The sequence below is a fragment of the Advenella alkanexedens genome, from assembly GCF_019132845.1.
Lineage (GTDB): Bacteria > Pseudomonadota > Gammaproteobacteria > Burkholderiales > Burkholderiaceae_B > Advenella > Advenella alkanexedens.
The window spans coordinates 173,014-229,389 of sequence record NZ_JAHSPR010000005.1 but is presented as its reverse complement, the minus strand read 5'-3'; the positions used below and the strand labels follow the sequence as shown (position 1 = coordinate 229,389).

60 protein-coding genes (2 of these 60 cut by a window edge) are annotated in these 56,376 nt (G+C 46.2%); 47 read left to right on the top strand and 13 right to left on the bottom strand.

The window, feature by feature from the left end; all coding sequences use genetic code 11:
• The 16 genes from tsf to KU392_RS08615 all read left to right on the top strand — a co-directional run.
• Positions 1-127, top strand: partial view of a translation elongation factor Ts gene (tsf, locus tag KU392_RS08690; RefSeq protein ID WP_169294416.1) — the final stretch only. It extends 746 nt beyond the left edge of the window; 127 of the gene's 873 nt are visible here — the last part of the coding sequence; its start codon lies off the left edge, out of view; it ends in the stop codon at positions 125-127.
• A gap of 120 nt (positions 128-247) precedes the next feature.
• Complete coding sequence (pyrH, locus tag KU392_RS08685) at positions 248-964, top strand: UMP kinase (protein ID WP_169294417.1); 717 nt, start codon at positions 248-250, stop codon at positions 962-964.
• Positions 965-974: 10 nt separating this feature from the next.
• Positions 975-1,535 (top strand): ribosome recycling factor, encoded by a 561-nt coding sequence (gene frr, locus KU392_RS08680; RefSeq protein ID WP_169294418.1) that lies wholly within the window; start codon positions 975-977, stop codon positions 1,533-1,535.
• A 38-nt stretch (positions 1,536-1,573) separates the two neighbouring features.
• Positions 1,574-2,329, top strand: coding sequence for a polyprenyl diphosphate synthase (gene uppS / locus KU392_RS08675; RefSeq protein WP_169294419.1), 756 nt, complete (start codon positions 1,574-1,576; stop codon positions 2,327-2,329).
• Between the two features lie 13 nt (positions 2,330-2,342).
• Positions 2,343-3,215 carry a phosphatidate cytidylyltransferase gene (locus tag KU392_RS08670; protein WP_169294420.1) on the top strand — a complete coding sequence of 291 codons (873 nt, stop codon included), beginning with the start codon at positions 2,343-2,345 and terminating at the stop codon, positions 3,213-3,215.
• A 6-nt stretch (positions 3,216-3,221) separates the two neighbouring features.
• Entirely contained in the window at positions 3,222-4,397 is a 1,176-nt protein-coding gene (locus tag KU392_RS08665; protein WP_169294421.1) for a 1-deoxy-D-xylulose-5-phosphate reductoisomerase, read from the top strand.
• 17 nt (positions 4,398-4,414) lie between these two features.
• On the top strand, positions 4,415-5,746 hold the full coding sequence (gene rseP / locus KU392_RS08660) for an RIP metalloprotease RseP (protein ID WP_217735087.1): 1,332 nt from the start codon (positions 4,415-4,417) through the stop codon (positions 5,744-5,746).
• 103 nt (positions 5,747-5,849) lie between these two features.
• Positions 5,850-8,219 (top strand): outer membrane protein assembly factor BamA, encoded by a 2,370-nt coding sequence (bamA, locus tag KU392_RS08655; RefSeq protein WP_169294423.1) that lies wholly within the window; start codon positions 5,850-5,852, stop codon positions 8,217-8,219.
• Positions 8,220-8,324: 105 nt separating this feature from the next.
• Positions 8,325-8,930: an OmpH/Skp family outer membrane protein gene (locus KU392_RS08650; protein ID WP_169294424.1), complete on the top strand. Its 606-nt coding sequence runs from the start codon at positions 8,325-8,327 to the stop codon at positions 8,928-8,930.
• Positions 8,931-8,932: 2 nt separating this feature from the next.
• Complete coding sequence (gene lpxD / locus KU392_RS08645; protein WP_217735086.1) at positions 8,933-10,018, top strand: UDP-3-O-(3-hydroxymyristoyl)glucosamine N-acyltransferase; 1,086 nt, start codon at positions 8,933-8,935, stop codon at positions 10,016-10,018.
• 81 nt (positions 10,019-10,099) lie between these two features.
• Entirely contained in the window at positions 10,100-10,549 is a 450-nt protein-coding gene (gene fabZ / locus KU392_RS08640; RefSeq protein ID WP_169294426.1) for a 3-hydroxyacyl-ACP dehydratase FabZ, read from the top strand.
• A 2-nt stretch (positions 10,550-10,551) separates the two neighbouring features.
• Positions 10,552-11,343 carry an acyl-ACP--UDP-N-acetylglucosamine O-acyltransferase gene (gene lpxA / locus KU392_RS08635; protein ID WP_217735085.1) on the top strand — a complete coding sequence of 264 codons (792 nt, stop codon included), beginning with the start codon at positions 10,552-10,554 and terminating at the stop codon, positions 11,341-11,343.
• Positions 11,343-12,518 (top strand): lipid-A-disaccharide synthase, encoded by a 1,176-nt coding sequence (lpxB, locus tag KU392_RS08630; protein WP_169294428.1) that lies wholly within the window; start codon positions 11,343-11,345, stop codon positions 12,516-12,518. Before lpxA ends, lpxB begins: the two co-directional genes overlap by 1 nt.
• Positions 12,519-12,522: 4 nt before the next feature.
• Positions 12,523-13,128, top strand: coding sequence for a ribonuclease HII (rnhB, locus tag KU392_RS08625; protein WP_169294429.1), 606 nt, complete (start codon positions 12,523-12,525; stop codon positions 13,126-13,128).
• A 139-nt stretch (positions 13,129-13,267) separates the two neighbouring features.
• A complete protein-coding gene (locus KU392_RS08620) occupies positions 13,268-14,341 on the top strand; it encodes a fatty acid desaturase (protein WP_169294430.1) in 1,074 nt (357 codons plus the stop codon).
• 63 nt (positions 14,342-14,404) lie between these two features.
• Entirely contained in the window at positions 14,405-15,262 is an 858-nt protein-coding gene (locus tag KU392_RS08615) for a TrmH family RNA methyltransferase (RefSeq protein WP_217735084.1), read from the top strand.
• Between the two features lie 86 nt (positions 15,263-15,348).
• On the opposite strand, the gene ppsR is transcribed toward KU392_RS08615, so the two are convergent.
• Positions 15,349-16,179, bottom strand: coding sequence for a posphoenolpyruvate synthetase regulatory kinase/phosphorylase PpsR (gene ppsR, locus KU392_RS08610; protein ID WP_169294432.1), 831 nt, complete (start codon positions 16,177-16,179; stop codon positions 15,349-15,351).
• Between the two features lie 165 nt (positions 16,180-16,344).
• Here ppsR and ppsA point away from each other — a divergent pair, with 165 nt between their 5' ends.
• The 5 genes from ppsA (at position 16,345) to mdlC (ending at position 22,468) form a co-directional block, all read left to right on the top strand.
• Positions 16,345-18,717, top strand: a complete 2,373-nt coding sequence (gene ppsA, locus KU392_RS08605) for a phosphoenolpyruvate synthase (RefSeq protein ID WP_217735083.1) — start codon at positions 16,345-16,347, stop codon at positions 18,715-18,717.
• 179 nt (positions 18,718-18,896) lie between these two features.
• Positions 18,897-19,226: an FKBP-type peptidyl-prolyl cis-trans isomerase gene (locus tag KU392_RS08600; protein WP_169294434.1), complete on the top strand. Its 330-nt coding sequence runs from the start codon at positions 18,897-18,899 to the stop codon at positions 19,224-19,226.
• A 36-nt stretch (positions 19,227-19,262) separates the two neighbouring features.
• Positions 19,263-19,703, top strand: coding sequence for an NfeD family protein (locus KU392_RS08595; RefSeq protein ID WP_211182320.1), 441 nt, complete (start codon positions 19,263-19,265; stop codon positions 19,701-19,703).
• 28 nt (positions 19,704-19,731) lie between these two features.
• Positions 19,732-20,667: an SPFH domain-containing protein gene (locus KU392_RS08590; protein WP_169294435.1), complete on the top strand. Its 936-nt coding sequence runs from the start codon at positions 19,732-19,734 to the stop codon at positions 20,665-20,667.
• A gap of 169 nt (positions 20,668-20,836) precedes the next feature.
• Positions 20,837-22,468 carry a benzoylformate decarboxylase gene (mdlC, locus tag KU392_RS08585; protein ID WP_169294436.1) on the top strand — a complete coding sequence of 544 codons (1,632 nt, stop codon included), beginning with the start codon at positions 20,837-20,839 and terminating at the stop codon, positions 22,466-22,468.
• 68 nt (positions 22,469-22,536) lie between these two features.
• Here the strand turns inward: mdlC and smpB are convergent, their stop codons facing one another.
• Complete coding sequence (gene smpB, locus KU392_RS08580; RefSeq protein WP_169294437.1) at positions 22,537-22,992, bottom strand: SsrA-binding protein SmpB; 456 nt, start codon at positions 22,990-22,992, stop codon at positions 22,537-22,539.
• A 204-nt stretch (positions 22,993-23,196) separates the two neighbouring features.
• Here smpB and KU392_RS08575 point away from each other — a divergent pair, with 204 nt between their 5' ends.
• The 3 genes from KU392_RS08575 to KU392_RS08565 are packed head-to-tail and all read left to right on the top strand — an operon-like array spanning position 23,197 to position 25,147.
• Positions 23,197-23,634, top strand: a complete 438-nt coding sequence (locus tag KU392_RS08575; protein ID WP_169294438.1) for a type II toxin-antitoxin system RatA family toxin — start codon at positions 23,197-23,199, stop codon at positions 23,632-23,634.
• Entirely contained in the window at positions 23,621-23,989 is a 369-nt protein-coding gene (locus KU392_RS08570) for an RnfH family protein (RefSeq protein WP_211182321.1), read from the top strand. Before KU392_RS08575 ends, KU392_RS08570 begins: the two co-directional genes overlap by 14 nt.
• Positions 23,990-24,013: 24 nt before the next feature.
• Positions 24,014-25,147 (top strand): enoyl-CoA hydratase/isomerase family protein, encoded by a 1,134-nt coding sequence (locus tag KU392_RS08565; protein WP_169294440.1) that lies wholly within the window; start codon positions 24,014-24,016, stop codon positions 25,145-25,147.
• A 27-nt stretch (positions 25,148-25,174) separates the two neighbouring features.
• On the opposite strand, the gene ygfZ is transcribed toward KU392_RS08565, so the two are convergent.
• Complete coding sequence (ygfZ, locus tag KU392_RS08560) at positions 25,175-26,173, bottom strand: CAF17-like 4Fe-4S cluster assembly/insertion protein YgfZ (protein ID WP_217735082.1); 999 nt, start codon at positions 26,171-26,173, stop codon at positions 25,175-25,177.
• 226 nt (positions 26,174-26,399) lie between these two features.
• Between ygfZ and mltG the strand changes: the two genes are divergently transcribed.
• The 7 genes from mltG (at position 26,400) to KU392_RS08525 (ending at position 32,815) form a co-directional block, all read left to right on the top strand.
• A complete protein-coding gene (gene mltG, locus KU392_RS08555; protein ID WP_217735081.1) occupies positions 26,400-27,410 on the top strand; it encodes an endolytic transglycosylase MltG in 1,011 nt (336 codons plus the stop codon).
• Positions 27,410-28,045 (top strand): dTMP kinase, encoded by a 636-nt coding sequence (tmk, locus tag KU392_RS08550; protein ID WP_217735080.1) that lies wholly within the window; start codon positions 27,410-27,412, stop codon positions 28,043-28,045. Before mltG ends, tmk begins: the two co-directional genes overlap by 1 nt.
• Positions 28,032-29,075 carry a DNA polymerase III subunit delta' gene (gene holB, locus KU392_RS08545; protein WP_169294444.1) on the top strand — a complete coding sequence of 348 codons (1,044 nt, stop codon included), beginning with the start codon at positions 28,032-28,034 and terminating at the stop codon, positions 29,073-29,075. The genes tmk and holB overlap by 14 nt, the downstream gene beginning before the upstream one ends.
• Positions 29,076-29,098: 23 nt before the next feature.
• Positions 29,099-29,869, top strand: coding sequence for a TatD family hydrolase (locus tag KU392_RS08540; protein WP_169294445.1), 771 nt, complete (start codon positions 29,099-29,101; stop codon positions 29,867-29,869).
• A gap of 104 nt (positions 29,870-29,973) precedes the next feature.
• Positions 29,974-30,603, top strand: coding sequence for an ankyrin repeat domain-containing protein (locus KU392_RS08535; RefSeq protein ID WP_169294446.1), 630 nt, complete (start codon positions 29,974-29,976; stop codon positions 30,601-30,603).
• A 174-nt stretch (positions 30,604-30,777) separates the two neighbouring features.
• Positions 30,778-31,395 carry a hypothetical protein gene (locus KU392_RS08530; protein ID WP_217735079.1) on the top strand — a complete coding sequence of 206 codons (618 nt, stop codon included), beginning with the start codon at positions 30,778-30,780 and terminating at the stop codon, positions 31,393-31,395.
• A gap of 124 nt (positions 31,396-31,519) precedes the next feature.
• Entirely contained in the window at positions 31,520-32,815 is a 1,296-nt protein-coding gene (locus tag KU392_RS08525) for a Glu/Leu/Phe/Val family dehydrogenase (protein ID WP_169294448.1), read from the top strand.
• Between the two features lie 95 nt (positions 32,816-32,910).
• Here KU392_RS08525 and KU392_RS08520 read toward each other — a convergent pair whose 3' ends face one another.
• The 4 genes from KU392_RS08520 to KU392_RS08505 all read right to left on the bottom strand — a co-directional run bounded on the left by KU392_RS08520 (position 32,911) and on the right by KU392_RS08505 (position 36,155).
• Positions 32,911-33,615, bottom strand: a complete 705-nt coding sequence (locus KU392_RS08520; RefSeq protein WP_217735078.1) for a glutathione S-transferase N-terminal domain-containing protein — start codon at positions 33,613-33,615, stop codon at positions 32,911-32,913.
• Positions 33,612-34,094, bottom strand: coding sequence for a glutathione peroxidase (locus tag KU392_RS08515; protein ID WP_169294450.1), 483 nt, complete (start codon positions 34,092-34,094; stop codon positions 33,612-33,614). Before KU392_RS08515 ends, KU392_RS08520 begins: the two co-directional genes overlap by 4 nt.
• A complete protein-coding gene (locus KU392_RS08510; protein WP_169294451.1) occupies positions 34,091-34,984 on the bottom strand; it encodes an EamA family transporter in 894 nt (297 codons plus the stop codon). The genes KU392_RS08515 and KU392_RS08510 overlap by 4 nt, the downstream gene beginning before the upstream one ends.
• A 190-nt stretch (positions 34,985-35,174) precedes the next feature.
• Positions 35,175-36,155 (bottom strand): tripartite tricarboxylate transporter substrate binding protein BugE, encoded by a 981-nt coding sequence (locus KU392_RS08505; RefSeq protein WP_217735077.1) that lies wholly within the window; start codon positions 36,153-36,155, stop codon positions 35,175-35,177.
• A 305-nt stretch (positions 36,156-36,460) separates the two neighbouring features.
• Between KU392_RS08505 and KU392_RS08500 the strand changes: the two genes are divergently transcribed.
• The gene (locus tag KU392_RS08500; protein ID WP_169294453.1) at positions 36,461-36,880 is read left to right on the top strand and encodes a DUF411 domain-containing protein; all 420 of its coding nucleotides are present in this window, start codon (positions 36,461-36,463) and stop codon (positions 36,878-36,880) included.
• Between the two features lie 56 nt (positions 36,881-36,936).
• Here the strand turns inward: KU392_RS08500 and KU392_RS08495 are convergent, their stop codons facing one another.
• Positions 36,937-37,641, bottom strand: a complete 705-nt coding sequence (locus KU392_RS08495) for an aspartate/glutamate racemase family protein (RefSeq protein WP_169294454.1) — start codon at positions 37,639-37,641, stop codon at positions 36,937-36,939.
• 362 nt (positions 37,642-38,003) lie between these two features.
• Here KU392_RS08495 and KU392_RS08490 point away from each other — a divergent pair, with 362 nt between their 5' ends.
• Positions 38,004-38,432, top strand: coding sequence for a hypothetical protein (locus KU392_RS08490; protein ID WP_217735076.1), 429 nt, complete (start codon positions 38,004-38,006; stop codon positions 38,430-38,432).
• A 28-nt stretch (positions 38,433-38,460) separates the two neighbouring features.
• On the opposite strand, the gene KU392_RS08485 is transcribed toward KU392_RS08490, so the two are convergent.
• Genes KU392_RS08485 through KU392_RS08475 form a run of 3 tightly spaced genes read right to left on the bottom strand, consistent with a single transcriptional unit; the run spans position 38,461 to position 41,872 of the window.
• The gene (locus KU392_RS08485; protein WP_217735075.1) at positions 38,461-39,309 is read right to left on the bottom strand and encodes an LOG family protein; all 849 of its coding nucleotides are present in this window, start codon (positions 39,307-39,309) and stop codon (positions 38,461-38,463) included.
• A 36-nt stretch (positions 39,310-39,345) separates the two neighbouring features.
• On the bottom strand, positions 39,346-40,746 hold the full coding sequence (locus KU392_RS08480; protein WP_169294457.1) for an MBL fold metallo-hydrolase RNA specificity domain-containing protein: 1,401 nt from the start codon (positions 40,744-40,746) through the stop codon (positions 39,346-39,348).
• 52 nt (positions 40,747-40,798) lie between these two features.
• Complete coding sequence (locus tag KU392_RS08475) at positions 40,799-41,872, bottom strand: DNA-binding protein (RefSeq protein WP_217735074.1); 1,074 nt, start codon at positions 41,870-41,872, stop codon at positions 40,799-40,801.
• A gap of 143 nt (positions 41,873-42,015) precedes the next feature.
• Here KU392_RS08475 and KU392_RS08470 point away from each other — a divergent pair, with 143 nt between their 5' ends.
• From KU392_RS08470 to KU392_RS08460, 3 genes are all read left to right on the top strand, one after another.
• A complete protein-coding gene (locus tag KU392_RS08470; RefSeq protein WP_169294459.1) occupies positions 42,016-43,104 on the top strand; it encodes a site-specific integrase in 1,089 nt (362 codons plus the stop codon).
• Between the two features lie 145 nt (positions 43,105-43,249).
• Positions 43,250-43,579, top strand: coding sequence for an ArsR/SmtB family transcription factor (locus tag KU392_RS08465; RefSeq protein WP_211182322.1), 330 nt, complete (start codon positions 43,250-43,252; stop codon positions 43,577-43,579).
• Between the two features lie 80 nt (positions 43,580-43,659).
• Positions 43,660-43,857: a YgaP family membrane protein gene (locus tag KU392_RS08460; RefSeq protein WP_169294460.1), complete on the top strand. Its 198-nt coding sequence runs from the start codon at positions 43,660-43,662 to the stop codon at positions 43,855-43,857.
• Positions 43,858-43,867: 10 nt separating this feature from the next.
• Here KU392_RS08460 and KU392_RS08455 read toward each other — a convergent pair whose 3' ends face one another.
• Entirely contained in the window at positions 43,868-44,500 is a 633-nt protein-coding gene (locus KU392_RS08455; RefSeq protein WP_169294461.1) for a M23 family metallopeptidase, read from the bottom strand.
• 135 nt (positions 44,501-44,635) lie between these two features.
• On the opposite strand from KU392_RS08455, the gene KU392_RS08450 reads away from it, so the two are divergent.
• The 3 genes from KU392_RS08450 to KU392_RS08440 are packed head-to-tail and all read left to right on the top strand — an operon-like array spanning position 44,636 to position 46,416.
• Entirely contained in the window at positions 44,636-45,046 is a 411-nt protein-coding gene (locus tag KU392_RS08450; RefSeq protein ID WP_287811560.1) for a hypothetical protein, read from the top strand.
• The gene (locus KU392_RS08445) at positions 45,046-45,378 is read left to right on the top strand and encodes a hypothetical protein (protein ID WP_217735073.1); all 333 of its coding nucleotides are present in this window, start codon (positions 45,046-45,048) and stop codon (positions 45,376-45,378) included. The genes KU392_RS08450 and KU392_RS08445 overlap by 1 nt, the downstream gene beginning before the upstream one ends.
• Positions 45,379-45,411: 33 nt before the next feature.
• Positions 45,412-46,416: a Bug family tripartite tricarboxylate transporter substrate binding protein gene (locus KU392_RS08440; RefSeq protein WP_246587387.1), complete on the top strand. Its 1,005-nt coding sequence runs from the start codon at positions 45,412-45,414 to the stop codon at positions 46,414-46,416.
• Here the strand turns inward: KU392_RS08440 and KU392_RS08435 are convergent.
• Positions 46,402-47,193: an SDR family oxidoreductase gene (locus KU392_RS08435; RefSeq protein WP_169294463.1), complete on the bottom strand. Its 792-nt coding sequence runs from the start codon at positions 47,191-47,193 to the stop codon at positions 46,402-46,404. The genes KU392_RS08440 and KU392_RS08435 overlap by 15 nt on opposite strands.
• Positions 47,194-47,266: 73 nt before the next feature.
• Between KU392_RS08435 and KU392_RS08430 the strand changes: the two genes are divergently transcribed.
• The 8 genes from KU392_RS08430 to KU392_RS08395 all read left to right on the top strand — a co-directional run.
• Positions 47,267-48,583 carry an anti-sigma factor domain-containing protein gene (locus KU392_RS08430; RefSeq protein ID WP_217735072.1) on the top strand — a complete coding sequence of 439 codons (1,317 nt, stop codon included), beginning with the start codon at positions 47,267-47,269 and terminating at the stop codon, positions 48,581-48,583.
• Between the two features lie 219 nt (positions 48,584-48,802).
• The gene (locus KU392_RS08425; protein WP_169294465.1) at positions 48,803-51,730 is read left to right on the top strand and encodes a monovalent cation/H+ antiporter subunit A; all 2,928 of its coding nucleotides are present in this window, start codon (positions 48,803-48,805) and stop codon (positions 51,728-51,730) included.
• Positions 51,731-52,075 (top strand): Na+/H+ antiporter subunit C, encoded by a 345-nt coding sequence (locus tag KU392_RS08420; protein WP_169294466.1) that lies wholly within the window; start codon positions 51,731-51,733, stop codon positions 52,073-52,075.
• The gene (locus KU392_RS08415) at positions 52,072-53,709 is read left to right on the top strand and encodes a monovalent cation/H+ antiporter subunit D (RefSeq protein WP_169294467.1); all 1,638 of its coding nucleotides are present in this window, start codon (positions 52,072-52,074) and stop codon (positions 53,707-53,709) included. Before KU392_RS08420 ends, KU392_RS08415 begins: the two co-directional genes overlap by 4 nt.
• Positions 53,709-54,197, top strand: a complete 489-nt coding sequence (locus tag KU392_RS08410; protein ID WP_169294468.1) for a Na+/H+ antiporter subunit E — start codon at positions 53,709-53,711, stop codon at positions 54,195-54,197. The genes KU392_RS08415 and KU392_RS08410 overlap by 1 nt, the downstream gene beginning before the upstream one ends.
• Positions 54,194-54,475: a K+/H+ antiporter subunit F gene (locus tag KU392_RS08405; protein WP_169294469.1), complete on the top strand. Its 282-nt coding sequence runs from the start codon at positions 54,194-54,196 to the stop codon at positions 54,473-54,475. Before KU392_RS08410 ends, KU392_RS08405 begins: the two co-directional genes overlap by 4 nt.
• Positions 54,472-54,786 (top strand): monovalent cation/H(+) antiporter subunit G, encoded by a 315-nt coding sequence (gene mnhG, locus KU392_RS08400; protein WP_169294470.1) that lies wholly within the window; start codon positions 54,472-54,474, stop codon positions 54,784-54,786. Before KU392_RS08405 ends, mnhG begins: the two co-directional genes overlap by 4 nt.
• Positions 54,787-54,804: 18 nt before the next feature.
• On the top strand, positions 54,805-56,376 hold the 5' portion of the coding sequence (locus KU392_RS08395) for a DUF3772 domain-containing protein (RefSeq protein WP_217735071.1). It continues 810 nt past the right edge of the window; 1,572 of the gene's 2,382 nt are visible here — the first part of the coding sequence; it begins with the start codon at positions 54,805-54,807; the stop codon falls past the right edge of the window.

Here is a 56,376-nt window from a genome sequence, read left to right as displayed (position 1 = left end):
GGTTGAGCAAATGCTGAAAGAGAAAAAAGCTTCTATTTCCAGCTTTGCCATGTTTGTGGTCGGTGAAGGTATTGAAAAACAGGTTACAGATTTTGCTGCTGAGGTTGCTGCTGCTACCGGTAACTAAATCACGCATTTTCGCCTGATAAAAATAATCCCCTTTTAAGGGGATTATTTTTGAAAACTGCAAAAGTCTTGTTCCGGACTTGTTACAATAGCATATTAATTTTTTTAAGGATGCCTTGGCATGAGTGGCAATAAATTTAAACGCGTTCTTTTAAAGCTTTCCGGCGAAGCCTTGATGGGTGACGATGCTTATGGCATTAATCGAGCAACGATTATTCGCATGACGGAAGAAATTGCTGAGGTTGCGAAGTTGGGAATAGAGCTTTCTATTGTCATTGGCGGCGGTAATATTTTCCGTGGCGTGGCGCCCGGAGCGCAAGGCATGGACAGGGCAACCGCAGACTACATGGGTATGATGGCAACAGTCATGAATGCCCTGGCATTGCAAGATGCACTTAAAAACCACGGTGTTGTTGCACGGGTTCAATCTGCATTGAATATTGATCAGGTGGTAGAGCCTTATATTCGACCCAAGGCCTTGCGTTATCTGGAAGAGAAGAAAGTGGTTATTTTTGCTGCCGGCACAGGAAACCCATTCTTCACCACGGATACCGCTGCCGCATTGCGTGGTGCGGAAATGGGTGTTGAAATTGTCATGAAAGCCACGAAAGTCGATGGCATTTATTCTGCGGACCCCAATAAAGATCCTACCGCGACAAAATATTCGCGCATCAGTTTTGATGAGGCCATTACCCGTCGTCTTGAAGTGATGGATGCAACGGCATTTGCTTTGTGTCGTGACCAGAAACTTCCTATTATGGTTTTTTCAATTAACAAGCCGGGTGCCCTGAAAAGAGCTGTTTGCGGTGAAGATGAAGGCACGTTAGTTCACGTATAAAGGATATGCAATGAGTATTTCAGAAGTAAAGAAATCAGCTGAAACCAGGATGAGTAAATCCATTGAGACGCTGAAAAACAATTTGTCAAAAATTCGTACGGGTCGAGCCTCTGCTGCGCTGCTTGATCACGTGCAGGTTGAGTATTACGGTTCAATGGTTCCTGTCAGCCAGGTTGCGGCAGTGAATGTGATTGATGCGCGCACACTCAGTGTTCAGCCATGGGAAAAAAACATGGCCGGACCGTTGGAAAAGGCGATTCGTGAATCAGATCTGGGTTTGAATCCCGTTGCGATGGGTGAGCTTTTGCGTGTGCCAATGCCTGCCTTAACGGAAGAGCGTCGCCGTGATCTGACCAAAGTGGTTAAAAACGAAGGTGAAGATGCTAAAATTGCAATTCGTAATCTGCGACGTGATGCCAATGACACTTTTAAGAAAATGGTGAAAGAGAAAGAAATCTCGGAAGACGATGAGCGTCGTGGTCAGGATGATATCCAGAAAATGACGGATAAATTCGTGTCTGAAATTGATACCCTGGTTTCTCAAAAAGAAGCCGAAATCATGAAAGTTTAAGCGTTGGCTTATATTTTTACATTAATTGAAATTTGCCAATGATTCAGAGTTCGACACTTGATATTCCGGAAACCCATGATGTGCCAAAGCACATTGCCATTATTATGGACGGCAATGGCCGCTGGGCAACCGATCGAAAAATGCCTCGTACGGCAGGGCATGTCCGTGGCGTGCAGGCGGTACGTAAAGTTGTCGAGCATTGCGCCAGAAGCGGCGTCAGCTATCTGACCCTGTTTGCATTCAGCTCAGAGAACTGGCGTCGTCCTAAAGATGAAGTCTCGTTGCTCATGCGTCTTTTTATTCGCACTCTGGAGCGGGAGGTCAAACGCCTGAATGAAAATGACATATGTCTGAAGGTCGTGGGTGATTTGTCTCAGTTTGAGCCAAAACTCCAACAACTGATTCTGCAATCTCAGGAAAAAACCAGCGGTAATACTAGAATGACCCTGACAATTGCTGCCAATTACGGGGGCCGCTGGGATATTCTGCAGGCCATAAAGCGTCTGGTTGCTGAAAATCCGCAAGCCGTTCAGGATCCAGCGTTAATCAATGAGCAACTGCTTGGCAGTTATCTCGCCATGTCCTGGGCACCAGAACCCGACCTGTTTATCAGAACGGGGGGGGAGAGCCGCATTTCAAATTTCATGATTTGGCAGTTGGCTTACACAGAGCTTTATTTTACCAATACTTACTGGCCAGACATCAAAGAGAAAGATCTGGAGTTGGCTTTTGAGTGGTACCGGGGACGTGAACGCCGGTTTGGGCGCACCAGCGCACAGCTTAAAACAAAATAACAAGGGGGCATTCATGCTCGGCCAAAGAGTCATAACAGCCATTATTCTTTTGGCGGTTCTGGTTGCGGTTGTTTCAATACCAAACCCGGCGTATTTTAACTGTTTTGTCAGCCTGGCCGCAGCCGCTGCTTTTTGGGAATGGTTAAGGCTTGCTTTGCCTCAAACATGCCAAAAAAAAGGGATTGAGCTTGTCGGGGGTGTCGCCCTTTTTGTGTTATTTGTAGGTGGTTCTGTTTTTCTACCCAAAATAATGGCTGGTGACGCATTATATTTATCCATATTCAACAATACAGGCCTGTTTTTTGTTGTGCTTAGTGCGCTTGTCTGGTTGTTGATTATTCCGGTAGTCCTTTACCGGGCCCGGCTTGACTCTATTGGAAAAAATTTTTTACATGCCATATTTGGTTTTATCACCATTGTGGCAACCTGGTATGCCATCATTGCCATGTATTTCATTCATGGAGCCTGGTTTGTTTTTTCTTACCTGATTTTAATCTGGTGTGCCGATATTTTTGCTTACTTTGGTGGCAAGCATTTCGGAGGTGAGAAGCTCGCGCCTAAAATCAGTCCGGGAAAAACCCGTTCGGGTGCCTTGTGTGGTATCTTGGCCTCCATGATCTGGATGCTGGCCAGTGCCTTTATCGACAATAGCTTTTCCCATTTCATTTTAAAACAGTCTTCCATTCTTCTTGTGCCTGCAGTGGGCTTGCTGCTGGCGGTTTATTCCATTCTAGGAGACCTGTATGAGTCACTGCTGAAGCGGCGGGCAGGTTTCAAGGATTCCAGCAATTTATTGCCTGGTCATGGTGGTGCCTGGGATCGTCTGGACTCAATATTGTCAGTCAGTCCGATTGCAGTGTTGATCTGGTATTTACTTATTCATTGATTTATTATGCAAAACATAGCGATATTTGGTGCCACCGGTTCCATTGGCGATAGTACGCTGGATGTTATTCACAAACACGCGGATCGTTTTTCCGTATATGCGTTAAGTGCTCATAGTCGTATTCGAAAATTGCTTGAGCTCTCCCTGGTTCATCATCCAAAGGTTGTAATCGTTCCTGATGTGGCAGCAGAAAAAACATTCAGGCAACTTTGGCCTTCAGAGGTAAGTATGCCTGAAATACGTATTGGTTCAGAGGGATTGTGTGCAACAGCTCGTGATCCGGAGGCTGATACGGTTGTGGCTGCTATCGTGGGAACGGCCGGTTTGCCATCTGCTTTTGCCGCCGCACAGGCAGGAAAGCGGATTTTATTGGCCAACAAAGAGGCACTGGTTGCAGCAGGCTCTCTGTTTATGGAAACAGTAAGAAAAAACAATGCCACTTTGTTACCGCTTGATAGCGAGCATAATGCCATTTTTCAATGTCTTCCCAATGGAAAATATAACGCTCAGGTAAAACGCCTTATTCTTACGGCTTCGGGTGGGCCATTTCGCAACATTGACCCTGCAGGGCTTTCAGCGGTAACCCCCGAGCAGGCATGCAAGCATCCCAATTGGTCCATGGGACGAAAAATATCCATTGATTCAGCAACCATGCTAAACAAGGGTCTCGAGGTGATAGAGGCGAAATGGATGTTTGATGTTGATGCCTCCCGGATTGATGTCCTGGTTCATCCTGAAAGTACGATTCATTCCCTGGTTGAATATATCGATGGCTCTTTGCTGGCGCAATTGGGAAATCCTGATATGCGGATTCCCATTTCCTATGCATTGGGTTACCCGGATAGGATTGAAAGCAATACCGAGAGCTTTGATTTTTCGCGTTTGTTGCAACTTAATTTTGAGTTGCCTGATTATCAGCGGTTTCCCTGCCTTCGGCTTGCCTTTGATGCCTTGAAATCCAGTCAGGCAGATTGTGTGGTGCTTAATGCCTCCAATGAGGTGGCCGTGGATTATTTCCTTAAAAACAAAATAAAATTCACCGATATTGCGGTGACCATAGAAAAAATGCTTGATGGCTTTGCAGGAACTGTCAAAGGCGCTTTGTGTCATATAGATGATGTCTTCGAGCTTGATGCCATGGCTAGAAGTCACACCAGTGAATTGTTAAACGCTACACATTGATCAGTCTGGGGATCTTGATGCTTTTTAATCTGCTTTTTTTTATCATTACCATCAGTGTCGTGGTTGTTTTCCATGAGCTGGGGCACTATTTTGCTGCCCGTTATTACAACGTAAGAGTAGAGCGCTTTTCGCTGGGTTTTGGAAAGGTCCTCTTTAAAAGAACCGATAAACATGGTACTGAATGGGCAGTTTCGGCCCTGCCTCTGGGTGGCTATGTGAAACCGCTTGCTGAACCGCTGGCGGGCTCCTCGCCACGGGAGGCCGCCAGAGCTATTAGCCAGAAAACGCCCTGGCAAAGGTTTGTTATTTTTGGTGCAGGTCCTTTCTTCAGTTTTTTACTGGCGATCATTATTTATTCCGGGATGAAAATTACTGGAACCACAGAGCCTGTCCCATACCTTGCCCAACCTGCGCCCGAAACGGCTGCCTATATGGCTGGCATCAAAGGTGGAGACAGGGTATTGGCGGTAAATGGCATGGATGTGCAAGGATGGGCTGAGGCCCGTTTAGCCCTGCTTGAACCACTTGCCACGGGTGCTGATTCCACGCTGTTGCTGCAGAATCCAAATGGCGCAACACGTGAGGTATCCATACACTTTCCAAAAGTATCGGGCACGCTGGAAGGCGTTGATTTAATGGGGCAGGCGGGTCTTGCATTAATGGCACCCAAGCCCCGTGTTGCCAATGTTCTTGATGATGGGGCAGGGCAGCAGGCTGGACTCAGGCATGGAGACCTGGTATTGAATGCAGGTACTCACGAGGATATAAGCATTACTGACTTGATCTCATTCATACAGGCAAATCCAGATAAAACCTTGCCCTTGCTGATTTCAAGGAATAATACCGAGTTGTCGCTTAATGTTACGCCACGTGCCGAGTTTAATGAAAATGGCCAGGCCATAGGCAAGATCGGGGTGGCTTTTTCTGGTCAATACCCGACCCTTACCGTGCGCTATGGTATTTTTGAAAGCATATATCTGGCAACTGTGCAAACCTTTGATACGGCCTGGTTTTCTTTGAAAATGCTTGGGAAAATGGTCACGGGACAGTTGTCTTGGAAAAACATTAGCGGCCCCATCGCCATTGCCGATTATGCGGGTCAGTCCGCCCAGGTGGGTCTTGATAAATTCATCGAGTTTATAGCGCTTATTACGGTCAGTATCGGGGTTCTGAACCTGATTCCCATTCCTGGACTTGATGGCGGTCAAATGGTTTTTTGTTTGATTGAAATGGTCAGGAAAAAAGCCTTGCCCGAGCAGGTTCAGGAAAAAAGCCTGATGGTTGGTTATTCATTATTGCTGTTTTTGATGATATTTGCATTTGTAAATGACATTGCCCGTGTTTTATGAGTTTTTGATGCGTCAAAGAGCGGGTTTTTGCTGGCAAATAAGGAATTTCTGCCTTACAATCGCATGTTATGTTCTAACTGAATATTAATCAAGGATAGTCCGAATGTCTTTTCGTCCGATGACATATATAAGAAAAAAAGCGATTCCCTCTCTTATCGCCACATTATTAATACCGCAGGCAGCGTTTGCCTTTTCACCCTTTGTCATCAAGGATATCCAGGTTACAGGCCTGGAAAGTACAGAGCCTTCAATGGTATTCAGTTACATGCCCGTACAGGTTGGTAACACATTTACCGAAGAGCAGGCCTCAGACCTCATCCGTCGTCTGTATGCAACCGGCCTTTTCAATGATGTTAAAATCAATACGGCAAACAATATTGTCCAGGTCAATGTTGTAGAGCGGCCGCTTATTACTTCCATTACCTTTGAAGGAATGCGCGCTTTTGACAATAAGGCCATTACCACTGCACTTTCACAAGTGGGTTTTGGTACCGGTCGGGCACTTGATCCTGCACTTCTGGATCGCGCCACCACGGAAATTCGCCAGCAATATGTCGTCAAGGGGCATTATGGTGTCGACGTCACATCAACGCTCACACCTTTGCCCAATAACAGGGTGGGTATCAGTTTTACGGTTGATGAAGGTGTTTCTTCCCGTATCAAAGATATCAATATTGTCGGCAACAAGGCTTTTTCCGAAAGCGAACTGCTTGATGAGTTAAGCCTTACCACACCTGGTTTCATGACGTGGTATACAGGCACTCATAAATATTCACGTGAAAAACTCGAACAGGATACAGAAACCATCAAAGGCTTCTATCTTGATCGCGGTTACCTGGATTTCAATATGGAACCGCCCCAGGTTACCATTTCCCCCAACCGGGAAGATATCTCCATCAACATGACGATCAGTGAAGGTGAACCTTATACTTTACGTAAGGTTCAACTTGCCGGTGATCTGCTTGATCTGAATACCGAGCTTGAGTCAATGTTAATACAGAAACCCGGTGAGGTATTCAATGCCTCAAAAGCACGAGAGACGGTTGCCGCCATTAAAAACCGCCTGGGCGAACTGGGATATGCCTTTGCCACGGTAACGCCAAATCCGGTTACGATCCCCGGTACTACCGAGGCCGATCTTACTTTTTTTGTTGATCCGGGCAAGCGAGTTTATGTGCGCCGTATTGATATTGGCGGTAATGTACGTACACGTGACAAGGTTATTCGTCGTGAAATGCGCCAGCAAGAAGCGGCCTGGTATGATGCTGCTCAATTGACCACCTCTCAGGAGCGCATAGATCGTTTGGGTTATTTCAACGAGGTGCAGGTTAACCAGGCTCCCGTAGCAGGTACTGACGATCAGGTAGACATCATTGTTGACGTCAAGGAAAAACCTACCGGCATGATTAACCTTGGTGTGGGTTATGGTTCTACCGATAAACTTTCGTTTAACGGTGGTATCAGCCAGGAAAACATTTTTGGTAGTGGTACCGATTTGGGCTTACAGGTCAATACCAGCAAACGAAACCGTGCCGCCGTTATCACACACACAGATCCATACTGGACTTCAAGCGGAATCAGTCGTACCACTTCTTTGTATTACCGCATTGACCGCCCTTACAACTCAAATGTAGATCAGGACGAAGATAACTACCGGACACGTTCGATTGGTTTGGGTATGAATTTCGGGGTGCCCATTTCTGAAAATGACCGTATTTTCATGGGTCTGACCTTTGAAAACAACAAGATTGAATTACCCAGTGCCGATTCCGGATATATTATTCCGAAAGCTTATCGTGATTTTGTCGACATTTACGGTGAATCCACCAACACTTTCCTGTTTAACCTTGGCTGGGCCAAAGATACTCGCGACAGCGCACTTGCACCAAGTAAAGGCTACTACACATCACTTATGGCAACGGCTGGCGTAGGCGATTTGAAATACTATATGCTAAGTGCCCAGCAACAATACTATTTGCCTTTGGGTAAAGATTATACGCTTGCCTTCAACCTTGGCGCCGACTACGGTAGAAGCTTGGACAGCAAAAAGCCCTTCCCTGTCATCAAGAATCTGTATGCCGGTGGTATTGGTTCCGTTCGCGGTTATGAAGGAGCTTCTCTGGGCCCACGTGATCTGGTTTCAGGTGACTATTTAGGTGGCTCTACCCGTGTGATTGCCAATTTACAGTTGTATCTGCCTTTCCCAGGTACACAAAATGACCGCACCCTGCGATGGTTTGTGTTTGCCGATGCCGGTAAAGTGAGTGTGTCAGGTAAAACTGCCTGCACTAACGGTAATGCAAATAATGGTGGTCTGGTTGAAAAGCCGTGTGACTGGCGCTATTCTGCCGGTGTGGGTTTGTCATGGCAGTCTCCGCTGGGCCCATTGCAAATTTCATATGCTCGCCCAATCAGTGCAAAACCAGGTGATAATAAAGAATCCTTCCAGTTCCAGATTGGCACTGCATTTTAATGGTTATACACAAACTTTAACAGGTATTTAATCATCAGGATTTTTTGAAATAATCCTGGTGAACGAATTTTTATATAATTCCTTTTACATTATAAGGTTATTTTCATGAGTTCAAGTTTGGCAAAAAATACTTTCGGCAAACGTAAAGTTGGTATGTTGCTTGCAACATCAGTTATCGGTCTTTCATTGACAGCACCGACTGTATTCGCACAAGCAAAAAAAACAACCGAAGGGACAGAAACAAAGACTGAAGCTGCGGCAGAAACCTCCAGCACCAGCCCGTTGAAAATCGGGTTCGTTAATACTGAAAAGATCCTTCGTGATTCTGCGCCAGCAAAAGAAGCACAGGACAAAATCGAAACTGAATTTAAAAAAAGAGATGAAGAGCTGCAAAAGCTGGCTAATAACCTGCGTAGCAAAGCAGAGCAATTTGATAAAAATGCACCGGTCATGACAGATGCGGAGCGTACAAAGGCTCAACGTGAATTGGCTGACCTTGATACCGATCTTCAGCGTAAACGTCGTGAATTTCAGGAAGACTTCAATCGTCGTCGTAATGAGGCTTTTTCCGGTATTGTAGATAAAGCCAATGCAGCCATTCGTGACATCGCTGAAAAAGAGAATTACGATCTGATTGTTCAAGATGCGGTAACTGTCAGTGCGCGTATTGATATCACCGATATCGTTATTAAAGCACTGGATAAAAAATAAGTATGGCAATCGTATTAAATCCGAATCAGGCAGTTTCACTGGATAAGCTGCTTGAACAGGTTGATACGCGAGGTTTGGATTGGAAAATCAAAAACAGTTCAAACCAACCCTTGCCATCAATTTATGGTTTGGGCTCCCTGAATAATGCAGGAAAGACTGAAATCAGTTTTCTTTCAAATGCGAAGTTTTTTCCACATTTACTGAAAACTGAAGCGGCTGCTGTCATTCTTCCCCAAAAAGCGGTTGACCATTTACCTGATACCGTCCCATTTGCGATGGTGATCTGTGAGAATCCCTATCTGATGTATGCACGGATAGCGCAATGGTTTGACAGCTTCAGGCTAAATAATATACCCAAACAGATACATCCTTCGGCCATTGTGGCTCCCGATGCCATTATTGAACAAGGGGTTTCCATTGGGCCGCTCGCGGTTATCGAGTCTGGTGTTAGAATTGCGGCGGGCTGTATTATTGGTGCGTCATGTGTTATTGGCAGGAACTCTGAGATTGGTGATAACAGCATCCTGTATGCCAATGTCACCCTTTATCATGACGTGATCGTCGGTCAGCGCTGTATATTGCACAGTGGTTCGGTCATTGGTGCTGACGGTTTTGGCTTCGCGCCCGATAACAGCCATGAAAAAGGTGCCTGGTGCAAGATCTCCCAGCTGGGGCGCGTTATTCTTGGCAATGATGTTGAGATTGGTGCCTGTACGACGGTAGACAGAGGTGCCATTGAAGATACGGTTATTGGTAATGGTGTCAAACTGGATAACCAGATCATGATTGGTCACAATGTTAAAATTGGAGACCATACCGCCATGGCTGCCTGTGTGGGTATTGCAGGCTCTACCCAAATAGGTACCCGCTGTACCGTTGCGGGTGCCGGCATGGTTTCCGGTCATATTACCATTGGTGATGATGTGCATATCTCTGGCGGCTCTGCCGTCACTTCTGATATTCTTGAGCCAGGTCGTTATACAGGGGTTTTTCCTATTGCCGCACATGGAGTCTGGCAAAAAAATGCAGCTGTTCTTCAGCAGCTGGCCCAACTCAGAAGACGCATTCAGCAATTGGAAAAAAAATAATTCAACCAAATTAAGTGGACTGGCTTCTGTACAGGCTCGGCTTAATTGATCAGTTTTTAAATATTAATAACAGGAAAATTTATGGTAATCGATATTCAAGGCATTATGGATCGCATCCCTCATCGTTATCCTATGCTGTTGGTGGATCGTGTCCTTGAAATGGTTCCAGGAAAAAGTATTGTTGCTGTCAAAAACGTAACTATCAATGAACCCTTTTTTCAAGGTCATTTCCCACACTTGCCAGTAATGCCCGGCGTGCTTATTATTGAAGCGCTGGCCCAGGCAGCGGCAATATTTTCATTTTCAAATGAAGATGGCACAATGTTGGACAGCTCAAAAACGGCTTATTACCTGGTAGGGGTTGATGGAGCCCGTTTTCGCAAACCGGTAGTACCGGGCGATCAGTTAATGTTGCATGCAGAAGCAGAGCGCATCAGCAAAGTCATTTGTAAATACAGAACCAAGGCCGTCGTTGATGGCGAGGTGGTTGCTGAAGCAAAAATCATGTGTGCCATAAGGGATTTAGGCTAATAATGTCAAACAACATCCATCCAACAGCAATTGTTTACGATGGGGCACAGCTCCATCCCAGTGTTATTGTTGGCCCGTATGCGATTATCCATAAAGATGTTCGCATCGATGAAGGAACAACGGTTGGTGCTCATTGTATTATCGATGGATGTACCACGATTGGTAAAAATAATAATTTCTACCGTTTTTGTTCGATTGGTGGTATGCCCCAGGACAAAAAATATGCGGGAGAGCCCACTAAACTTGAAATTGGTGACAACAACACGGTCCGTGAATATGTCACCATCAATACGGGTACCGTTCAGGATGTGGGTACTACCCGCATAGGTAATGACAACTGGATTATGGCTTATGTGCATATTGCACATGATTGCCAGATTGGCAGTCACACCATTATTGCCAATTCGGTGCAACTGGCCGGGCATATTCATATTGGTGACTGGGCTATCGTAGGAGGCGGCACTGCCGCGCATCAGTTTATCCGTATTGGCGAACACTCCATGACCGGTGGCATGAGCGCCATTCGCCAGGATATTCCTCCTTATGTGCTGGGTGCCGGTCAGCCTTATCGTCCCGCTGGTATCAATTCAGAGGGCCTCAAACGTCGTGGTTTTTCAGCTGAAGAAATCTCGGCCATCAAGAAAGCTTATAAAATCATTTATATGCGCAAGTTATCGATAGAAGAAGCGCTTGATGAAATCAAACAGTATCAGGAAGAACATCCGGATACACGTACGGCACTTCAGCCATTCCTGGATTTCTTTGATACTCACTCACGTGGTATAGGTCGTTGATGGGGCTGAAAGTTGCAATGGTTGCCGGTGAACCTTCTGGTGACCTTTTGGCCTCGCGTATTATAGATGGTATCAAGCAGGCCCAGCCAGAGGTTCATTTTACGGGCATAGGCGGGCCTAATATGCGCTCACGTGGCATGCACATCCAGCATCCCATGGATAAATTAAGTGTTTTTGGTTATGCTGATGCGCTCAAGCAACTTCCTTCCTTAATCCGAACTTACAGTAGTCTTAAAAATAATTTAATCGCCCATAAACCTGATGTGTTTGTGGGTGTGGATGCGCCCGATTTCAATTTGCGCCTGGAACAAAAATTGCGAGAAAAAGGGGTCCCTACCGTTCATTTTGTGGGCCCATCCATTTGGGCATGGCGATATGAGCGCATTCATGCCATCAAAAAAGCAGTGTCTCACATGTTGGTCCTGTTTCCTTTCGAAGTGGACATCTATCGAAAGGAGGGTATTCCCGTTACTTTTGTCGGCCACCCCTTGGCCAGCCAGATCCCGCTTAAACCCGATATGCAGGCCGCCAGGCTTCGTTTGGGGTTAAGCCCAGACAGCCGGATACTGGCGATTTTACCTGGAAGCCGGGCATCAGAAGTTAAACTGCTGGCGCCACGGTTTTTGCAAACTGCCCAACAATTACTAAAGCACGATCCGGCTTTGCAGTTTATTGTGCCGATCGTTAATGAAAAAAGGCAGAAAGATTTTGATGAGATTTATGCCAGTATCCCGGTTAAAAACCTGAAAACCTTTTCTGCGACTGAGACCGGACGTCCTGTTGCATGGGATGTGATGGAGGCTTCTGACGCGGTATTGGTGGCCAGTGGTACAGCCTCTCTTGAAACGGCCTTATTCAAAAAACCCATGGTTATTTCCTATGTGATTTCTCCTTTGATGAAAAAACTGATGGAATGGAAATCAGGGCAACTCAAGCCTTATGTGCCTTGGGTTGGACTGCCCAATATCTTGTTAAAAGAATTTGCTGTTCCTGAAATTCTTCAAGACGAAGCAACGCCCGAAAATCTGGCGGCTGCCTGTCTTAATGCGCTTGAAAATACCGCTTATATTCTGGAGGTCAAACAAAAATTCTCCTTGCTTCATGAAACTTTGCGTCAGGATACGGCCCATCTTGCGGCGCAAGCCATTTTAAACGCGGCAAATTCACCAGCGTAATATTATGAATCATAATCTTGATTTGTTTTCCGACAACGAAGACGGTTTACTGATTGCCGGGATAGATGAGGCTGGAAGAGGGCCATTGGCAGGTTCTGTGTATGCTGCTGCGGTTATTCTGGATCCGGCAAAAACCATTCATGGTTTGATGGACTCCAAAAAACTATCCGAAAAAAAGCGTGAACAATTGGCGCTTGAAATCAAGGAAAACGCACTATCCTGGTCTATTGCCTGTGCCACTGTGGAAGAAATTGATCAGATCAACATACTGCAAGCAACCATGCTGGCCATGAAAAGGGCGGTTTTGAATTTGTCTGTTGCACCAGGTCTGGCGCTTATTGATGGTAACCGTGTGCCTGCAGATATGCCCGTTGCCTGTAGGGCTATTGTTAAAGGGGACGCGCTTGAGGCTTGTATTTCTGCTGCTTCCATCCTGGCGAAAACGGCCCGCGATGCGTCATTGAGAGAACTGCATGAACAATATCCCGAATATGGTTTTGATCAACATAAAGGATACGGGACAGCTCTTCATTTAGAGCGCTTGCGTTTGCATGGCGCCTGTCCTGAACATCGACGGAGTTTTGCGCCCGTAAGAAAATTACAGGGTTAAAAGTCTTTGTTTTTATTGATTTTTTCCATTAATTAAGCTAATTTTAAGTTTTAAAATTGTTTTGCCATAAAAAGGCAGTACAATTATTTGCTTTCATTGTAAAGAATTACAGCCTTTTGTTATTAGATAGATATTATTTATGACCACACCTTTAACGCCAATTCCACCGAATAATGAACTGCCGCATCGTAAAATTATTCGGAGCTGGTTAACACCCTTATCAGAAAAAAACACGCTTCGCGCTATTGTTCTGATGATTATTGATATCGCCTTGTTTTTTGCATTGATTGCCGGGGCAATTGTTTTTGAACCATGGTGGGCAAAGTTGATTTGCGGCCTGGTTTGTGGTTTTGTCATTGGCCGTCTGTTTATTATCGGTCATGATGCCTGCCACCAAAGCCTGACACCACACCGGAAGCTGAATAAATGGTTGGGCCGTATTGCCTTTTTGCCATCCGTCTCACCGTACAGCCTATGGGATGTTGGTCATAATGTCGTGCATCATGGCTATACCAATCTGAAAGGCATGGATTTTGTCTGGTGCCCTCATACACCGGAAGAGTACGCTGCCATGTCCAAAGGACGTCAGCTTATGGAGCGATTCTATCGCAGTGGCTGGGGTGCAGGCATTTATTATCTTGTTGAAATCTGGTGGAACCGCATGATGTTTCCCACCAAGGCGTATATGGGTACGCAGCGTAAAGTCTTTTTCTGGGACGGCCTGCTATCCAGTGTGTTTGGTATTTCCTGGGCACTGGTCGTGATCATTGCGGCCATTCAAACTGATCAATCAATTTTCTCACTGTTGTTTTTTGCCTGGTTTGTACCACTGATGTTCTGGTTTTACATGATCGGCTGGGTGGTGTATGTACAGCATACACATACCAAAGTGGTTTGGCATGATAACAAGGTTGAGTGGGCCAAGGCACAGCCGTTTGTTTCCACAACCGTGCATCTGACCTTCAACTTTCATTTTGGTGCACTCATGCATCACATTCTTGAGCATACTGCCCATCACGTTGATATGAGTATTCCGTTGTACAAGTTGAAAGCTGCACAAGCCCGTCTTGAAGAAATGCTGCCAGAACGGATTGTGGTACAGAAATTCAGCTGGAGATGGTATTTCAAAACGGCCAAGGCAACCAAGCTGTATGACTATGAAAACAAGCGCTGGCTTGATTTCAACGGTAAGCCAACAGCCCAGGTTTTGTAATCTATCCGGAACCATCAATATTAGGCTTTGATATTATCCCGCTTATGCGGGATAATTTTTTGTATGAAATCCATCTCCTCCAAAGAAAATCCCTTGTACAAGCAATTGCTGAAGGTTCATCTTGGCAAAATAAAGGGTCAGGTCCTCATTGAAGGCGTCCATCTTTGCCATTCATGGTTAGCGCATCATGCGAATCCTTTGTTGGCTGTGTTCAATGCCGCTGTGCTAGAGCAGGTCGAGTCAGGTGCATTCGTGCAACATGCAGCTGCGCATCAATTGATGCAGGAAGGTGCATCTGTCATGCAATCGTCCGCTAATGAGGTTTGGCAGTTGTTCAATGTGTTGAATCAGGATCAATGCGTTGTTGTACCCGATAAACTCTTCAAAAACTTGACGCAGGTGGACTCACCGCAAGGGGTGCTTTTTCTGGTGAACACGCCATCCTTCCAGGTGCCGGAAAAGATTCGGGAGAACGCGGTTTTTCTGGACCGGTTACAAGATCCGGGTAATGCGGGGACCATCCTGCGTTCTGCCGCGGCAGCGGGGGTTCGCCATGTATATCTGTCAAAAGGCTGTGTTTCAGCCTGGTCATCCAAGGTCTTGCGAAGTGCCCAAGGGGCCCATTTTTCTCTGAATATTTACGAGCAGCAAGACTTGTCCGAACTCATTGGCCGGACTAGTGTTCCGGTCATGGCAACTGCGTTGTCGGACAAGGCGCAGAACCTGTATGAAACACGCTTGCCCGAACAATGTGTATGGTTGTTGGGGCATGAAGGCCAGGGCGTGCACCCTGCCTTGTTAAGCAAGGCAAATCATCAGGTATTTATTCCCCAGACAAATTGGGTGGAGTCGCTGAATGTGGGGGTTGCTGCCGGTATTGTCTTGTTTGAACACCGGCGCCAGCGTCTTTATTGCGTTTGAAGCTGTGTAGTGGCCGCCTGTCAAAAAAATACCTGTCAGTGAAATGTACACACGGACAGGTATTTATAGATGATAGGGTGGTTTTTTTAGTAGCTGGATTTATTCAGCCCAAGTATTTGCAAAACAGTCGTGGAAATTTCTTCAATCGACTTGGTTGTGGTTGACAGCCATTCAATGCCTTCGCGGCGCATTAATCTTTCTGCTTCAGCCACTTCATACAAACATTGCTCCAGCGTAGCATAACGGCTGTTTGGGCGACGTTCATTGCGGACTTCACTCAGGCGATCGGGCTGGATGGACAAACCGAACAGCTTGTTGCGGAAAGGCTGCAATGTTTTAGGCAGGCTGCCGCGTTCAAAGTCTTCGGGAATTAACGGAAAATTGGCTGCCTTGATGGCGTATTGCATGGCAAGGTAAAGGCTCGTTGGTGTTTTACCACAACGGGAAACACCCACCAGAATCACATCCGCTTCCTTAAGGCCATGAATGAATTGACCGTCATCGTGGGCCAGGCTAAAGTTGATTGCCTCGATGCGATTGCGGTAGGCTTCTGAACTGGCACTTAAATGAGACATACCAATGGTTGGTTCGGACTTGGCGCCTAAGGCTGACTCAAGCTGGCTGACGCAAGTGCCAAAAATATCCAGGAACACGCAATTGGACTCTTTGACATAGGCAAGAATATCCTGTTTGACCAATGTGCTGAAGACGATGGGTGGATTCTTTTCACGTTCGGCAATTTCATTGATTTTTTTTGCCACAGCCTTGGCCTTTTCATCTGTCGTGACGAAAGGTTCCCGGATTTGCTGGAACTCAAAAGACTTACTGAACTGAGAAAGTACAGAGTGACTGAAGGTTTCTGCGGTAATACCGGTGCTGTCCGATACAATAAATACAGTTCTTTGATTAAGTTGCATTGTGATTGCCTAAAAAACGCCCAAAAAAAACCGTAAAACGGTACAATTCAGTCCATGATTGTAATCGACATCATTGGTTTGTCATGTAAAGGCTTATTTGTTTGAGGAATTTAGTTGTTTTTCAAACAAATATGCTTTCATTTTTTTATTCTAAGGGTGACTTTAATGTCGTATGTTGTTCCATTTGAAAATCTCCGCATGACGGACGTGGACTCGGTGGGTGGTAAAAATGCCTCACTGGGTGAAATGATTAGCCAGTTGTCTTCAGCGGGTGTACGGGTTCCCGGTGGTTTTGCCACTACAGCAGAAGCTTTCAGGGATTTCCTCAAGCTTTCTGGGCTGGACACACGTATTGCCAATCGTCTTAGCACATTAAATCCGGAAGATGTTCGTGCATTGGCAGAGGCCGGTTCCGAAATCCGTCAATGGATTATCGATGAACCTTTTTCCGCAGAGTTTGAAAGTCAAATCCGCGAAGCCTATGCCAAGCTGGATGCCGATGGCAAAGGTTCTTTTGCTGTCCGTTCATCTGCCACAGCCGAAGATTTGCCTGATGCTTCATTTGCAGGCCAACAGGAAACTTTCCTGAACGTTGCCGGCATTGACGATGTCCTGGATAAAATCCGTCACGTTTTTGCTTCACTTTATAACGATCGCGCTATTTCTTACCGTGTCCATAAAGGCTATGCTCATGCTGAAGTGGCCTTGTCTGCCGGTATCCAGCGTATGGTTCGTTCAGACAAGGGCAGTGCCGGTGTGATGTTTACCCTGGATACCGAGTCCGGTTTTGATGATGTTGTATTCATCACTTCTTCTTACGGTCTGGGTGAAACCGTTGTACAGGGTGCCGTTAATCCTGACGAATTCTATGTGTTCAAACCCACACTGGAATCAGGTAAATATCCAATCGTCAGCCGTCGCATCGGTTCCAAACTGATCAAGATGGAATTCAACACCGAGCGCCGTCCCGGTGAAAATGCCGTGTTGACCGTTGACGTGCCTGTTTCAGAAAGAAACCGTTACTCCCTGACCGATGATGAAGTGATTGAACTGGCCCGTTATGCCGTCATTATTGAAAAGCATTATCAGCGTCCTATGGATATCGAATGGGGTCGTGATGGTATTGATGGAAAACTGTATATTCTTCAGGCTCGTCCTGAAACCGTCAAATCACAGCAAGGTGCCCATGACGTCCAGCAACGCTACAAACTGAAGGCGACTGGCCAGGTACTGATTACCGGTCGTGCCATCGGTCAAAAAATCGGTTCCGGTAAAGTCCGCATCATTAATGATATTGCCCAAATGGATCAGGTTGAAGCCGGTGATGTATTGGTTACCGACATGACCGACCCTAACTGGGAACCCGTCATGAAGCGCGCTTCCGCCATTGTGACCAACCGTGGTGGCCGTACCTGCCACGCTGCGATTATTGCACGTGAACTGGGTATTCCTGCTGTTGTTGGTTGTGGTGAAGCAACTGAAGTGCTTGTTAATGATTCCGAGGTAACCGTGTCTTGTGCGGAAGGCGATGAAGGCCGTATTTATGAAGGCCTTCTGGAAACCGAAATCGAAGAAATCCGTCGCGGTGAAATGCCGGAAGTTGATGTGAAAATCATGATGAACGTGGGTAACCCCCAGTTGGCATTTGATTTCTCTCAAATCCCCAATGCGGGTGTTGGTCTGGCTCGTCTTGAATTTATCATCAACAACAACATCAACATTCACCCTAAAGCGGTACTTGATTACCCCAATGTTGATGCTGACCTGAAAAAAGCAGTTGAATCGGCTGCCCGTGGTTACGCAAGTCCCCGTGCTTTCTTTGTTGAAAAACTGGCAGAGGGCGTGGCCACCATTGCGGCTGCGTTCTATCCGAAACCGGTTATTGTCCGCATGTCCGACTTCAAATCCAACGAATATCGCAAGCTGGTTGGCGGTTCCCGCTACGAGCCCGAGGAAGAAAACCCGATGCTGGGTTTCCGTGGTGCGGCTCGTTATATTTCCGACGATTTCGCTGAATGCTTCCGTATGGAATGCGAAGCTTTGCGCTTTGTTCGTGAAGAAATGGGTCTGACTAACGTTGAAATCATGATCCCCTTTGTGCGCACCCTTAACCAGGCTGAACGCGTGATTAACCTGTTGGCGGAAAATGGCCTGAAACGTGGTGAAAACGGTCTGCGCGTGGTTATGATGTGTGAGGTTCCTTCCAATGCGATTCTTGCCGAGAAATTCCTTCAGTACTTTGATGGGTTCTCTATCGGTTCAAACGATATGACCCAGTTAACGCTTGGTCTTGACCGTGATTCGGGCATGGAGTTGTTGGCGGCTGATTTTGATGAGCGTGATGAAGCGGTACAATTCATGTTGTCACGAGCCATTCAGGCATGTCTGAAAGCCGGCAAATACGTTGGTATTTGTGGTCAGGGCCCCAGCGATCACCCGGATTTGGCGGTATGGCTGAAAGAACAGGGTATTTTGTCAATGTCTCTTAACCCCGATACGGTGGTTGATACCTGGCAAAAACTGGCTGTCGCTCAGTAATTGATTAAGTAATGAAAAAACAGGCTCTTTCGAGGGCCTGTTTTTTTGTCATCAAAAAATGAAAAACATGATTAATACATTCCTCATCTTTCATCACAAGGAATATTTTCTTTTTTAATAAAATGAGGGATGAATTAAGTTACACTTACTGAATTAACCATAGATTTTAAGGATATGAAATGAGTCAATTGATTATTGAAGATATTGAAGTGGGTACCGGTGAAGAAGCCAAAAGCGGGCAACATGTCACCGTGCACTACACTGGCTGGTTATTGGATAATGGTGCCAAATTTGACTCAAGCAAAGATCGCAATCAACCATTTTCTTTCCCTCTGGGTGCAGGCCATGTCATTAAAGGTTGGGATCAGGGTGTGGCAGGCATGAGGATTGGTGGCAAACGTAAACTAACCATTCCATCATCGTTAGGTTATGGTGCCAGAGGAGCTGGCGGTGTTATTCCGCCTAATGCAACTCTCGTGTTTGAGGTTGAATTACTGGACTTGGCGTAAGTTTGGTAAATTCCGGTCTTTCCAAAAGGTGACAATATGATCTGGCTCTGGTTTGCTCTTGCGGTGGTGGCACTTATTGCCGAACTGCTTTCAGGCACATTCTACATGTTGCTTGTTGCGTTGGGACTGGTCGCTTCGGGTATTGTTGCCTATTTGGGTTTCAGTCCGGCTGCCCAGTTGGCTACTTGCAGCATCATTGGCATTGCCGGGCTGATTATACTTAAAAAAACGGGTGTATTATTAAAAAAAGGGCACCTTAAGGCAACCAGTGACAGTAATGTCATCCTTGATATCGGCCAGCAAGTAGAAGTGAAGTCGTGGACAGAAAATCGTACGTCCACGGTCTATTACCGAGGAGCTCAATGGCAGGTAAAACTGGATCCTTCCATTACTGAAACACCATTGCCCGGACAATATGTGATTGTCGATATTCAAAGCGTTACCCTTATTTTAAAGCCGCTGCATAAGTCATCCTGAGCCCCTGACAAACCATAGGAGTGTTACTGTGGAATTTGATACATCGATTATTTTCTGGCTGATTGTTTTTATACTGGCCCTGATTATCTTTATTAAAACCATTGCCATTGTTCCCCAGCAACATGCATGGGTGGTGGAACGGCTTGGTAAGTTTGACAGAACCCTGTCTCCGGGAGCCAAATTTGTTATTCCCTTTATTGAAAAGATTGCCTACAAACACTCATTAAAAGAAATTCCCCTTGATGTTCCCAGTCAGGTTTGTATTACCCGGGACAATACGCAGCTGCAGGTGGATGGTGTTATTTTCTTCCAGGTAACCGATCCAATGCGGGCTTCATACGGTTCATCCAATTATATTGTCGCCATCACACAGCTGGCACAAACCACGCTGCGTTCGGTCATTGGCCGCATGGAGCTTGACCGTACTTTTGAAGAACGGGATGCCATCAACAGCACGATTGTTTCTTCCCTTGACGAGGCAGCCACCAACTGGGGGGTGAAAGTATTGCGCTATGAAATCAAGGATCTTACCCCTCCTAGCGAAATTCTGCGTGCCATGCAGGCACAAATTACGGCCGAGCGTGAGAAGAGGGCATTGATCGCCGCGTCTGAAGGGCGTCGTCAGGAACAGATCAATATCGCAACCGGTGAACGAGAGGCAGCCATTGCCCGTTCAGAAGGTGAGAAGCAGGCACAAATCAATAACGCTGAGGGTGAGGCCAAAGCGGTTACCACGATTGCAACCGCAACTGCTGAAGCCATTACCAAGGTGGCCAATGCCATAGAACAGCCAGGTGGTCTTGCAGCGGTTAACCTGCAGGTGGCGGAAAATTACGTGGAAGCCTTTGGCAAGCTTGCCAAAGAAGGCAACACCCTGATTTTGCCAGGTAATTTGTCTGATATGGGAAGTATGATCGCCTCGGCAATGACCATTATTAAAAATAACAATAAAACAACATCCTGATATTTTTAATTATTAAAGCCACTTTCAAACGTGGCTTTTTTTGTATCTCAATTTTTATCTCAAAGGCCTGTTCAACAGGCATGTGACAAAGGTTCCAACGCGTCTTCAGATGCGAAAGATTAAGCAAGACCAATTAAAACAAACTATTTTTGTATGCGGGGGCTTTACGATGCAAAAAAACATACGCCAGGTAACCTTCGATTTACTGCGTAAGTTGGATATCACCACCATTTTTGGTAACCCGGGTTCGACGGAAGAAACGTTCCTCAAAGAGTTTCCGGCAGATTTCCGGTATATTCAAACCTTGCATGAGGCATCCGCAGTGGCTGCTGCAGATGCCTATGCGCAATCGATGCGCAAGGTGGCAATGGTCAACGTCCATACGTCAGCAGGATTAAGCAATGCCATGAGCAATATCCTGACAGCCTATATGAATCGGACTCCCCTGATCATTACTGCCGGTAACCAAACCCGTGAAATGCTCCTGATGGATCCATGGCTTAGCAATATCGAGCCCGAAACACTGCCTAAGCCATGGGTGAAATGGAGCTGCCAGCCGGTTCGGGCTGAAGACGTACCCGCTGCCTTCATGCGCGCGTATGCCATGGCGTTGCAACCACCTGCCGGGCCTGTGTTTTTATCCATTCCACTTGATGACTGGGATAAACCAGCCCTTCAAGAGCAGGCGGTGGTCAGGTCAGTGCCACAGCGCATTGGCTACGATCCACAACGGTTGAAAGCGTTTGCCGATGCCATTACGGCTGCGAAAAATCCGGTTCTGATTTATGGTTCCGCCATTGCCAGAGGGCAGGGTTGGGAAACAGGTATCGCCTTGGCCGAGAAATTAAACATTCCTGTTTGGGCAGCCCCATCATCCGAACGTCCACCCTTTCCCGAAACGCATCCTTTATATGCGGGCGGTTTGCCCTTTGCCATTAAACCACTATCTGAAAAGCTGGAAGGCCATGATCTGGCGGTAGTGATTGGGGCACCGGTTTTCCGCTACTATCCTTATGTGGCAGGCTCTTATATTCCCGAAGGCTTGCGCCTGTTGCACATCTCCGATGATCCGTTGGAGATCGGGCGTGCGCCGGTTGGAGACGGTTTGTTAAGCGATGCGGTGCTGGCACTTGAAGGCCTGGCTGACCTGGTATCAGCCAAAGAGAAGCAGCCACCGGTTATTGGCAAACAGGCACACAATATGGCGGCCCATCCACCCGTGGCCACTTCGGCAGCCAATTCAGATTCCTTAAGTGCTGCCGAATTATTCCGCACTTTACGGGAGGTTTCTCCCAGGGACACCATCCTGATCGAAGAGTCTCCCTCCAATCTGGCTGAGTTGCATCGTGAATGGCCCATTGAAGCACCGGATTCATTTTATACATTTGCAAGCGGCTCTTTAGGGTGGGGATTGCCCGCCAGTGTTGGTATTGCACTGGGTGAAAAAGACAGTGGCCGTAATCGTCCTGTGCTTGCCATTATTGGTGACGGATCAATGCAGTATTCCATCCAGGGACTTTGGAGTGCCGCACGGCAGCAATTGCCGATTGTGTATGTCATACCTAAAAACAACGAATATGCCATTCTGAAATCATTTGCCCTATTGGAAGAAACTCCAGGCGTACCAGGACTGGATATTCCAGGACTGGATATTATGGCCTTGGCCAAAGGGTACGGCTGTTGTGCGGTGCATGCAGAAACTGCTGAACAGGTGAAAACGGCCTGTCAAGAAGCTTTTGGCCGGCAGGGTCCGACCGTTATTGAAGTACCTATATTGCCGGCCATCCCGCCATTGATTTAATGGTTCGGGTTTTTACTGATTAAAAGAGGGTTCCAAGGAGCCCTCTTTTAATTGATGGGTAATTTTGTTTATTGGCGACGGGTATCGTGCTTCATGATGCGTTCTTTTTCCCGCTGCCAGTCTTTATCTCGGGCGCTATCGCGCTTGTCATGCAGTTTTTTGCCTTTACCCAGACCAAATTCCAGCTTGATCCGCCCATTTTTGAAATGAAGATTAAGCGGCACAAGGGTATAACCACGAATTTCCACCTTGCCAATTAACTTGTTGATTTCATTTTTATGCATTAACAATTTGCGTGTGCGCGTTGCATTGGGATGGATGTGGGTAGACGCTGTGGCTAACGGACTGACATGCATGTTAAGCAGCCAGAGTTCACCGTCACGTACAATAACGTAGCTTTCAGCCAATTGAACTCTGCCTGCACGGATAGCCTTGACTTCCCAGCCTTCAAGGACAATACCGGCTTCAAATTTTTCTTCAATGAAATAGTCGTGGCGGGCTTTTCTATTTTCTACAATGCTCATGATTTATATTATAAAAATGCTACAGCCGTTAAAATAGGATTTTTTTATGGATGTGTATTTATGATTTCCGGCTTAAGATCCTATTGTAAATGAATACACCACATGAAAATGAAATTTATGGCAATATTGCCCTTAAACGTCCATGTGCGTATTTAGTATTTATATTCGCCATTGGCCAATTGATTTAATCTGTAAATTTTCTTAATGCATACTGTCCAAAGATCCGTACTTCTCCCTTACAAGGCAAGCCAGATGTTTGATCTGGTTTCCGATGTTGAAAAATATCCTGAATTCATGCCGTGGTGTGGCGGCTCTGCCATAAAAGAACAACTTGAAGATGGCGTGGTGGCATCGGTTACCATCAGTCTTGCAAAAATAAAACAGACTTTTACCACTCGCAATACCTACACCTATCCGGAAAAAATAGAACTGAAACTGGTTGATGGTCCGTTTTCAGCGCTTAATGGCACATGGGAATTCATTGAATTGGATGAAGACGCCTGTAAAGTGGTCTTTACCCTTGATTATGCCTTCAATAGCAAAGCACTTGAAATGCTGGTGGGACCTGTATTCAATCGTATCGCCAATAGCTTTATCGACTCTTTTACCAAACGAGCACAGGTTATTTATGGTGACCGCTGATCTTCATGTTTCACTTAACTTTCCGGTTACCACAAGCCAGATCTGGAGAAAAGATTTTTATGTGCCAGCCGGAAGCACGATTGCTGATGCCATTGCTTTAAGCGGCATTGCCAACGCATTCCCGGATCTGGATCTGGGCAGTCTTGGAAAGGGTATTTTTGGCATCAAATGCTCGTCACAACAATTTGTGCAAGAAGGAGACCGGATTGAGCTTTACCGCAAGCTGGTGTTTGATCCCAAAGAGTCCCGACGACGCAGGGCTGAACACCGCAAGGCAGGTATCCTGACCAAAAAACATCTCAGACAGAAAAAATCACGCATTAACAACTACACCGAACATCGGGATAATACTTAAAATCATACGACTCAAGGAGGAGCAATGTCGTCACCTGTTTTATTCACTGAACTCAATACCCATAATGGATACAAAGTGGGTGTTGCCACCCTTAACCAGCCCAAGATCCTGAATGGACTTTCGCTTGAGATGTGCCGCTTGCTGGGCAAGCAGCTTGCCCAATGGGAGGCAGACCCTGATGTCGTGCTGGTGATCATGCAGGGGGCTGGAGATAAGGCTTTTTGTGCGGGTGGTGATTTGCATGGGTTGTACCAAAGCATGCAAACCTGGCAAGGGCAGGGAGCATGGGCAAATACGTATTCACGTGAATTCTTCGACATTGAGTATAAACTGGATTATCAAATCCATACCTATAGTAAACCCATTATTTGCTGGGGACACGGTATTGTCATGGGTGGGGGCATAGGGTTGATGATTGGTGCCAGCCATCGGGTGGTTAGTGAAACTTCCCGGCTGGCCATGCCGGAAGTCAGTATTGGTTTGTTTCCTGATGTTGGCGGGAGCTGGGTTTTAAATCATTTGCCAGGTAAAACCGGAGTTTTCCTTGCCAGTACCGGTGCCATTCTGAATACGTCTGATGCGCTTTTTTCAGGTCTTGCCAACTATCAGGTCGATTATGCCAACTGGGAGGCAGTGGTTAATGGTTTGCTAGATGCTGCCTGGCAAAAACCCGCGCATCGACGCTTTAATGATGACCTGGTTCACGCTGTTCTGGCTGCACATAAAGGCAAACCGGTTGAAGCAGGACCGTTGCAACAACATTATGCCCTGATCAATGAAATTTGCGCACCGGTTAATATTCAGACCATTTATCAGAATATTGCCGAGCTGAAAGATAATGATGATCCGTGGTTATCCCGTGCCGCTACCACCATGCTAAAGGGTGCACCACTATCCATGGCGCTGGGCGTTGTCTTGCAACAAAAAACCTTGCACTTGTCTTTGGCCGATGTATTTCGCATGGAATATATTGTGGCACTGCATTGTTGTGCCGATGGCCAGTTGCAGGAAGGCATTCGTGCCCTTTTGGTGGATAAGGACAAATCTCCAAAATGGATGCCAGCTGACATTAACGATGTGACTGATGAGTTGCTTGAATCTTATTTTGACAGTCCCTGGCCCAAATCAGACAGACATCCTCTGTCTGATTTGGTTTAAAGCCCATCCGGAAGTATGTGCCTTGAACTACTTCCGGATTTCAGGCTTTTCAAGTGAGTATGGTATTTCAACCAGTTCCACTTTGGGGCCTTCAAGGCTGCCAATGTTTATCTGATTATGCTCAAGGGCGGACAGTTTGGTTTCAAACAGCAGATAAACTTTTCCATCATAAGCGGTGCTGTTGACGATTTGTCCGCATGGCTCATTGGTATCCTGTGCATCAAACACATCTTTGCCAGGCTGCCAGATTTCAGGATCTGTGGCATTGGCAACGATCCCAATTGCCATGCGGCGTTTCAACGTACCGCGGTAGTGACTACGCGCAACCACTTCCTGGCCAGGGTAACATCCCTTGGTAAAGCTAATCCCATTAATCACATCAAAATTAATGCTTTGCGCAATGAACAGTTCCTGGTTGCCTTTTTCAATCCATGGAGTGCCGCTCAGGATTTCCATGGCATCCCATTGTGCCGTGTCTTTATGGCTTAATAGTGAGCAGAAGCACTCCTGGTCACGTGTTTGCGCATCATAAACGCAAATGAAACGTTTATTGCCTGCGACATCTGGCAAGGCAATCCAGGTGCATCCGTCTTTTGAGGTGACCTGCCATGCCGGCATTTGCTGCAAGTCCAATGCGAGACGTTTACCCAATGCTTCGATTGAGGTGGACCAAATCCCTTTGATGCTTAGTGTTTCCGGGGTGAATACCACTTTTGAGCGCATAACAAACATGCGCAGACGCTTGATCATGGGTTCGGCAATGTCGTTGCGAACCAGAAACCGGAAGATTTCTTCATTATCTGCCTGGACTTCTTTCCAGATCAGAAAACTGGCCAGTACGCGCCCTTTGGGAGAGCAGTAAGCCGACAGCACGGCATGATTTTCAGTGGCCAGAGTCATATCCTGGGTGAGCTGTCCCTGCAGGAAGTTGGTCGCATCGGCGCCACTGACAGAGAAAGCCGTAAAATGAGTGAGATCGCTTTGAAATAAAGTGTCGTCAATAGGTTCTTGAGGTTCTGAGATCATGACTATTATCCTGCATTACTGATACAAACTTGAATGTTGGAATAGTACGCCATATTGCACTGGACAGGGGTATTTCCCCGGGCATGATAAAGGTTAATTCGTGCCATCGTGATGTATCCGGCCCTATTGTACAAAGCCTTTTGACTCATGCCTTTTAATGGATGGTTATTGTCTTGTTGCCTGATACAATTGAGCCTTGTTCAATTACCTCAATACGCTTTTACGCATGAAATTATTCAAGTCCCTTGCCCTGGCTTTTGTTATCGGCAGCCTGCTGCTGGTCATTGGCTTGGGCGGCAAAGTCTGGCACTGGTCCACCAGCCCCATTCCAATGTCAGCCCAGGCGGTGGAATTCACGGTTCCCAAAGGCAGTACCATACGTACGGTTGCCGAAACGCTTGCCAAGGCTGGATTGGATATTGAACCACAGCTTTTTATTTTATACGCCCGTTATACCGGACAGGATGTCCAGCTCAAGGCGGGTGCCTATGAAGTTACCCAAGGTATGACACCGGTTGATGTGCTGGACAAACTGGCCAAAGGTGACATGATCAAGCGCCAGATTGCCCTGATCGAAGGCTGGACTTACAAACAAATTCGTCAGGCTTTGCAGGCCAATAAGGATATAAAGCAAACATTGGCGGATATCAGCGATGAAGAGCTCTTGAAGAAACTGGGTTCCGACCATACGCATCCGGAAGGCTTGTTTTTTCCTGAAACCTATGTATTTGTACCGGGAGATACCGATTTTCAGATTTTAAAGCGCGCTTATGACGAAGGACAGACGCGATTGATGCAAGCCTGGGAGAGCCGTGATCCTGATACGCCGCTTAAAACGCCTTATGAAGCCCTGATTTTGGCCTCGATTGTTGAAAAAGAAACCGGTCACAATCAGGATCGTGATCGGGTGGCGGGCGTTTTCATTAACCGTCTCAAGGCCAATATGCTTTTGCAGACAGACCCTACTGTCATTTATGGAATGGGTGACAATTACAAAGGCAACATTAGCAAAAAAGACCTGCAAACCGATACGCCATGGAATACCTATACCCGCCAGGGCTTGCCTCCTACACCTATCGCGATCCCCGGCGCTTTGTCCATACAGGCGGCTTTGCATCCTGAAAAACATGGTTATTATTATTTTGTGGCGCGCGGTGACGGAACCAGTGAGTTTGCTGAAAACCTGAGAAAACATAATCAAAACGTACAAAAATTCATCTTGAAAAGGGGTCAGTAATGACAGGGCTTTTTATTACACTGGAAGGCGTGGATGGCGCCGGCAAAAGTACCCATATGAAGTGGTTGCCCGATTTTTTTAAAAATCAGGGGCTTGACGTAGTCATGACGCGCGAGCCGGGTGGCACGCCTGTGGGTGAAAAATTACGTGAAATTTTGCTGCATGATGCCATGAGCCAGGAAACAGAGGCCTTGCTGATGTTTGCTTCGCGCCAGGAAAACATTAACCAGCTCATCAAGCCAGCTTTGGCGGCAGGCAAGTTGCTGCTTTGCGATCGATTTACTGACAGTACTTATGCCTATCAGGGGGGAGGACGTCATTTTGATCTCAACAAGATAGCTGCGCTGGAAAACTGGGTACAGGAAGGTCTTAACCCGGATTTGACGCTGCTTTTTGATGTACCCCTTGCAGTATCGCGCGAACGATTGGGCCGAAGCGGTGTCAGTCTTGACCGGTTTGAACAGGAAAATGATGCTTTTTTCGAGGCGGTGCGTGGTGCCTATTTGCAACGAGCGGCCACTGAGCCACATCGCTTTTTGCTCATTGACTCCACCCGGCCTTTTGAAGAGGTCAGGGCATTCATAGAAACCCGCGTGTTGCAGTTTATCAGGCTGAAAAACAATGCATCTACCTGAGTTTTTACCATGGCAAACGGATATTGCCCGTCAATGGCTGGGCAATAAGGAACGGTTTTCACACGCCTGGATTATTCATGGCATTCCTGGCATAGGCAAACTGAAATTTGCCCATGCGGCGGCAACCGGCTTGTTGTGCGAATCCTCCCATAATGGCATCGCATGTGGACACTGTGAATCCTGTGGCTGGGTCAAGTCAGGAAATCACCCCGATTTGCGGATAGTATTGCCCGATGCCATTGCCGTTAAGGAAGGTTTTGTTACCACCCCGGAAAACGATGAGGAAAGTGGTGCAAAGAAAACCCTGTCCCAGGACATCAGGATAGAACAGGTACGTCAGCTTGAAAAACTGTTTAATGTTTCCACGCATCGGGGCGGTTACCGTGTCATTGTTCTGTACCCGGCAGAAAGCCTGAATGCAGCTTCTTCCAATGCCTTGCTAAAAGTGCTTGAGGAGCCACCAGAAAATACCATTTTTCTTTTGGTCACGCATGCTATCCAGCGATTGCTGCCTACTTTGCTGTCACGATGTCGTCGTCTGGCCTTGCCCATACCGGAACGCTCGGTGGCCCTGTCCTGGCTACAGAAAAACGGGGTGACCGATGGTGAGGTTTGGTTGGCTTCCACCGGTGGCGCGCCGTTAAGCGCTTTGGCCTTCAGTCAGTCTGATTATGAGCCCGTTAAATACTGGCTCTCGGCGTTCGCTGACAAACTGGCGCACCGGGAAATGCCCAACCTTGATAAATTGGCGGAATTACTGGAAAAAATCCCGGCAACGCAATGGCTGGACAGCCTTCAACGGTTTGTTTTTGATATCAATCTTAATCGCCATGGGCAAGCCTCCCGTTATTTTCCCACCTTGGGTAAAAATGTTTCTGGTATCGCAGGCAATATGGCTGCGGATAAAATTGCCCAGCTCTTTAAATGGCTGGCAGAGCAGCAACGTATTGCCGACCATCCGCTTAATGCCCGTTTGTTTATCATCTCTACCTTGCAACGGGTTGCATTAAGCTGTATTTCAAAGTCGTAATTAAATTTTCATAAGTATTAATCATGTTTGTCGATTCTCACTGTCATCTGGATTTCCCTGAATTAAGCCAGGATCTGGAAAATATTCTGGATAAAATGAAACAGAATAATGTCGGGCGCGCTTTGTGCGTCAGCGTAAATTTACCTGACTGGCCAAGAATTATTGCGCTGATAGAAAAATATCCGCACCTTATCGGTTCGGTTGGTGTTCACCCTGACTACGAAGACACACCGGAACCAACCGTTGAGATGCTGTGTGAGCATGCCTTGCATCCGAAAATTGTGGCCATTGGTGAAACCGGTCTTGATTATTACCGGCTCAGTGAGCCATTGGACTGGCAACGGGATCGTTTTCGGGTACATATCAGGGCAGGCGTTCAGTCTGGTTTACCGTTAATCATTCATACCCGTTCTTCCGCTGAAGATACGATCCGCATCATGAAAGAAGAGGGTGCGCATCAGTGTGGTGGTGTCATGCATTGCTTTACCGAAACGTGGGAAGTGGCTCAGGCAGCCATTGAGCAGAATTTTTATATTTCACTCTCGGGTATTGTCACCTTCAAGAATGCCCATCAATTGCATGAAGTGGCTCAAAAAGTCCCGTTAGAACGTTTGCTGATTGAAACTGATTCGCCTTATCTGGCACCGGTTCCTTTCCGGGGTAAACTGAATGACCCGTCGAAAGTGATTCACGTGGCCGAAAAAATTGCCGATCTCAGGGGGGTGACACTAAAAGAGATTGAAGAGGCCAGTACCGAGAACTTTTTCAGGTTGTTCCACAAAGCACAACCGTAAATCAAGGCAAATTTGCCTGTTTGGGTTTCCTTGAATATATTTACGTTTTGTATACTGCTTATTTGTTATGTTTGTTATGATCCAATTAATTTAAAAGGTGGGTAATGCGCATTAGTAAATTGAAATCTTCCTTGCTGGTTGGTGCCATGTTTGTGACCATGACGTCATTTGCCAATACATCGATTTCCTGGTGGAACGACATCAAGAACAATCGGGTATCTTCCGTTAAGGCGGCCATTGCCAAAGGCCGTGATGTCAATGCGCTTAACCAGAATGGTCAACCTCCCATCATGCAGGCTATTCGTGATAAATCAATGGATGTTTTTGATCTTCTGGTCAGAGACCCTAATATCAACCTTAATATTGAAAACATTAATAATGAAACACCCTTGATGTATTTGGCCATTATCGGTGATGTGCGTCGCGCAGAAGGACTTATTTTTCGGGGTGCAGACGTCAACCGTTTGGGGTGGGCACCCTTGCATTATGCTGCTTCAATGGGACATGTTGATATGATCAATATGTTGCTGGCTAATGGCGCTTTCCCCAATGCACCGGCTGCAGAAGGCAGCTCACCTATTTATATGGCGGTAACCTCTAAAAATCCCCAAGCGGTCAAAGCATTGCTGGCTGCGGGTGCCGATCCCAGAGCCGTTAACCAGCTGGGTAAAAATGCCATTGATTTGGCCCGGGAACTAAAGCAGCCCGGACTTGTCGAAATTATGCTTCGATAACCGGATTTCTTCATGAAACATCATTCCCGTATTCTTCCACTGAATCTTTTGTTTTCTCTTGCCCTGTTGGTAGGCTGGACAAATGCACATGCTGAACAGGTTTATTGTCAAAGTCCCTGGCTAAAGCCCAACGGGAAAATTGAAGGGAATATTAATGGGGGGAAGGGGCATTTTATGATCAGGATCAACCAGGTAACAAAAGCGGCCGGCAATGATTGCCATGCCGATTTGCATATCCAGGCAAATGCACCCATAGCCGGACAGCAGATCAATGGTTCGGGCAATTTTCGGCTCATGGTCAACAGTGGGGGCTCTACCCTTAGTGGCTCGTTTGATTCGGCAGGCTTGCTGGGTACCGTCATGCGTTCCGTCGTAAATAGCCGGGTCAATGGATACTTTCTCAAGCCAGCCAATATCATGAATGAGCAATTCGACTCCTTGCCTGCACAAACCTACAGGGCTGATGCCCAGGCGTCCATGTCTTTGCCTTCCTCAGTGCCTATTAGCCAAGTCAACATAGAAAATGCATTTTTGCAGTCTACCCAAAGAAAAGTTGGAAAAGAACAGCAAATTCATACACAAATGGGGCCGATGAGCTGTAAGCCGATCACTTACACGGGTACTCTTTCCAGTGGTCAGATTCAATCCACACTTATTCCTTCAGGCAAGTCTGCCGGCAATAAGCCGGTTACCGTCACTGAATGGTATTGTCCTGCAAAAGGGCTGACCATGAAAATGGATATTAAAAGCGGAAATTCGATTTATACGGTTGCCGTTACTAATGTCAATTAAACAACACTCAATCTGTCCCCATTAAAATTTAATATTAATTAAACGGGGACAGATTAATAACTCAAAACAGAACAAGTACAATTCAAGAAGTTAGTAAGACGGCTCATTTCATCGGAGAGCTTTAATGACTTCAGAATTTACCACTTCGCACTTGCTGCCTTCATATCTGAATCCAAATGACTTGGGCGCATGGGGTATTTATCTTCAGCAAATTGATCGGGTAACCCCCTATTTGGGTTCCCTGGCCCGCTGGGTAGAAACACTGAAGCGACCAAAGCGCTCATTGATTGTAGATGTTCCCATTGAATTGGATAACGGTACCATTGCCCACTTTGAGGGCTACCGTGTTCAGCACAATACATCACGTGGACCGGGCAAGGGCGGCGTACGTTTTCACCAGGACGTTTGCCTGTCCGAAGTCATGGCCCTGGCAGCCTGGATGTCTATTAAAAATGCAGCGGTCAATTTGCCTTTTGGTGGTGCCAAAGGCGGTATTCGCATTGATGCGCGCAAGTATTCCAAAAAAGAACTTGAACGTGTCACACGGAGATATACCAGTGAGATTGGTCTCATTATTGGCCCAAGCAAAGATATTCCAGCGCCCGATGTCAACACCAACTCTCAAACCATGGCCTGGATGATGGATACCTATTCCATGAATGAAGGTGCCACGTCAACGGGTGTTGTTACCGGCAAGCCTATTGCATTGGGTGGTAGTCTTGGTCGCATAGAGGCAACAGGCCGTGGTGTGTTTGTAGCAGCTTGCGAAGCGGCCAAAGATTTGGGTCTTAGTGTGTCCGGGTCAAGGGTGGCCGTACAGGGGTTTGGTAATGTAGGTGGCACAGCTGCCCGATTATTCCATGAAACCGGTGCCAAAGTTGTTGCGATACAAGATCATACCGGTACTATTTTCAATGAAAATGGCATCGATATTCATGATTTGTTAAATTTCGTTGAAGATCATCCTGGTGTCATGGGTTTCCCTGAAGCAACCGCCATTTCCAATGAAGATTTCTGGGAAGTTAGCAGCGAATTCCTGATTCCTGCCGCTCTTGAGAATCAAATCACCATCAAAAATGCGGATCAGATCAAGACAAAAATCCTGGTGGAAGGCGCCAATGGCCCAACCACCCCGGAAGCCGATGACATCCTAACTCAAAAAGGGATATATATTGTACCTGATGTGATTTCCAACGCTGGTGGTGTAACTGTCAGTTATTTTGAATGGGTACAGGATTTCTCCAGCTTTTTCTGGAGTGAAGAGGAAATCAACCAACGCCTTGAGCGCCTGATGCGTGATGCTTATCGTGCTGTCTCTGATGTTGCAAAACACCATGAGGTCAGTTTACGTACAGCGGCATTTATTGTGGCCTGCACACGTATCCTCGAGGCCCGTGAGCTACGTGGTCTTTACCCTTAATGGTTTTTTTGTAAAAGTTTGCGGTGTTAAACCCTGGTTTTAACAGATCCGCCAGAGGAATCCGTTAAAACCAGGGTTTCTTTTTGCTGCAAACGTTAGTGTTTATCCAAGGATTTTGCTGTTTGCCCAAACAATATTTTCCTTGCTTCATCATCATGCACGGTGGGTGAAGGATTAATTTCACGGGCAATCTCATAAGCACGTATCGTTGCTGGTCGTGCTTTTATCAATTCATACCAGCGTTGCAGGTTAGGAAAATCCTCAAGGTTCTGTCCCTGTTTTTCATGTGAAACAATCCATGGATAACAGGCCATATCGGCAATGGAATATTGACCTGCGATATAAACCCTGTCTTCCAGGTGTTTGTTAAGTACCCCGTACAAACGATTGGTCTCATTACGGTATCGATCAATGGCGTAAGGGATTTTTTCAGTGGCGTATTGGGAAAAATGATGGTTTTGGCCAGCCATGGGGCCTAAACCCGCCATTTGCCAATACAGCCATTGCAGGGTTTCCGTTCTTATTCTCAAATCGGAAGACAGGAATTGACCGGTTTTATTAGCCAGGTAATGCAATATTGCACCTGATTCAAAAATGGAAATAGGCTCACCCTTATCAATCGGGTCATGATCAACAATGGCTGGAATACGATTATTAGGCGCTATTTTCAGAAAATCAGGTGAAAATTGTTCTCCCTTGGAAATATTGACAGGAATAATTTTATATTCAAGGCCTGTCTCTTCCAGGAACATTGTAATTTTATGACCGTTTGGTGTTGTCCAATAATACAGATCAATCATGATAATGCTTCCTTTATATCGGTTTCCAGTTGCTCAGGTTTGGTCACAGGCGCATAGCGTCCGATAACCTCACCCTGGCGGTTAATCAAAAACTTGGTAAAGTTCCATTTAATGCTTTGGTTGCCTAAAATGCCAGGTTTTTCCTGTTTTAGCCATGTGTACACTTCATTCTCATGGCTGCCATTGACATCAATTTTACTCATGATGGTAAAACCGACATCATGATTCAATTGACAAAAAGAGACAATTTCTTCGTCTGTGCCCGGTTCTTGACGGCCAAACTGGTTGCAGGGAAAGGCAATAATTTCAAACCCCTGGTCTTTATAAGTCCGATAGAGTTTTTCAAGACCATTATATTGAGGCGTAAACCCACAGTAGGAGGCCACGTTGACGATAAGGACCACTTTTCCTTGCAAACAGGCAAAGTCAAGAATATGGCCATCGGCCTTGGTCGCGGAAAAAGAAAACAGGGATTTCATGTTGGTTTTTTCTCCATATCATCTCGAATGGGATGCCGGGATGTAACCGCACACCCTATGGAGGCACTTACAATAAAAGCAATGGCCAGCCATTGAGCAAAAGTCAGTAATTCATGCAATAGGATAACACCTGCCACTGCACCCATGGCGGGTTCAAGGCTAAGCAAGACACTCATGGTTTTACGGGGTAGGGCGCGCAGGGAAATCATCTCAAGGGAATAGGGGATTGCACTGGACATGATGGCTACACCCAATCCAAATAACATAAGGGATGGATTCAACAGCGTGGTTCCTGCGTGACCAATACCAAAAGGTAAAACCACCAAGGCTGCAACTGTAATACCCAAACAGGACGCCTGACCGGGATGAATATTACGGGTACGCTGACCAAAAATGATATATAAAGCCCAACCTGCACCTGCAATCGCAGCATAAACAACACCCACTGGATCCAGGGCTGTTATTGAATCTTGTTGGGGAATAAGCATATATAAGCCCGTTGCCACCATGATAATCCAAAGGAAATCAATTTTTTTGCGTGACGAGTAAATGGCCAAACCCAACGGACCGATAAACTCAATGGCGATTGCAATACCCAGGGGAATGGTACGTAGGGCCATGTAAAACAAAAAATTGATGGATGCGAGGGACAAACCGTACAAAACAATACTTAAGGCATCCTTACGATTGAGCCTGAAGCGCCAGGGGCGCCATACGCACCACAGGAGCAAGGCGGAGAATGCCAATCGGTAGGTTGTTGTGCCTTGCGCACCCACTTCCGAAAACAGGGATTTGGCAAATGAAGTGCCAATACACAATGAGGCCATGGAGCCTATTAATGCAATAATTCCTATCGTATGGGAATAGGCGGGAGAAGAGGGTGTTGACATGAAGGTGTGATATTACAGGTGTCAGAGGGTAAATGTTTCATTCTATCGGATTGAAACTTTAATTGTTGAGCAGCATGAACTCTAGCCGTTCAAGTGTTGCTTTTCCCCATAAAACAGTGCCTTTACAGCGTAACTGTAAAGGCACTGAAAAATACTTGTTAACTTGAAATGAATATGAAAAATTGTGGTTTTATTTCATTTCAAGCTGGCTTTTTTCAACCACCGATTTTGCCAGGTCGTAATTGTCTTTGATTTGTTGGGCAAATTCTTCGGGAGTATTGCCAGCCGGGAAGGCCCCCTGTTTTTCAAGCGCAGCAATAATTTTGGGCTCTTTAAGGGCATCTTGTGTGGCCTTGTTTAGCTTTTCAATAATTTCTGGTGGTGTTCCTGCGGGAGCCAGCAAACCATAGAAGACGCCATTATTCAATTGCGGGTAACCCATTTCCGCATAGGTTGGCACATCCGGGATGTCTTTCATGCGTTCGGGCCAGGCGACCGCCATGGCTTTAAGCTTGCCAGTCTGGATATGAGGCATGGAAGAAGGCAGGTTATCGAACAGGCTATGCACCTGACCGCCCAGGGTGTCAGCAACAGCCGGACCGGAGCCTTTATAAGGTACGTGTACCAAATCTACGCCAACTGCCTGCTTGAAGGCTTCACCATTGAGGTTGCCAATACTGCAAATGCCCGGTGACGCATAGGTGTATTTTCCGGGATTGTCTTTAAGTACCTGCACGAACTCTGCAAAATTGTTGGCTGGAACACCAGGATTAACGACAATAACGTTTGGAGTATTGACAAAATTGCTGACCGGCGCGAAATCTTTTTGTGGATCGTATGGCAAATCATTGGGGCGGCAGGCTGGATTGACGGCCATGGTCGAGACTGTGGCCAGGGACAGGGTGTAGCCATCGGGTTTTGCCCGTGCTGCCTCTGCGGCACCAATGGCGCCACCCGCACCGGCTTTATTTTCAATGACCATTGATTGACCCAGGATCTTGGACATTTCCTGTACCACAATACGGGCCACAATATCGGTAGAACCGCCTGGTGCGAAAGGTACGATAACCCGAATGGGTTGATTGGGATAATTGGACGTTGCATGTGCCAGGCTGCCCAGTGACAGGCTGGCAACGGTGGTTGCCAGTACAAATGCTTGTTTTAATTTCATTGAATCCTCCTAATTTAGGCCCTAGTGTAGATAAAATTTGCAGTTAATCAAATGGGTAAATACCATGACATAGATAGTTACTATTTGTGGCAGATCAGATCGGGCGGTTGATATCACTGATTTAATCCCGGAACACTATCTTAATACCCGGACATTTCATGAAAAATTAATGGCCATTTTGCTCCGTTACAAATAATAATTTTTACAAGTTATTGAAATAATGAAAGAAATGGGATTTTTGCTGAGATAGTAAATGTTAGAATAAGACCCTGAATTTATTCAAACAATACAATAAGGCTTTAATAATGAAAAAATGGTTATTAGCTGCAACTGCCGTCCTGTCCATGTCTGCTTTTACCCATGCAGGCAATAATGAAATCACCGTTTTCCAGGATCCCAATTGTGGGTGTTGTGATGGCTGGAACCAGCATATGCAAGATGCCGGCTTCAAGATTAAATCGATTAAAACCGGCAATATGACTGCCGTAAAAGAAAAGCTTGGTGTACCGTTAAATCTGGCTTCCTGCCATACCGCTGTAGTTGACAGCTCAGGTCAAATCATTGAGGGGCATGTCCCTGCCACAGCCGTACATAAAATGCTGGCCAATGCATCCGTCAAAGGTATTGCCGCACCCGGAATGCCATTGAATTCTCCTGGCATGGGGCCTATGGATGGCAACCTGCTTACCGTGGATTTTGAGGGACAACCGTTTTCAAAAGACTAATCGTGAGCATAATAAGCGATGTTTTTAAGGTCAATCAGTAACCCTGTTTGCGGCACTTAAAATACTTTTTTTTGCAAAGCCTGTTTTGCCGCTGCGCTGGCATGAATCGCGGTGGTATCAAACAGGGGAAGCGGTGAATCTTTAGCACCAATCAGCAAGGATATTTCAGTGCAGCCCAATATTACGGCTTCAGCGCCTTGACTGGCCAGCCGCTGGATAACTTCCCGATATGTCTGGCGTGATGACTCTTTTAAAATGCCCAGGCAAAGTTCATCATAAATAATTTGATGTACCTGACTCCGGTCCTCGGTTCCGGGTACCAGAACCTCAATGCCATGTTTATGGCTTAATCTGCCACGGTAAAAATCCTGCTCCATGGTAAAACGGGTTCCCAGCAAGGCTACGCGTTTATATCCTGCCTGTTTAATGGCTTGGGCGGTAGGGTCTGCAATATGCAATAACGGGATTTGTGTGGTCGATTCAATAGCAGGCGCCACTTTATGCATGGTATTGGTACATAACACCAGAAAATCAGCGCCAGCCTGTTGTAAAAGCAGGGCGGTATCGGCCAGTATTTTTCCGGCCTCATCCCATTTTCCTTGATGCTGCAGCTGTTCTATTTCCTGGAAGTTAACGCTATACAGGATTATTTTTGCCGAGTGCAGGCCACCCAGCCGTTCTTTGATAGCCTCGTTAATTTGGCGATAATAAGGAATGGTTGATTCCCAACTCATTCCACCTATTAAACCGATGGTTTGCATTTAGGCTCCCTGAAATGTTAGGTGATGTTTTTGTGATTCGGGTACAATAGCACCGCTATGTATTGACGGGTTACAGCTTATTCCACACGGCATTGTAACAAATAAACGATAGAGTTTTTACCCGGTGAGACTCTAAACATCACTTGAATTTTGGTAGTCATGTTGTTCGCATAATGTATATTATGTAAAGTAAATGATTTATGCATGATTGCATTCCCCCATTCGCTTATAACCTATGACTAAAACCTCTGTCATTGGTTGGTAACATATTTGCTTATATAATATATGGTCTTTTTTATTTGCTGATTGCTGCTTAATGCACTTTTGCTTGATCATCAGCAATACAACTCATAGGTAAAGATATGAATTCACGCTTGAAAGTATTATTGGCAAGCTGCGCCGCTTTAACCGCCTTTATGCAACCCGCCCTTGCGGATGATTTATCTTGTCAGGGTTCTATTGGCAATAAGCAAATCGACGCCAATATCAAAGTGCCCCAAGGCGCTCACTGCAACCTGAATGGAACCCGTGTTGATGGCAATATCGAAGTCTTTCAAGGTGCCACGCTGGTACTTAAAAATGCAAAAATTGACGGTAACGTGATTTCAAAAAAAGCCGGCAAGATTCAAATCTCTGATAGCCGTATCGATGGCAATATAGAAGCTAAAACCCATACACCCTCATTTTCCGTGAAAAACACGACCGTTGATGGCAATATTGTTTGTGGTCAGGGTAGCCGCCTTTCAGGCGGCAATAACCGGGTTGATGGAAATGTCGAATGCCAGTACTAATATAAGCGCTTAAACTCACACGACTGTTTTACATATGTTCTGCATGAAAACGTTGCAGCATCATGAAAGCTTCTTCGATGGAGTCAACCATTTTGAACAAGGCCAGGTCGTGTTCGTTAATCATGCCTTCGTCAACCAGAAACTCGAAGTCGATGGCTCGTTTCCAGAATTCGGAGCCAAACAGGATGATTGGGATGGGATCCATTTTTTTGGTCTGCACTAAAGTCAATACCTCAAACAGCTCATCCATGGTTCCGTACCCACCGGGAAAAACAACCAATGCCTTCGCCCGGACAAGAAAATGCATTTTCCGGATGGCAAAATAATGAAACCGGAAAGCCAGCTCAGGCGTGATAAAAGGATTGGGGGTTTGTTCATAAGGCAAGGTAATATTCAGGCCTATTGAACGTGCCTGGCTTTCATAAGCCCCTCGGTTGGCCGCTTCCATAATGCCTGGACCACCACCTGTCATAATGACATAATCACATACGCCCTCTTTTTGAAAGTGTTCTGAAATCATCTTTGCAAAACGGATGGCCTGTTCATAGTAATGTGCATTTCGCAGGTTGCGCTCTGCCCTTTTATGAGCCTTAAGCATGACTTCATCTTGCGGTGAACCATCAAGCATTTTCTCGATTTGTTCCATTTTGCTTTTGGCTTCTTCGGGTGAGCTTATGCGCGCACTCCCAAATACCACAACCGTGGAACGTATGCAGTTTTCATTCAGTATCTTGTCTGTTTTGAGGTATTCAAGTTCCAGGCGCTGGCCACGCAGTTCATCACTGGCCAGAAAATCGAGGTCTTCCTGGGCAAGCCGGTAGGTGACACCTTCTTTTATGTTTTTTTGCAGCGCTTTGCGCTTTTCATAATCAATCATGTGTTATTACAGTTCAGTTAACCTTAAGTGTTAGTCTTAATTGAATGAAATCGTTTCCTGTCTTTTGGGAATATGTACATTCCAATTCAATTCTTCCATCAGCCGGTTCGCCAGCGTTTCTGCGGGATTGGGTTCACCATGGACCAGGTAAATATGTTTTGGGGCTTTTTTAAACCCTTTGGCCCAGTTCAACAGGGCCGGCTGATCAGCATGGGCAGACAGTCCCCCGATAGTATGAATAGTTGCCCTGACATTGATTTCCTCACCAAAAATACGCACTTTTTTAACGCCATCAACCAGACGACGGCCTAATGATCCCATGGCTTGAAACCCCGTAATCATGATGGCGCACTCTGGTCTTCCCAGGTTATGGCGCAAATGATGCTTAATGCGGCCCGCGTCACACATACCACTGGCAGAAATAATAATCGCACCTGAACGGATTTTATTCAGCAGTTGTGACTCTTCAGCACTTTCGGTGAAATAAAGATTGGGTAATTCGGTACCGATTTCCTGCCAGGTCAACATTTTTTTGGCTTCCTCGTCAAACAGCTCCATATGTTTCATGGTAATGGCCGTTGCCTTGGTTGCCATCGGGGAATCAACAAAAACCTTGAGATCATTTATTTTGTCATGACGTGCCAATTGCAGTAGTTGGTAAATGACTTCCTGGGTTCGCCCCACTGCAAAAGCGGGAATAATAACATTTCCCTTGGGTAAAGTCCGTTTGAAAATATCAACGATTTCTTCTTCCGTCGAGTTGCTTGTACGGTGAGGCCGGTCACCGTAAGTGGACTCCATAACCAGGATATCCGCCTCTTCAATGATTGTTGGATCACGTAAAATGGGTCTGCCTGGTTGGCCAAGATCGCCGCTGAACACGACTTTACGGGTAATGTTATCCTCGGTAATCCAGATTTCAATAATGGCGGATCCCAGGATATGGCCGGCATCCTGAAAACGACATTTTATGCCAGGCGCCAGATCTATGATGCTTTCGTATCCAATTTCTTTTATATGCTTAAGCGTTTGCAGTGCATCAGCCATGTAGTAGATGGGGGTAGTGAGCCCGTAATGCCTGCCTTGTCGTGAACGTGGTTTGCGACTGGCCCGTTCGGCATCGACTTCTTGTATGTGTGCGCTGTCAGGTAACAGAACATCAAGCAAGTCGGCCGTTGCCCGGGTGGTGTATATATATCCCGAATAACCGTCTTTTATCAATTTTGGCAGCATGCCGCTATGGTCAATGTGGGCATGGGTAAGCAGCACAAAATCCAACTCGTGGGGATCAAAGTCGAAGGGTTGCCGATTCCGGATGGGGGCTTCACGACCGCCTTGCAACATGCCGCAATCAACCAAAAACTGAATATTACCGGTTTGCACCAAAAAGCAGGAACCGGTTACCTCGCCGGCTGCACCCAGGAATTTGATTTTCATATTTTGCCTACTCGTATTGGTCTACAACGTTAATGATCATAGTCTTGCAGCTTTACTTATTCAAGCTGCTTTTATCGGATTTATCCTTCTCATGATCTTTTTCGGTTAAAGCTAACGCATTTATTTTTTCAAGTAATTGCGCCATTTCCTTTTGTAATTCAAGGTTTTGTTGCTGTTGTGCCAATGCGTTTGTCAGTGTTTCGTTTTCTTTTTTCAGCAGTTCAAACCGTTGCTCGTTCTGGGATTTATATTGTTCAAATTGCGTAACAAGCACGTGGTATTCATCTTGAACTGCCTGCATTTTCAGACGAACTGTTTCATTAAGCTGTGATAATTGACGGTATTTTTCATGCGCCTCTTCCAGCTGGTTTTTTAACGCTTGCTCGTTTTGCTTTTGTGTCTTAAGACTTTGTTCAAGCTTTTGTTGAACCAGTTTTGTTTCCTGCCGGGCACGATCAATTTCACTGACTGAACGCAATTCCAGCGACCTGAAACGGGTTTCGAGCCCTTCCCTTTCCTTGATGTGTTGCTGATTGGCATTTTCCAACACCTGCTCTGCCGCTTCTTGCTGGGCCTTGTTTTCTACCAGCAAGTCGGCAATCTGAATTTTCAAACGCCCTGCTTCATTATTCAGACTTTCATATTCGCGGTTTCTTTGTGCCAGGATGTTCTTTGTGTCTTGCAGTTGGGCGGCCATCGTGGCCAATAGCTTTTTCTGTTCTTTTAAGGCTGCCTCATGCAATTGTTTACTGTGTTCAAAGGCCTTTTTTTCATCATCCAGTATTTGTTTTGCCCGTTCGTTTTCTTCCTGTTGGTTTTTAACCGAGTTTTTGGCGATTATTGTGGCCTGTTCAAGAGCCAGCGCCCAGACATGCCGTATGGTCTGCTCGACCGGTTCGGGGGCTGTTATTGTGTTTTTCTGGTTAAAGGACGTTCCATTAATGCGTTTGCCCAGGATGGCAAACCAGTTTTCCAGCATGGGGCTGATGGTATTGGGTGAACCCCGCCCTATTCTTAACCTGATCCGCTCTATGGTTGGCCGCTGCCCCTCAAGCAACAATTCATCTGCCGCTTTCCAGACATCTTCCTGTTGAATTCCACGCCCTGAACTTTTTAATTGCATCATTTTGAATACACTTTAGAATATAGCTTTCGATAAGTAAAAATTATCATAAGCTATTTGATTTATTTGTAATATACAATACATAATACATATTATATATTACAAATATGGAATTTACCCAATGTTTTTACGTCAAAATGGTGTTTATGCCCACACAAAGCCTTAAATTGCTGAACCAATTGCCATTGCTGGATCCCACCTCATTGCATGAAGCCACCCAAAAGGCAATTGCCGACATCGTGTCTGAAGGTGAGTCTCAAAATACGCGGAACAGCTACAAAAGCGCCATGAAATACTGGGCCGTCTGGTACAGAATGCGTTATAACCAGGCATTCACCCTTCCCCTGCAAGTACCCGTGGTGCTGCAATTTATTGTTGATCATGCCGTGCGCCATACCCCAACAGGTGACACCATTGGTTTGCCCGCCGAGCTCGATGTATTTCTGGTTGAAAACAAATTCAAGGCGCAACGGGGCCACTTTTCAATAGCCACCCTTTTGCATCGCCTGGCTGTCTTGTCCAAGGCACACCAAATTGCTTTTGCCAGTCCGAATCCCTGTAAAGATCCTCGCGTACAGGAGTTGATTGGCAAAACACAAAAAGCTTATGCAAAAAAAGGCATGCATTCCGTCCAGCGCCCGGCACTTACCAAGGAACCGCTTGCCCAGTTGCTGGAAACCTGTGACGACTCGATTAAAGGCCTGCGGGATAGAGCCCTGATATTATTCGCCTGGGCCAGCGGCGGAAGACGCAGATCCGAGGTATCGGATGCCCATTTTGACAGACTCATCCATAAACCCGAGACGGGAGATTACTTATATTTGCTTTTATATTCAAAAACCAATCAGACAGGACAGGCATCCGCCAATGCCTATAAGCCGGTTTCCGGTCAGGCCGCCCAGGCACTGGCCAATTGGATTGCCGCCAGCCAGATAAAAAATGGTTATATTTTCAGGCAAGTTAACAAAGGTGGGGCTATCGGTGAAAAACTCAGCCCGGTTTCGGTGAACAATATTATTAAATCCCGTTGCAAACAGGCTGGATTAAGTGAAGAATATTCCGCGCATTCACTGCGATCGGGCTTTGTGACCGAGGCAGCCAGGCAAAATATTCCCATTGCCGAAACCATGTTAATGACCGGTCACCAAAATATTAATACCTTAATGAGGTATTATCGCGAGGGAAATGTTTTGGAAAGCAAGGCCTCTAAATTGTTTGATAGTCCGGCTGAATAGTTTTTCAGAATCTGAACGGCAAATCTGAACTAAATGTACGCTGTGGTCTCTCAACTGTTTGCGCCAAATCAAATCTTCTTTTTAAATATTATATTTATTAATATTATATTTGAGTATATAATGTTAACCATCTTAGATTGAAATTATGAACACAACACTTACTACGGATATGTCCTTTGCCATGCGGCAAGGCGCTACTGAAGCCATAAAGTTGCTTAAGGTCATGGTTAATGAAGACCGTTTGCTCATGATCTGCCATTTGTTTGAGGGTGAAAAAACAGTGGGCGAGATTGAAGAATTACTGGACATTCATCAACCCAATCTTTCGCAACACTTAACGGTTCTCAGAAAAAACGGGGTGGTACAAACACGCAAGGAAGGCAGAAATGTTTACTACTCCCTGGCAGACCCAAAAGCCGTTGCCATGCTTGAAACATTGCACCGCTTATACTGCAATGATACGGCCTCATCCTAAGGCATTTTCCATGTCATTGCTTGTGTTCAACATAATTTCCAATTGTCAGTTTTTTGTTAATCCATCAAAAGGGCTTTATCATGAATAAAAATGTTGGCGGTATCGATAAACTTTTGCGTATTATCGTGGGCGTGGTTTTGATTGTGCTGGCGATTACCGGAACAATCGGATGGTGGGGTTACCTGGGCATTATTCCCCTGGTAACCGGCTTTATTAGTTATTGTCCACTTTATGCCATCATTGGCGTCAAGACCGCTTGTCCACTGAGTAAAAAATAATTACGCCTGTTCATTTCAAGATGGTTCGGATTCGGGCATTTTTTTGTTTAATGCTAATGCCCGGTCCTTTTACTTTTACGACCGTAGGCAACGGTATCACTTTGCCACTGGACGGATCCACAGGCTGCCCATTTTTTCTGATTTCATAATGCAGGTGCGGCCCGGTGGAGTTACCGGTTGATCCCACAAAACCGATTAAATCCCCTTTCTTTACATACGAACCCAGAACCAGTCCGGGGGCATAGCGTTCAAGATGGGCATAAAGCGTGCTGTAAGTATTATCATGTTTCAGCACTACGGTTTTGCCGTATCCCCCGCGGTTAGCCAGGTAAACCACTTTGGCCGCCTGTATGGCCGTAACAGGCGTTCCTGCCGGCGCAGCATAGTCAACTCCCGTATGCAAGCGCATTTCCTGAAAAACCGGATGCATTCGCCAGCCATATGAAGAGGAGAATCTCGCATCCGGCAACGGATTGGTCATCAGACTTTGCAGGGTTATATTCTTGCCGCAATGGTCACAGGCTCCCATGACAATGACGTCACTATCCAGCTCTGGAATATCACTCAGATCAATATCGGTACTGCTTTGGGCAAAGACACCCAGTGGCAGACCCAGCAACAAAAGCAGCAAAAATTTATTCAATAGAATAATCCGTGTGAAATGATTCAAGGCACAATAAAGCAGGCATAAGCAATAATGAACATTTCGTTGCGTTCAATCGCTATATAATCGCACTCATCCCTATTATATTAGTAGACATTCCGGGTAAAACCAACCGTGAAATTGATAAAAACCGTAAAACCATTCATTGCCCTGGTCTTTGGTACTGTTGTCCTGTCAGGCTGCACTCCAGAACCTTATCCGCCTGAAATAAAAACAGACCTGATTTCTTTGTGCATGGAAGGCATCTTGTCGGGCCAGACTAATGTGGTCATTGAAGACAATAAGACACTTGATGCCTCCGAGTCTCTCAGACTGTGTGAATTCAGGTATGGGGAATTCATTAAAAAAGTGCCACTTGCCGATTATTTGGATCAGCAAACCCATTTGTACGAAAGCTTTCAGCGGGCATATCGCCAGAAATACATCCTAGAGGATGTCTACAACAGTCTTTCTCCCAAAGACAAAAAAACGTTTGCCACCACATCCCAAATCATGCTTGGGCTAGATGCCGGAGAACTGGAATAATGATAAAAATGCTCATAAACATGGGATGTACCCTGCTTGGCGCTGCGCTCATCATGACAGCCACTCATGCGCAAGAACAAACCTATCCCAACCATGAAAGAGAAAAGGCCATTATTTTTTGCATGACCCGGGAATATGTATTGCAATACCAGGAAGAACCCGCCGAAAAGGACCTGTTCCCTGTCTGTGAATCACGCTTTGCCGAGTTGGAAAGCAGTATCCCTTATGAAAAATACAAAGCAGTCAGGGATAAAGGCTACATGATTTACCCAGATAATCAAAGTACCGAATTAATGGAAAAATACTTCGACATTTTAATGGGGAAGTATTAAGTCCATACCTCACAGTTACCAAGGAGATTTACATTGTCAAACATCGGACTTGTTCATTTGATTAAAAAAAACCTGCCACTGCTTGCATTGGCAGCAATAGGATTTTCCGGTTCATCTGCCGTCCTTGCCGATACCGCCAAATGGCCCGAGCACGAATTGAAGCTTATCGTACCGTTTGGGGCCGGATCAACCCCGGACCAGATTGCACGCATTGTGGCAGAAAAAGCATCCGGCACACTGGGACAGGTCATTGTCATTGACAACAAGCCCGGTGCTGGCGGCAATATAGGTACAGCTGCCGTCGCACATGCCAAACCCGATGGTTATACCTTTGGCATTTCAATTACCGGCCCCTTGGTCAACAACCCGTTTATTTATAATAACTTAAGCTACGATCCGGAAAAAGACCTCTCTCCGCTTACGATGGCAGTCACACAGCCCAATATCATTGCCGTGCGAAGTGATTCAGGCATCACAAACCTTCAGGAGCTGGTTGATAGAATCAAGGAAAATCCGGACAAGTTCAATTACGCCACACCAGGTACTGGCACAGGTTCTCATTTATCCATGGAGCTGATGCTGCAGGCTTTCAATGGTGTCGCAACGGCTGTGCCGTATGCCTCTTCGCCTAATGCCATGAATTCTTTACTGGCGGGCGATACACAGTTTACCGCTTTGGCCCCCATTGCCGTGCTGCCACTGGTTAATGATGGCCGCTTAACCGCTTTGGCTCAAACAACGGCAGAACGAGTCAGTGCCCTGCCCGAGATCCCCACTGTTTCAGAGGCGGGCGTACCGGGCATTGAAGGCTCAGCCTGGTCAGGCTTTATTATTTCATCAAAAGTGGATAAAGCCATACAGGACAAACTGGCCAATGCCTTGGTTGACGCACTGAATGACCCTGTCGTAAAAGAGAAGTTGCAGGCCCAGTATATGGACCCGATTCCAGGTACACCCGAGCAGTTCAGGGAGTACATGAAGCAGGAAAAAGCTCGCTGGGAGCCGCTGATTAAAAAACTCGATTTAAAAATTAACTGACATCCCACCATCAATGGTAATAACTTGTCCATTGATATAAGAAGCAAGGCCCGAAGCCAGAAAAACCGCCGCGCCAGCGATCTCTTCGGGCTTGCCCCAGCGCTGCATGGGTACCCGAGCCACGAAAGCCGGACCTTTTACTTTGTCTTCGGCCAGGGATTTATTGGTTTCAGTAGCAAAAGGACCGGGAGCAATCGCATTGCTGGTAATGCCCTGGCGGGCATATTCCACGGCCAGAGACCTCATTAAGCCGGTCAGGCCCATTTTTGTTACCGGGTATACAGCATCACCAGAACGCGCCAGTTCACCCGCTATGGATGTCATGGAAATAATTCGTCCAAAACCGTTTTTAGTCATTAATTCGGCCGCTTTCTTGGAAGTGTAAACGGCTGCAGTCAGATTAGCTTGAGTGAGCGCCAGAATATCTGGCAAGGTGCTTTCAGCAAGAGACTTGCGAATGCGCATTCCCATATTATTAACCAGAATATCGCAGCGACCGTAATCCTGTGTTATTTTTTCAAATGCAGCGTCTATTTGTGCAAAATCAGACATATCCGCACAAATCCCTCGCACGGTGATTCCCTCATCAGCCAATTTTTTTATACACTCAGCGACACTTTCCCGTGTTCTGCCATTGATGATCACGGTTGCACCACTTTGCGCCATTGCCTTGGCAATTTCAAGGCCCAACCCTCTTGTTGAGCCGGTCAAGAAGGTGACCTTGTCATCCAGATTAAATTGTTTCAGATAGGAATGGGTGTCAGTATTGAAAGACATACGATAAAATTGTTTTTAAGGTTAAACTTGAAAAATATTTTGGTAATTTAAATATAAAGACTGGGAAAAGAACATGTTTAACAAGTCTACTTCTTTTCAATATGAAAAGACGCTAAAAGCCTGCGGAAAAGGACAAAAAAGCGCCATACAAAGCTTATATAAACACGATGCTCCTCAAATGCTGGCCTTGGCATTCCGTATTTTTGGCAATTTAAACTATGCGGAACAGGCGGTTCAGCGTGCCTTTGTCACTATCTGGAAAAATGCCAATACGTATAACGAAGAAGCCGGTCCGGCCAAAGGATGGATTTACAGCATCTTGCGCTACCATATCGGTGTCCTGTACAAGCAAAATTACGAACAGATCCAGGCGACTTTGCAAAACAGGGATTCTGCACTGGTTGAAACGCTTAGTCTTTTGCAGGCCGACATACATGCTTCTCACGCACCACATACGGGTTTTCATGCTTTTCTCGAAGAATTGCCACTTGAGCCACAAAGCTGTTTGATCAACATGTATTTCAGTTCAGGTGAGCAAGCCTCAACCGCCACCCTGCTTAATATGCCTTTGGGCCGTTTCAAGGAAAATATTTTATTGGGCTTGCGTCATTTATCCAAAAAGTTGGGTAATTTTCCTTATCACATTGATAATGAAAAAATTGGCGAATATGTATTGGGTGGGCTAAGCGGCGAAGAAGAACGTTATGTACTTCAGCTTTTCAATCAGGACAGCACCGCAGCCAGCATTGCCCTGATCTGGGAGGATCACTTCACCCATTACCTGGATCAATTGCCCGAACAGCCTTTGCATCCGCGCTTATGGAGCAGCATCAAGCACAACATGCAAAACACCGAGGAAGTCGGTGGCATTCTTGATGCCATTCAAGATCATGACATGTCCGGGTTTTCCGGTTTGCAGGCGCGCATCAAGGAACTAAGCAAAAAACTCAGCCAAAACCTAAGACTATGGCAAATATCCAGCCTGGTACTGGCGACTGCCTTGCTTTTTCTTGTGATTATTTTTCCATCCACCTCCAATATGACCAGAATGATTGCCGTGTTGTCAGCGCCCGGGCAAAATAGCCAGCCTGCCTGGGTGGTAAAAGTTAATCAGGAAGGCATCGCACAGATCAAACCAATGATTCAGCAAAACATTGCCGACAATCTTGAAATGGAAATCTGGACACAATCAGACACGGGCAACAACGACTATCGCTCACTGGGCGCTATTAAATCGAATGCCATTATCACGCTTACTCCGGAAATGTTGGGTAAAGTGAAGCCCGGGCAACTTTTTCAAATCAGTCTTGAACCGGCTGGTGGTTCCCCTTCAGGCAAACCAACCGGGTCTATTTTGTATCAAGGTAGATTGGTTGATGTGAGTAATTAATAAGTAGCACTTATGCGGCATGAGCAATAACGGATTTGTCATGAGTTCATCACAATCGTCATCAAATAACGTGAAAATCTCTATAAATAACTGCAACTTTGTCTGAAAAATGATTTATACGAAAAATATTTTGAATTCTATGCAAATCTGAGACAAGTAACATATGAAAATATCGTATCATCAGGGTTGTAACAATTCAATTTTTGATCCCCTTGTCAAATGCCCCTTGTTTTAATTGTCGTACTCCCTTTCCTTGGCAGTATATTGGCTGCCATTTTGCCTCATAATGCCAGAAACCAGGAATCCTGGCTTGCTGGCATTATTGCGCTTGTCTGTGCAGGAATGGTTATTTATGCCGCACCTGCCGTATTTAACGGAGAGGTACTGGTCCAGACAATAAGCTGGTTGCCTTCCATGGGCGTCAATATGACATTCAGAATGGATGGCTTTGCCTGGTTATTTTCGCTTCTGGTCACCATAATGGGAGCCTTGGTGGTTCTGTATGCCCGTTATTACATGGACCCAGCCGATCCGGTACCCAGATTTTTTTCATTTTTCCTGGCATTCATGGGGTCAATGCTCGGTGTCGTTCTTTCGGGCAACGTTATTCAGCTGGTCATATTCTGGGAATTGACCAGTCTTTCATCATTCATGCTCATTGCTTACTGGCATCACCGGCAAGATGCACGTCGCGGTGCACGCATGGCACTTACCATTACTGCCGCAGGTGGATTTTGCCTGTTGGCCGGCATGTTAATGATTGGCCATATTGTCGGCAGTTATGAACTAAATGAAATACTGGCTTCGGGCAACCTGATCCGCAATCACCCCTGGTATATTCCCATTCTGGTGTTGATTGCCTTGGGCGGACTTACCAAAAGTGCCCAGTTCCCTTTCCATTTCTGGCTGCCCAATGCCATGGCTGCGCCAACTCCGGTATCCGCTTATCTACATTCGGCTACCATGGTCAAGGCTGGTGTTTTTATCCTGGCCCGTTTCTGGCCGGTGCTTGCCAGTACCGACCAGTGGTTCTGGATCATTGGCGGTGCCGGAATGTGTTCATTGCTCATAGGTGCTTTTGCCGCCACTTTCCAGCAGGACATGAAAGGTGTGCTGGCCTATTCCACAATCAGCCATCTGGGTCTTACCACCCTGCTTTTGGGTCTGAATAGCGAACTGGCCCTGATTGCCGCCATTTTTCACATGATCAACCATGCCACCTTCAAGGCCTCCCTGTTTATGGCAACCGGGATTGTTGACCATGAAACCGGAACACGTGACATGGGGGTGCTCTCAGGATTGCGAAAGGCCATGCCTATCACGGCCACCCTGGCTATTGTGGCTTCGGCCGCCATGGCGGGCGTGCCTTTGCTTAATGGTTTCCTTTCCAAAGAGATGTTCTTTTCCGAAACACTCTTTGTAAACCAAACCTCTTATGCCGGTTACTGGTTGCCAAGCCTGGCTGTTTTGGCAAGTTCATTCAGCGTTGCTTATTCCCTGCGCTTTATCATTCAGGTGTTTTTTGGCAAACCCGCCACCGATCTGCCTCGAAAACCACATGACCCCCCCCACTGGATGCTTTTTCCAAGTGCTGTTCTGGTTCTGCTGTGTATTCTTATCGGTGTTTTCCCCGAACTAATCATTGGCTCAACGCTCAAACTGGCGGCCACCTCCATTCTGGGAGACCACTTGCCTGCTTATAGCCTGGCTATCTGGCACGGCTTTAACCTTCCGCTCGTTATGAGTATCCTGGCCCTGGTTGGTGGTGTTTCCCTGCTATATGTGCTTAAACCCCTGTTTCGCTCATATCCCGGGCAGACACCGATTTTATACCGTTTTGATGGTAGAAAGTCTTTTGATGCCGTCATGAATGGCATCGATAGCATTGCCTATATCCTGCTTGAATGGTTTTCCAGCAAACGTTTGCAACCACAGGTATTGTGGATTGTGGTAATTACCGTGGTGGTCGGCATGCTGCCGCTGCTTGGTGGAAATTGGTTGCATTTAAAAGAACCGTTTTCTTTTGATCCGGCTTTTGCCCTTCTATGGACCGTTGGTGGTGCCTGCGCCATAGGAGCGGCTTATCTGGCCAAGTACAATCGCTTCCGTGCCCTGGTGCTTTCTGGTGGAGCCGGGCTTGTTACCTGCATCACTTTTGCATGGCTTTCAGCGCCCGATCTGGCGCTGACGCAATTGGTGGTTGAAACGGTTACCGTTGTTCTTATTTTGCTGGGCTTGCGCTGGTTGCCACGTCGTGTCATTGAAGAGTCCCAGATAACACCGTTACGGTCATTTATTCGCCGGTTCCGTGATTTGGCCATTGCAATATGTAGCGGACTGGGATTGTCTGCACTGGTCTATATCATGCTGACTCGCGATAAACCAGAGGGTCTTTCTGCCTTTTTCCTGGAAAAAGCCTTGCCTGAAGGCGGTGGTAATAACGTAGTTAACGTCATTCTGGTCGACTTCCGTGGCTTTGATACCTATGGTGAGATCAGTGTTCTGGGCATTGTGGCCATTACCGTCTATGCGCTGCTGCGTCGCTTCCGTCCGCCACAGGAAAGTATCCACGCCCTTGAAAACCGTCATGAAATTCAAACCATTGATGGCAATGGCCTCACCAATGAGCACAGTTTGCCCAAAGGTATTTTATTGGCTCCCAATGTACTGGGAAGGCTAATGCTGCCAGTTATTACCCTTATTTCATTGTATTTCCTGTTGCGCGGCCATAATCTGCCCGGCGGTGGTTTTGTAGGCGGGTTGATTTTTGCAACCGGAATCATCCTGCAATATATGCTCAGTGGCATTCACTGGGTTGAAACACGCTCAAGGGTTCGGCCACAGTACTGGATTTCCGTTGGCTTGTTAATTGCCGGTGGCTCTTCCATGCTTGCATGGTGGGTAGGTCAACCTTTCCTGTCAGCCATCAGTTGGGATATTTACTTGCCTGTCATCGGGAAGCTGCATCTTTCCAGCGTTATCCTTTTTGATATTGGTGTTTATGCACTCGTTGTGGGCGCAACAACCTTTATGCTGGTTGCCCTTGCTCACCAGTCCCTGCGTTTCTATCGTAAAGCACCGGTTGCCGAATCGGAAACCAAAGCAGGAACCGGGACACAATTGAATTTTTCAGATCGAGTTAATTAAATGGAAATTATCTACTCATTAGCCATAGGGGTATTGGCCGGCTCGGGCATCTGGCTCTTGCTCAGACCCCGTACCTTTCAGGTCATTATGGGGCTTACCCTGGTTTCCTACGCCGTAAACCTGTTTATATTTGGAATGGGCCGATTATCTGTTGGCTCTCCTCCCATCATTGAATCAGGTACGATTGCTGATGTTTCCAATTATGCCGATCCCGTTCCCCAGGCTCTGGTACTGACCGCTATCGTTATCGGTTTTGCCACAACGGCTTTATATCTGGTCGTGTTACTGGCCTTGCGCGGGCTGTCCAATACCGATCACGTCGATGGTACGGAGTTCAATTCATGATGGGTTGGTTGGATCATTTACCCATTTTACCTGTTGCAGTGCCCATGATGGCAGGCGCCCTCATGCTGCTTTTGAAAGACTCCCGTCGCAAGGCCCTTACCGGGCTGGCTTTCCTGTCGGTTACCATTCAGTTTGCTGTTGCAGTAACCTTGCTGTTCATGACAGCAGGCGATATTTCCAGCGACTGGAACAATGATATTGGCGTGTATTTGCTGGGTAACTGGATAGCCCCTTTTGGTATTGTGTTCGTGGTGGATAAGCTCTCAGCGGTTATGCTGGTTCTTACTATTGTGCTGGGCATATGTGCGCTTATTTACTCAACCGCGTTCTGGGATCGGGTTGGCATTCATTTCCACCCCTTATTCCAATTCATTCTGATGGGGCTTAATGGTGCATTTTTAACCGGTGACCTGTTCAATCTTTTTGTCTTCTTCGAGATTTTCCTGGCTGCATCGTATGGTTTGCTGCTGCATGGTTCTGGCTCCCGAAGAGTTTCTTCAGGTTTGCATTACATTACCGTCAACCTAATTGGCGCTTCTTTACTGCTCATCAGCATCTCCCTTATTTACGGGGTTACCGGTACGCTCAACATGGCCGATCTTGGTATCAAAGCCGGTATGCTGGATGCTGAAAATCGCAAACTTTTCGAAACCGCCTGTGCCATTCTGGGCATTGCCTTCTTAGTCAAGGCAGCGGCCTGGCCACTTAATTTTTGGTTACCCAATGCTTATGCGGCCGCTTGTGCTCCTGTTGCCACGCTATTTGCCATCATGACCAAGGTAGGCATTTATGCTTTGGTCAGAATGGGCTCCCTGCTTTTACCCACCGGAGCTCCTGCCGCCTTTGGTGGCGACTGGATGTACGCCATTGGTCTGGGTACCCTTTTATTTGGTACTTTAGGTATTCTGGCCGAAAAAAATACAGGACGACTGGTTGGCTATAGCATCATTCTGTCTTCCGGCACCCTGCTTACGGCGTTGGGAATGCCGGGTGTGACTTTAACAGGTCCTTCCCTTTTTTACCTGATCAGTTCCGTGCTTACCACCGGTGCTTTTTTCATGTTGGTTGAGTTGATCAAACGCACAGAATCCTTTGGTTCCAACGTGCTTTCTGTCAGTTTTGAAGCTTTTGGCCTTGATGAGGACAAAACAACCGATTATTCCGGTGACGTTGTTGGTGTCGCAATTCCAGCCGCACTGGCCTTTCTTGGTCTGTCATTTTTTACCTGCGCCATTCTGATTGCATGTATGCCGCCGTTTTCCGGTTTTGTGGCAAAGTTTGCCTTATTGTCTTCTGCACTTGAACTCACCGATAACAAGTTATCGGGACCTTCCCTCAGCGCCTGGCTACTGGTAATTGCCATGCTGGCATCCGGCCTTGCCACTGTCATTGCTCTGGGTAAATCAGGCGTAAGGCTTTTTTGGAATGCGGAAACGTTGCAAACGCCTAAACTTAGTATTCGAGAAGCTATTCCCGTTAGTGTTTTATTGCTAAGCTGTATTGCGCTTTCAATTTTTGCCGGACCTGTCATGGATTTTCTGGCTGAAACGGCAAGTTCGCTTGATGATCCCAATCAGTATATCAATGCAGTGATTACACAGGCATCCAACAAAACCATGGTAGGGGGACACTAATGAGAAAATTCTTTTTCTGGTTTCCCATGTCTGCATTTCTTTTGCTTATATGGATGCTGTTGGCCAATGCACTGACAATCGGCCAGTTTGTGCTCGGTTCAATACTGTCACTAGGGCTTGTTCTGGCATCACAGCGCTTGCGGCCTTTACACGGTCACCCTAAAAAAACCTTAACTATCCTGAAATTGATTTGCCTGGTTATTGTTGATATTGCTTATTCCAACTGGGTGGTGGGAATATTAATCCTGAAAGGAAAAAGTGCTCACCGAACACCAGGTTTCATCAATATTCCACTGGACATCCGCGATCCTCACGGTTTGGCCATTTTATCGTGCATTATCACTTATACACCTGGTACGGTCTGGTCTGGTCTGACTGAAGATGATTTCATCCTGCGCCTTCATGTTCTTAACCTGAAAGAGGAGTCCGACTGGATTCACACCATCAAGAATCGTTACGAAGCAAATTTGATTGAGATATTTGAATGAACTTGATATTGACCTGGGCATGTTACTTTGCCATTTGCTGCTTTTCACTGGCCACTTTTTGTGCCTTTATCAGACTCGTCAAGGGATCAACACCCCAAGACCGGGTGCTGGGTCTTGATACTATGTATATCAACGGCATGTTGCTGATCATCGTGCTGGGCATGCTTTACAGAACGTCCTGGTACTTTGACATTGCATTGCTCATCAGTTTATTGGGCTTTGTGTCTTCTTCAGCGCTGTCAAAATTCCTGCTGCGTGGTGAGGTGATCGAGCCATGAATGATATTCCTGCCTGGATCGCAATTCCCGCTGCTGTTTTTTTAGTGACGGGTGGCCTTATTACTTTGATTGGATCAATCGGACTGCTCCGGTTTGAAGATTTCAAAAGTCGTATTCATGCCCCTACATTGGGTAACACGTTTGGTGCCATCTTTACCTTGTTGGCGTCTATACTGGTTTCTTTTCATCTGGCTGACCGGGTTTTCTTTCACGAAATATTAATTGTTGTCTTTTTATTTCTTACTTCCCCCGTCACTGCGATGCTGTTAATGCGTTCTTATATACTGCGCCTGGAACGTATCGGAAAATAACTCTTTTATTCAAATACCATGCTGCCCAGACTGATTCTGTCTATTTTGATCGTTTTCCTGTCATTCAGTACAAGCGTTTATGCGGAAAATGGGCAAAAAGCACCGGCTCTTGAAGAGATCCAGGCAAGCCTTGCGGAACTTCCCAAGTCAATTGAAAACAATGACAATATTCAAAAAATACTGGATAAATTAAAAGCCATCCAGGCTAGCGCGCAGCAAATTATTAATGCCAAAACCCAGGAACTTGCCGACATTGATACAAAGTTAAGCAACCTGGCCGACACCCCAAAACCTGATGAATCGCAAAGCCCCCTTACCCCTGAGGCAAAAGACATTGAGGCGCAGCGCAGTGCCTTGCAAACAGAACGTGAACGACTGGATGCCAATATCAAACTCGCCAAATTGCTGATTAGTGAAGCCGACCAGCGAAGCTTTAAATTAATGGCGGGAAGCAGGGCCAAGTTTCAGGCTGAATTGTTTGAAAGGGTCAGATCTCCACTTACTTTGTCATTCTGGGAACGCTTTTCACGCTCATGGTCCTCGGATTTTCCTCGAGTACAGCAATTTACAGATTCTGTATTGGCTATTTTTGTGAAAGCCCTTGAACCGGAAAATAAAAAATTTTTTTATGCGGGCATTTTTCTTTCATTAATGACCGCTTTTGTGCTTAACCGTCTTTTGCAAAATCTGATTCGCCTGATTGCAATGGAAAGAATACCGACAGGTCGGGCACGACGTTCCCTGGTTGCCTTTGGAATTATTCTTAACAATGTCATTATTACTGGTTTATCCACGTATTTTTTATATGCCGGTCTTAACTGGAACGGGATTGTCAGCCCGGACATTCATGAATACCTGGTTTCCCTGATCTATACAATCATTTTCGCTTCACTGGTCACCGGTCTGGGCAATGCATTATTCTCGGTCCGTCATCAGTCCTGGCGTCTGCCTCCGCTTAGCGACACCCTGGTCCATGCGCTCAAACCCTATCCCTGGTTAATTACCACCCTCATTGTGATTCACCAGGCAATCATTATCAGCAGCTCAAAGGTTGGGATTTCTCTTGGTACAGAAGTGGGACTCAGGGTTATTTCAAACCTTACGATGGCGGTGCTGGGTTTTCTGGTTTTAGGCAAAATTTCCCGCTATTACCGGATTACTCCCCAAGCTAATCAGAATGAGCAAAATAAGGTGCCTGGCACGGTATGGCCCTATGTTCTTCGTACTCTGTGCTGGATGATTGTTATTGGCACATTGGTATTTACACTCGTTGGATTCGTTGCACTGGGCTCTTTCCTTATTACCCAGCTGCTCTGGAATGTCATCATCCTGTCAACTTTTTATATCTTATTTAAACTCAGTGAGGATTTATTCCAGGCCAGTATCGCAGCCCAGGGGCTTATTGGTAAACACCTGATTGAACAATATGACATTACACCCAATTTCCTGAATCAACTATCCACCATTTTGTCCGCCCTGACAAAGCTGCTGCTGTTTTATGCCTTGGTGATAGTTTTGCTGGTTCCGTTTGGAAACAGCCTGGCCGGTTTATTTAACCGGGATGGCAAGCTGGATAATTTTTTGCATACC

What these genes read in the sequence shown, in the direction of transcription:
- KU392_RS08430 (WP_217735072.1), top strand. Translation starts at nt 47,267, where the DNA reads ATGTTTAACAAGTCTACTTCTTTTCAATATGAAAAGACGCTAAAAGCC.
- tmk (WP_217735080.1), top strand. Translation starts at nt 27,410, where the DNA reads ATGACAGGGCTTTTTATTACACTGGAAGGCGTGGATGGCGCCGGCAAA.
- KU392_RS08615 (WP_217735084.1), top strand. Translation starts at nt 14,405, where the DNA reads ATGAAATCCATCTCCTCCAAAGAAAATCCCTTGTACAAGCAATTGCTG.
- KU392_RS08665 (WP_169294421.1), top strand. Translation starts at nt 3,222, where the DNA reads ATGCAAAACATAGCGATATTTGGTGCCACCGGTTCCATTGGCGATAGT.
- KU392_RS08510 (WP_169294451.1), bottom strand. Translation starts at nt 34,984, where the DNA reads ATGTCAACACCCTCTTCTCCCGCCTATTCCCATACGATAGGAATTATT.
- KU392_RS08505 (WP_217735077.1), bottom strand. Translation starts at nt 36,155, where the DNA reads ATGAAATTAAAACAAGCATTTGTACTGGCAACCACCGTTGCCAGCCTG.
- KU392_RS08485 (WP_217735075.1), bottom strand. Translation starts at nt 39,309, where the DNA reads ATGATTGATTATGAAAAGCGCAAAGCGCTGCAAAAAAACATAAAAGAA.
- KU392_RS08670 (WP_169294420.1), top strand. Translation starts at nt 2,343, where the DNA reads ATGCTCGGCCAAAGAGTCATAACAGCCATTATTCTTTTGGCGGTTCTG.
- KU392_RS08650 (WP_169294424.1), top strand. Translation starts at nt 8,325, where the DNA reads ATGAGTTCAAGTTTGGCAAAAAATACTTTCGGCAAACGTAAAGTTGGT.
- pyrH (WP_169294417.1), top strand. Translation starts at nt 248, where the DNA reads ATGAGTGGCAATAAATTTAAACGCGTTCTTTTAAAGCTTTCCGGCGAA.
- rseP (WP_217735087.1), top strand. Translation starts at nt 4,415, where the DNA reads ATGCTTTTTAATCTGCTTTTTTTTATCATTACCATCAGTGTCGTGGTT.
- KU392_RS08595 (WP_211182320.1), top strand. Translation starts at nt 19,263, where the DNA reads ATGATCTGGCTCTGGTTTGCTCTTGCGGTGGTGGCACTTATTGCCGAA.
- mdlC (WP_169294436.1), top strand. Translation starts at nt 20,837, where the DNA reads ATGCAAAAAAACATACGCCAGGTAACCTTCGATTTACTGCGTAAGTTG.
- KU392_RS08425 (WP_169294465.1), top strand. Translation starts at nt 48,803, where the DNA reads ATGCCCCTTGTTTTAATTGTCGTACTCCCTTTCCTTGGCAGTATATTG.
- KU392_RS08410 (WP_169294468.1), top strand. Translation starts at nt 53,709, where the DNA reads ATGAGAAAATTCTTTTTCTGGTTTCCCATGTCTGCATTTCTTTTGCTT.
- lpxD (WP_217735086.1), top strand. Translation starts at nt 8,933, where the DNA reads ATGGCAATCGTATTAAATCCGAATCAGGCAGTTTCACTGGATAAGCTG.
- KU392_RS08475 (WP_217735074.1), bottom strand. Translation starts at nt 41,872, where the DNA reads ATGATGCAATTAAAAAGTTCAGGGCGTGGAATTCAACAGGAAGATGTC.
- KU392_RS08520 (WP_217735078.1), bottom strand. Translation starts at nt 33,615, where the DNA reads ATGATTGATCTGTATTATTGGACAACACCAAACGGTCATAAAATTACA.
- KU392_RS08470 (WP_169294459.1), top strand. Translation starts at nt 42,016, where the DNA reads ATGCCCACACAAAGCCTTAAATTGCTGAACCAATTGCCATTGCTGGAT.
- KU392_RS08500 (WP_169294453.1), top strand. Translation starts at nt 36,461, where the DNA reads ATGAAAAAATGGTTATTAGCTGCAACTGCCGTCCTGTCCATGTCTGCT.
- KU392_RS08515 (WP_169294450.1), bottom strand. Translation starts at nt 34,094, where the DNA reads ATGAAATCCCTGTTTTCTTTTTCCGCGACCAAGGCCGATGGCCATATT.
- KU392_RS08535 (WP_169294446.1), top strand. Translation starts at nt 29,974, where the DNA reads ATGCGCATTAGTAAATTGAAATCTTCCTTGCTGGTTGGTGCCATGTTT.
- KU392_RS08415 (WP_169294467.1), top strand. Translation starts at nt 52,072, where the DNA reads ATGATGGGTTGGTTGGATCATTTACCCATTTTACCTGTTGCAGTGCCC.
- ppsA (WP_217735083.1), top strand. Translation starts at nt 16,345, where the DNA reads ATGTCGTATGTTGTTCCATTTGAAAATCTCCGCATGACGGACGTGGAC.
- KU392_RS08490 (WP_217735076.1), top strand. Translation starts at nt 38,004, where the DNA reads ATGAATTCACGCTTGAAAGTATTATTGGCAAGCTGCGCCGCTTTAACC.
- KU392_RS08435 (WP_169294463.1), bottom strand. Translation starts at nt 47,193, where the DNA reads ATGTCTTTCAATACTGACACCCATTCCTATCTGAAACAATTTAATCTG.
- KU392_RS08530 (WP_217735079.1), top strand. Translation starts at nt 30,778, where the DNA reads ATGATCAGGATCAACCAGGTAACAAAAGCGGCCGGCAATGATTGCCAT.
- KU392_RS08460 (WP_169294460.1), top strand. Translation starts at nt 43,660, where the DNA reads ATGAATAAAAATGTTGGCGGTATCGATAAACTTTTGCGTATTATCGTG.
- holB (WP_169294444.1), top strand. Translation starts at nt 28,032, where the DNA reads ATGCATCTACCTGAGTTTTTACCATGGCAAACGGATATTGCCCGTCAA.
- rnhB (WP_169294429.1), top strand. Translation starts at nt 12,523, where the DNA reads ATGAATCATAATCTTGATTTGTTTTCCGACAACGAAGACGGTTTACTG.
- KU392_RS08420 (WP_169294466.1), top strand. Translation starts at nt 51,731, where the DNA reads ATGGAAATTATCTACTCATTAGCCATAGGGGTATTGGCCGGCTCGGGC.
- KU392_RS08540 (WP_169294445.1), top strand. Translation starts at nt 29,099, where the DNA reads ATGTTTGTCGATTCTCACTGTCATCTGGATTTCCCTGAATTAAGCCAG.
- smpB (WP_169294437.1), bottom strand. Translation starts at nt 22,992, where the DNA reads ATGAGCATTGTAGAAAATAGAAAAGCCCGCCACGACTATTTCATTGAA.
- mltG (WP_217735081.1), top strand. Translation starts at nt 26,400, where the DNA reads ATGAAATTATTCAAGTCCCTTGCCCTGGCTTTTGTTATCGGCAGCCTG.
- KU392_RS08525 (WP_169294448.1), top strand. Translation starts at nt 31,520, where the DNA reads ATGACTTCAGAATTTACCACTTCGCACTTGCTGCCTTCATATCTGAAT.
- KU392_RS08445 (WP_217735073.1), top strand. Translation starts at nt 45,046, where the DNA reads ATGATAAAAATGCTCATAAACATGGGATGTACCCTGCTTGGCGCTGCG.
- ygfZ (WP_217735082.1), bottom strand. Translation starts at nt 26,173, where the DNA reads ATGATCTCAGAACCTCAAGAACCTATTGACGACACTTTATTTCAAAGC.
- KU392_RS08405 (WP_169294469.1), top strand. Translation starts at nt 54,194, where the DNA reads ATGAACTTGATATTGACCTGGGCATGTTACTTTGCCATTTGCTGCTTT.
- KU392_RS08570 (WP_211182321.1), top strand. Translation starts at nt 23,621, where the DNA reads ATGGTGACCGCTGATCTTCATGTTTCACTTAACTTTCCGGTTACCACA.
- KU392_RS08565 (WP_169294440.1), top strand. Translation starts at nt 24,014, where the DNA reads ATGTCGTCACCTGTTTTATTCACTGAACTCAATACCCATAATGGATAC.
- bamA (WP_169294423.1), top strand. Translation starts at nt 5,850, where the DNA reads ATGTCTTTTCGTCCGATGACATATATAAGAAAAAAAGCGATTCCCTCT.
- KU392_RS08465 (WP_211182322.1), top strand. Translation starts at nt 43,250, where the DNA reads ATGAACACAACACTTACTACGGATATGTCCTTTGCCATGCGGCAAGGC.
- uppS (WP_169294419.1), top strand. Translation starts at nt 1,574, where the DNA reads ATGATTCAGAGTTCGACACTTGATATTCCGGAAACCCATGATGTGCCA.
- lpxA (WP_217735085.1), top strand. Translation starts at nt 10,552, where the DNA reads ATGTCAAACAACATCCATCCAACAGCAATTGTTTACGATGGGGCACAG.
- KU392_RS08575 (WP_169294438.1), top strand. Translation starts at nt 23,197, where the DNA reads ATGCATACTGTCCAAAGATCCGTACTTCTCCCTTACAAGGCAAGCCAG.
- KU392_RS08620 (WP_169294430.1), top strand. Translation starts at nt 13,268, where the DNA reads ATGACCACACCTTTAACGCCAATTCCACCGAATAATGAACTGCCGCAT.
- KU392_RS08600 (WP_169294434.1), top strand. Translation starts at nt 18,897, where the DNA reads ATGAGTCAATTGATTATTGAAGATATTGAAGTGGGTACCGGTGAAGAA.
- frr (WP_169294418.1), top strand. Translation starts at nt 975, where the DNA reads ATGAGTATTTCAGAAGTAAAGAAATCAGCTGAAACCAGGATGAGTAAA.
- KU392_RS08495 (WP_169294454.1), bottom strand. Translation starts at nt 37,641, where the DNA reads ATGCAAACCATCGGTTTAATAGGTGGAATGAGTTGGGAATCAACCATT.
- fabZ (WP_169294426.1), top strand. Translation starts at nt 10,100, where the DNA reads ATGGTAATCGATATTCAAGGCATTATGGATCGCATCCCTCATCGTTAT.
- KU392_RS08480 (WP_169294457.1), bottom strand. Translation starts at nt 40,746, where the DNA reads ATGAAAATCAAATTCCTGGGTGCAGCCGGCGAGGTAACCGGTTCCTGC.
- ppsR (WP_169294432.1), bottom strand. Translation starts at nt 16,179, where the DNA reads ATGCAACTTAATCAAAGAACTGTATTTATTGTATCGGACAGCACCGGT.
- mnhG (WP_169294470.1), top strand. Translation starts at nt 54,472, where the DNA reads ATGAATGATATTCCTGCCTGGATCGCAATTCCCGCTGCTGTTTTTTTA.
- lpxB (WP_169294428.1), top strand. Translation starts at nt 11,343, where the DNA reads ATGGGGCTGAAAGTTGCAATGGTTGCCGGTGAACCTTCTGGTGACCTT.